Below are 54,912 nucleotides of genomic sequence, written 5' to 3'. Positions count from 1 at the left end.
GCCGCCGCCGATTGTTCGGGGCCTCGGCCGTCGCGGGCATCGCCGGACTCGCCGTCGGCGCGGGCGGTGCGGTGGCGCTGCGCGGCAGCAACGGCTCCACCGCACCGGCCTGGCCGCGCTCGGCCGAACTGGTCACCAGCCCCGATCGCGCTGCCGCGCCGCGGGTTTCGGGACTGCACCTGCAGTTCGGGACCGACGCGGCCCGCGAGGTCGTGGTCAGCTGGCACACCACCGGCTCGGTCAGCGCGCCCACCGTGCGCTACGGCACCGCCGACTCCGGTTTCGGCACCAGCGTGCAGGCGCAGACCCGCACCTACCGGGATGCCAAGTCGGGCATCGAGATCCAGGCCCACCACGCGCGGATCACCGGCCTGTCCCCCGACACCGACTACGTGTACGCCGCCGGGCACGACGGCGCGCCGCCGGAACTGGGCACCATCCGCACCGCGCCCGCGGGCCGCGCCAAGTTCCGGTTCACCAGCTTCGGCGATCAGGGCACGCCCACCGTCGGCAAGATCGTCGACGGCAAGGCCCTCAACGACAACCTCGGCTCCCAGTACGCCGGCGACGTCACCTCCGCGGTGGAATCGCTGGCCCCGCTGTTCAACCTGGTCAACGGCGACCTCTGCTACGCCAATATCGCCACCGACCGCATCCGCACCTGGAACGACTGGTGGGCCAACAACTCCCGCTCGGCGCGCTACCGGCCGTGGATGCCCGCACCCGGCAACCACGAGAACGAGGGCGGCAACGGTCCCATCGGATACCAGGCGTTCCAGACGTATTTCACGGTGCCCGACGCCGGAGCCGAGGAACACGCCAAGGGCCTGTGGTACTCGTTCACCGTCGGCGGCGTGCGCGTCATCGCGGTCGCCAATGACGACATCTGCCTGCAGGACGGCGGCAACAGCTACGTCAAGGGCTACTCCGGCGGGGCCCAGAAGCGATGGCTGGAAACCGAATTGGCCAAGGCCCGGGCGGACAAGGGGATCGACTGGGTGGTGGTGTTCATGCACCAGGTCGCCATCTCCTCCGCCGACAAGTTCAACGGCGCGGACCTGGGCGTCCGGCAGGACTGGCTGCCGCTGTTCGACAAGTACCAGGTCGACCTGGTGCTGTGCGGGCACGAACACCATTACGAGCGTTCGCATCCGGTGCGCGGGGTCACCGGCTCGGAGACCCTCACGCCCAAGCCGGTCGACACCCGCAAGGATGTCGTCGACACCAGCAAGGGCACCGTGCACCTGGTCATCGGCGGCGGCGGGACCTCCGCGCCCTCGAATCAGCTGTTCTTCCCCGGCGACAAGTGCCGGGTCATCACCGCCGTCGGCGCCGTCGACCCGGCCACCGGGAAGAAGACGCCGAAGTACGTGCTCGAGGACGCGCCCTGGTCGGCCTTCAAGGACGCCGAATACGCCTACGGCTTCTGCTCTTTCGACGTCGACCCGGGGCAGCCGGGCGGGAACACCACCATCACCGGCACCTACTACGCCCTCAGCGGGCCGACCAGCGAGCTGAAGGCCGTCGACACCTTCACCCTGACCCGCCCCCGCTCGGATCGCTGAGGCGGCTCCCTAGGGTGGGAGCGTGACGAGCGAACGGGACAAGCGGGCGTGGCGCGAGGAGATCCTCGCGGCGCGCAAGACCCTGCCGGCCGACGTCCGGGAGCGCGAGGCCGCGGCGCTGGCCGCGGCCGCCCACGCGCTCGGCGGCGACGGCTGGGTCTGCGCGTACGTGCCGGTCGGCGGCGAACCCGGGTCACTCGCCATGCTGGACGCGCTGCGCGACTCGGGCGCGCGGGTGCTGCTCCCCGTCACCGGGGAGCCCGGGCCGCTGGAGTGGGCCGAGTACACCGGTCCGGAGGGATTGCGGCGCGGCCGCTTCGGGCTCCGGGAACCCGCGGGCGCACCGATCGCGAATGGGATCGCAATGGCGGCGACCATTCTGGTTCCGGCATTGGCGGTCGATCACCGGGGAGTCCGATTGGGACGCGGCGCGGGTTATTACGATCGCAGTTTGAGCGCATGCCGTGCCGATGCGCGATTGGTCGCGGTGGTGCGTGACACGGAACTCGTGGAGCGTTTGCCGGAGGAGTCCCACGACCACCGAATGGGGTGGGCGCTGACACCGTTCGGCGGGCTGAGACGGCTGGAAGATCACATCGGGAATTGACACCCGATTGGCAGCGTTGGCACTGCCAGCTGTAGAGTGCTAATTCGACGAAGAGCGTGGAGGTTACCCGATGCCTACTTACTCGTATGCATGCACCGAGTGCGACAACAAGTTCGACATCGTGCAGTCCTTCTCCGATGACGCACTGACCGTCTGCGACCAGTGCAACGGCAAGCTGCGCAAGCTGTTCAACTCGGTCGGCATCGTCTTCAAGGGCAGCGGGTTCTACCGCACCGACTCGCGCAACGGGTCGACCTCCTCCGAGCCGGCCAAGTCCTCGACCTCCTCGTCGGACAGCGGCAGCTCCAGCTCGAGCAGCTCCACCCCGGCGGCGTCCTCGACCTCGACCGCGTCGAGCACCTCCAACAGCACCTCGGCTGCCTGACGCGCCTTCGGCGCGAAAAGAACGATTCCGGGGGCCAGGCCCCCGGACCCCATTTGTTCCACAGCCACTTTGTTATCCACAGCCCGGGTTCCGCCCGGGCGTGTTGCTTTCCGGGCGCCCTTACGCTGCCCGCATGACGCGACCGTACCGAGCATTCCTGCAGGAGTTCCGTAACCGCCTCACCTGGGCGGACACGGTGCTACTCCGGCGGGCCGGGGCGGTCGCTCTGCTGGTTCTCGCCGCCCTTCTCGCTGTCCGCACCGACCCCGCCGCCGGGCATACCGAGGTGCTGGTGGCCGCGCGCGACCTGTCGCCCGGGCAGATACTCGGTGACGGCGATCTACGGTCCGCGCCACGGGAAACGGCGACCTTGCCCTCCGGGACCGTGCGCGACGCCCAGCGGCTGCGTGGGGCCACGCTGGCGGGCGCGCTGGCCGCCGGTGAGATCGTCACCGAGCTGCGTGTGGTGGGCCCGCGGCTCGCCGCGGTGGCCGCGCACGCACCCGATGCGCGCATCGTGCCGATTCGGCTGGCGGACAACGCCGTTGCCGAGATCCTGCGGGCCGGAGACCGGGTGGACGTGGTGGCGGGCGAGGACGGCGGCGGAAACGGCCGTCCGGCACGGCTATTGGCCGCCGACGCGGCCGTGGTGCTGGTGTCGGGGACCGAGAATTCGCGGGGCCGCACCGATCGGGTGGTGCTGCTGGCGCTGGATTCCCGCCGTGCGACGGCGGTGGCCGCCGCCTCCCTGCGCAGCGCGCTGACCGTCGTATTCCACTGACTCGGCTCCGCCTTGCACTGAACCGGCCGGCCGGTGAACTAGCATCGCCGGTATCTAGACAACTCTGCGTTCGATCCCTCAGGTAGAGGAGTTTCGGCAATGCTCAAGGGTTTCAAGGATTTTCTGCTACGCGGCAATGTCGTCGACCTGGCCGTGGCCGTGGTCATGGGCACCGCGTTCGTCGCGGTGGTCACCGCCTTCACCGACGGCATCATCACGCCGCTGCTGGCGGTGTTCGGCGGCACCAGCCAACTGGGCCTGGGCTTTCAGCTGATCGCCGACAAACCGGCCACCTTCATCGCCATCGGACCGATCATCACCGCCGCCATCGACTTCGTGATCATCGCGGCGCTGCTCTACTTCATCCTGGTGATCCCGGCCAACCGGGCCAAGAAGCTGTGGGGCGCGCCGAAGGAAACACTCACCGATAACGAACTGCTGCACCAGATCCGGGACCTGCTCGCCGAAGGCAGCGCGGGCGGCAAACACGAAAGCTGAAGCCGGGCAAGGCAAACGGGCCCGGCGCGAAAAGCGCCGGGCCCGTTACTGTTACACCTTGCTCAGGATCAGCCCAGGCTGAAGGGCTGGCCCCACAGCGTGACCCAGGAGATCACGTTGTCGGTCTCGACCTCGACGCTCACGAAGGAGCGCGCCTGCGCGTAGCCGGCGCAGCCGTTCAGGCCGATGGTCTCGTCGGACCAGGTGACCGAACCGCTGTTGCCGGTGAACTTGTTGCGGGTCTTGTGGGATTCCTTGCCGTAGTCGTCCGGCATTTCCTCGTCGAGGACGTAGAACGACTTGGCCTGGCCCGGGCCCAGGGTCAGGTTGGCGCCGGTGTTGGCGCCCGCCTGCGGGGTGACGTTGCCACTGCTGTCCCAGCTGGCACCACCGGTCGCGCCACCGCTGACGTTGCCGCCGTCGATGGTGACCTGGCAGCCGACCACGTAACCGGGGAAGATCTTGCCGCCGGTCGCGGTGGTGTCACCGGAGATCTGGACCTGCGCCGACGCCGAGACCCAGGCGTTGCGGTGCACGGGGGTGGCACCCATCGACGGGCTGATGTTGGCGGACTCGCCGACCAGCTTGACCGTGACAACGGTGCCGTCGGAGAGGGTCTGGGTGATTTCGCCGCCGGGCAGCGGCACGAAGGTGTCGGCGTTGGCCGCACCGGTGGAGAACAGGCCAAGAGCGGCGGTGGCGACGGCACCCGCACCGGCCATCCGCGCTGCGGTCTTACGGATGTTCATTTCTTATGTCCCTCAAGGGTTGTTCGCTTGCGCGAGAAAGGATTTGGCGAGGCGGAGACCACTAGCCGATGCTGAACGGCTGGCCGTAGAGAGTGGTCTTGGAGTAGTTGTCGCCGACGATCTCGACGACCGTGTACGCACGCGCCTGGGCATAACCCGCGCAACCCTGAATCTGGATCTCGGCGTCCCGGTACTCGACGGAGTAGGTGCCCGCCTTCGGGACGTCCTTCGAGTCGATCTGCACGAACGCCACCTGGCCGGGGCCGAGGTTGACGCCGATGGAACCGCCGACGCCCGCACTGTTCAGGCTGACGTTGCCGGAGATGCCGGCCGAGATCGCGTCCTCGCCGATCGAGATCTGGCAACCGACGATGTAGCCGGTGTTGATCTGCGAAACGCCGTGCGTGGACGAGTTATTCGAGCCGGCGCCACCGGCGGGTCCGTTGTTCGGACCCGAGGTTCCTTCCGGAGTATCGGTGATCACCGCGGAGGCTGCGCCGCTGACCCACACCACACGGCCGGCACCGTTGGCAGCGAGCGACGGCGACACGACTGCATGTTCGCCCGTACGGGTGATGGTGACGGTGCCCGCGGGGTTCACCTTCTGGCCGTCCGGCAACGGCACGAAGACATCCGCGTTAGCGGCACCAGTTGACATAAGGCCCATGGCCACGGCAGCCGCCGCGCCGACGCCCGCAAAGCGGGCCGCGGTGCGCAGACCGTGGTTCCGGTTCTCGCTCATACTTCCCCTCATCAGGTTCTTGCTGTCAACCTCGACCACCGAGGTTGAAATGGGACTCTTGCGAATCCCAGGAGAGTTTGTCGCCACATTGTTGCCGTCGTGTTACTGCTTACGAATTCAATTCACGTAGCGACGCAGGGCACTTTACATCACAGCTGTGAGCCATGAGACGTGAGCGAACAAGACCGGTCACTCGATGACACAAACCCGCAGGTATGTCGAGAAAGTCGTACATAGCAAAAGGGGCCCGGTGCGATTAGCACCGGGCCCCTTGGGATTCCGCTGAGCGGAAACTGGATCAGCCGAGACTGAAGGGCTGACCCCACAGCGTGTAGGAGGTGATGACGTTGTCGGTCTCGACCTGGACCGCCACGAACGAGCGAGCCTGGGCGTAGCCGCCGCAGCCGTTCAGGCCGATGGTCTCGTCGGACCAGCTCACCGAACCCGAGTTGCCGGCGAACTTGTTGCGCACGTAGTGCGCCTCGCTGCCGTAGTCGTCCGGCGCTTCCTGATCGAGCAGGTAGAACGCCTTGGACTGGCCGGGGCCGAGGGTCAGGTTGCCGCCGACATTGGCGCTGGCGGTCGGGCTCGAGCCGTCGTAGTTGGCGCCCACGCTGGGACCACCGTTGGCGCCGCCACCGGCGATGTTGACCTGGCAGCCGACCACGTAGCCGGGCACGATCTTGCCGCCGGCGTTGCCGTTGGTGCCCGACAGGTGCACCTGCGCCGAGCCGGAGACCCAGGCGTTGCGGTGCAGCGGGGTGGCGCCCATGGACGGGTTGATGTTGGCCGACTCGCCGGTCATGGTGATGGTCACGACGGTGCCGTCGTCCATGGTCTCGGTGATCGAGCCACCGGGCAGCGGCACGAAGGTGTCGGCGTTGGCCGCGCCGGTCGAGAACAGGCCCAGGGCGGCGGTGGCGACGACACCCACGCCGGCGGCCCGCGCCATCGTCTTGCGAACGTTCATGATTGATTCCCTCTAGGGTCGAATTCGCTTACGCGAGAAATGAATTGGTGACCGAACGTCAGCCGAGGCTGAACGGCTGCCCGTAGAGGGTGGTCTTGGAGTAGTTGTCGCCGATGATCTCGACCACGGTGTAGGCGCGCGCCTGGGCGTAGCCCGCGCAGCCCTGCACGTCGACCGGAACGTCCTTGTAGTCGATCGAGTAGGTGCCCGACGAGGGGATGTCCTTGGAGTTGACCTGGACGAAGGTCACCTGGCCGGGGCCGAGGTTCAGACCGATGGAGCCACCGGCGTTGGCGCCGGTGAGGCTCACGCCGCCGGAGACGCCCGCGGAGACGGCGGAGTCGGAGATGTTGACCTGGCAGCCGATGATGTAGCCGGTGTTGACCTGCGAGGTGCCGTGGGTCGAGGAGTTGTTGGAACCGGGGCCGTTCTTCGGGCCGTTGTTCGGACCGACCTTGCCGTCCGGGGTATCGACGTTCGCGACGACCTTGCCCGAGAGCCAGGCGGTGCGGCCCGCGCCGTTCGCCGACAGCGACGGCGAGATGACGGCGTGCTCGCCGACCCGATCGATGGTGACGCCCGGGCCGGCCTTGTGACCGTCCGGCAACGGCACGAAGGTGTCGGCGTTGGCGGCGCCGGTGGACATCAGGCCCAAGGCCACGGAGGCAGCCGCGCCGATACCCGCGAAACGGGCGGCACGCCGCAAACCGGCGGTCCGGTTCTCGCTCATAGTTCCCTCATCAGTTTTTTTGCGGACAACCCCGACCACCGGGGTCGAAACAGGTCACTACGGCGTCGAATTCCACACAAGCAACGTTCCGGCACGCAACTCAAACTCGAGAGAGCCGTAGCTTTGTCGACCTGAAAGAGACCTTAGCCACAACAGCTACCAAATGGCAACAAACTGATAAAGGACATGACAAACGCCCCGTCAGAGCAACGGTTAATTCCCAGCGTTCGTTATATGAGGGGCCGTCAGCCGTGATGCGGCGGGACCTGGGAGCGCAGCCAATCGTCGGAGGATCGGCCGGATTCGGGTTCGGGAGTGCGCTCGTCCTTGGTCGTGGACGGCAGCTCGTCACCGAAGACGCGTGCCAGCCGGGCACGCTCGGCGGGGGTCAAACGACGAGACCCCGCCCGGCGCTCGGCCGGACGGGGCGACTCGTTCGAGCCGGTGGGCTCGGAAGGACTTTCAGGGTCGGTCATTCCGACAAACCGGACAGCTCATCGATGACTCGGCTGGCCAGCGGGCCCAGGGTGGCCATGCCGTCGCGCACGGCCGCGCGCGAACCCGGCAGATTCACCACCAGCGTGCTGCCCGAGACGCCGGCCAGGCCGCGCGACAGCCCCGCGTCCAGCGAACCCGAGGCCAGCCCGGAGGAGCGCAGCGCCTCGCTGATGCCGGGCAGCACCCGGTCCAGCACCTCCTCGGTGGCCTCCGGGGTCACGTCACGCGGGGACATGCCGGTGCCGCCGACCGAGATGACCAGGTCGACGCCGCCGATCACCGCGGTATTGAGCGCATTGCGGATCTCCACCTCATCGGCCTGCACCGAGATCGAGGCGTCCACCAGGAACCCGGCCTCGGTGAGTAGCTCGGTCACCAGCGGGCCCAGCGAGTCCACGCCGCCGTGCGCGGTTCGGTCGTCGACGACCACGACAAGAGCACGGCCCGCCACAGCGGAATCGATTTCCATGGTGCTCACCGTAGCGCCCTTGTCCGACAACAGCTCCCAACCCCCATCAGGTGTGACACGGATCGTCGGTACGGATTCCCTGCCTGCCTCGTGAATCATCATCGGCCGCCCTCCGCAGCTGCTTCGCCGAGGGTCACCTCGACGGTCTTGGGGTTCTTGCCCTGGTCGTCGGTGTAGGTCACCTTGACCTTGTCGCCGGGACGGTGCGAGCGCACCGCGGCGATCAGCGAATTGCCCGAATCCACGATCTGGTCATCGATTTTCGTGATGATCGCGTTCTTCGGGATGCCCGCCTTGGCGGCCGGGCCGTCGGGCGACACGTCCATGACCTTCGCGCCGTTGGTGTCGTCCTGCGCCCGCACGGTGATGCCGATCTGGGCGTACGTGGCCTTGCCGTTCTTGATCAGTTCGTCGGCCACCCGGCGCGCGGTGTCCACCGGAATCGCGAAGCCCAGCCCGATGGAGCCGCTCTGCGCGCCCGCCGACTCGGCGGTGCCCATGGTGGCGATGGCGGTGTTGATGCCGATCAGCTTGCCGCTCATGTCGACCAGCGCGCCGCCGGAGTTGCCCGGGTTGATGGCCGCGTCGGTCTGGATGGCGTCGATGACGGTGCCCGTCGAGCCCGACTCACCGCTGGTCGAGACCGGCCGGTTGAGCGAGGACACGATGCCGCTGGTGACGGTGCCCGCCAGGCCCAGCGGCGAACCGATCGCCACCACGCCCTGGCCGACGGCCAGATTGCCGGACTGGCCCAGCTCGATCGGCTTCAGATCGGCCTTGCCGGTGACCCGGATGACCGCGATGTCCGAGATCGGGTCCGCGCCGACGACGGTCGCCGGGGCGGTGGTGCCGTCACTGAACGCCACATCCATCTTGGCGTTCGGGCCCGCGCCGCTGACCACGTGATTGTTGGTGAGGATCAGGCCGTCCGAGGACAGGATCACGCCGGAACCCTCGCCCTCGGCCCGGGCTCCGGCGACCCGGATCATGACCACGCTGGGCAGCACCTTCTGCGCCACGGCCTGCACCGAACCGTCCGGCGCGGCCACGGTCTTGCCGTTGCCCACGGGCTGATCCAGCGCGTTGGTCACCGTGGAGTGGCCGTCGTTGTGGGTCGCCAGCGCGACCACGCCGCCGCCGATGCCGCCGCTGAGCAGCGCCAGGATCACCGCGCCCGCCACCAGACCGGCCTTGCCGGACCGCTTGGGCGCGGGCGGGTAGGGCACCCCCGGCTGACCGGGCATTCCGGGCGCACCCGGAATCGCCTGTGTCGGATGCTGACCCGTCGCGTACGCCGGATGCTGACCCGTGGCATAGGCCGGATGCTGACCCGTGGCGTATCCGGCCCCCGACGCCACATACGCCTGCCCGTACATCCCGGCGGGCAGCTGCTCGGTGCCGACCGGGATCTCCTCGGTGGGATGCTTCGCGCCCCCGTACTGCTCCGAATAGGGCTGCGCCCCACCGAAAGTCGAACCGTAGGCGGGCGCGCCGGGAATGGCCTGGGTGGCCGGATCGTGAGCGCCGGGGCCCGGCTGCCCCGCGACGCCGTGCCCCGGACCGCCGAAGCCCGGGACCGGCTGCTGAGGCGCGGCAGGCTGCTGAGACGCAGCGGCAGGCTGCTGAGACGCAGCGGCGGGCTGCTGAGGCGCGGCGGCAGGTTGCTGAGGCGCGGCGGCAGGCGGCTGGGGCTCGCTGCCCTGAGCCTGCGACGCGCCGGTCGAGAAGGTTTGTGCCGCACCGAAACCCGCGGGCTGGCCCGCCGGATTCGGCTGCGGGGTGGCGGGGGCGGAGAAGCCGTCGAAGGGCTTGTCACCGGATTCCGCGGCGGCGGGGCCGGCCGGCTCCCGCTTGGGCAGGCCGGACGCGGTGGTGTCGGGCACGTCGGCGGCTCGAGGCGGTTCCGGGGTGCGGGGGGTGGCGCCTTCTTCGGGCTCGGTGCCCGGCTGCTTCGAATCCTCGGTCATTTCTCGTTTTCTCCTCGAGTCTCGTCGCCTAGCCTGGCGGGAACGACTGAGAGTGGACTGAGACCGTGCTTGCTTTTCGCCGAGCTTTCAGTTGTCCGCCACCACGGATTGCGGTGGTACGCCTTCTCCAGGCAGCACGATACGGATCAAAGCGCCCCCACGGTCGGAACTGTCGATGTTGATAGTGCCACCGTGTTTGGTCACCACCTGCTTCACGATCGCCAGGCCCAGTCCGGAGCCGGGCATGGACCGCGAGGCGGTGGTCCGGTAGAAGCGCTCGAACACCAGCTCGCGTTCGGCGGGCGGAATGCCGGGCCCGGCGTCGTCGACGGCGAATTCCAGCAGACCACGCCCGCTCTCGCGCATGGTGACGAACACCTTCGCGCCCTCGGGGCTCCATTTGGCCGCGTTGTCGAGCACATTGAGCAGGGCGCGTTCCAGTCCCGGTTCGTCGCCGTAGACGAACCAGGGGCGCAGTGAGGCGTCGAACTCGATTCCGGTGCGGCGCCGCCGGACTCGCTCGAGCGCCCGCCCGGCCACGTCGCCGAGGTCGATCTGCTCGTAGACGGTTTCCGGCGCGTCCTCGCGGGCCAGGTCGACCAGATCGCCGACCAGCGTGGACAACTCCTCGATCTGGGCCATGACGTCGGAGCGCAGCTCGGCCATGTCCTCGTCCGGGATGCGGGGCGCGCCCGGCCGGGAGGAGGCGATGAGCAGTTCCATATTGGTGCGCAAAGAGGTCAGTGGCGTCTTCAGCTCATGGCCCGCGTCGGCCACCAATCGGCGCTGCCGTTCCCGGGATTCGCCCAGGGCGCGCAGCATGGTGTTGAAACTCTCGGTGAGCCGGGCGAGTTCGTCATCACCGGTGACGGGGATGGGAGTCAGGTCGTCGGTGCGGGCGATGCGCTCGGTGGCGGCGGTGAGCCGGGCGATGGGCCGCAAACCGGTGCGGCCCACGGTGGTTCCGGCCGCGGCCGCCACGATGACGCCGCAGCCGCCGACCACGAACAGCAGCCAGGCCAGCCGGTCGAGCACCTCCTTGGTGGGCTGCAGCCGCTGCGAGACCACCAGGGTGGATCCGGAGTGGGTGCGCCGCGCCAGCACCCGCTGGTCGTCGACGGTGCGCAGCGAGAAACCGATCTTGCCGCTGGCCACCTCGTATTCCTGCTTGCCGATGGGCGGCAGCGTGGTCTGCGGCGGCACGTACTGCGACTGGTCCGGGAACACCAGGGCCACACCGACATCGCTGGAGTACAGCCCGGCGAACACCAGCGACTGGAAGCCGAGGCTGTCGAGGTTGTTGTCGATCATCACCGAGGCCCGCGCCCGCAATTGCGAATCCACGTCCGCGTACAGCGAGCGCGCCACCATGGCGTAGGCGGCGATGGAGGTGAAGGCGACGGCGACGGCCACCACGGACGCGGCCAGCAGGGTGACCCGCCAGCGCAGCGAGACCGATCGGGTCAACGGCATGGGCGGCCGCAGTTCGGCCGTCTCCGTGCGGGACCCGAGTCCGGCGACCAACGGCCGCCGGGGAACGGTTCTACCCACGAGCTCGGCTCCTACGGAGGGGTCTCGCGCAGCACGTAGCCGACGCCGCGCACGGTGTGGATGAGACGCGCTTCACCGTCGGCCTCGGTCTTGCGGCGCAGGTAGCCGATGTACACCTCGAGCGCGTTGCCGGAGGTGGGAAAGTCGTAGCCCCACACCTCCTCCAGGATGCGGCTGCGGGTGAGCACCCGGCGCGGGTTGGCCATCAGCATTTCCAGCAGCGAGAACTCGGTGCGGGTGAGGCTGATCGGGCGGTCACCGCGGGTGACCTCGCGGGTGACCGGGTCCAGCGACAGGTCCGCGAAGGTCATGGCCTCCGAGGAGGAATCAGCGGAGTCGCCCGTCGCGGTGCGGCGCAGCAGCGCGCGCAGCCGGGCCAGCAGTTCCTCGAGCGCGAAGGGCTTGGGTAGGTAGTCGTCGGCGCCGGCGTCGAGTCCGGCGACGCGTTCGGAGACCGAATCCCGTGCGGTGAGTACCAGAATCGGCAGATCGTCGCCGGTGCTGCGCAGTCGGCGGCAGACCTCGAGGCCGTCGAGCCGGGGCATCATGACGTCCAGGACGAGGGCGTCGGGTCGCTGGCTGGCGGTCTTCTCCAACGCGTCGAGACCGTCGACGGCGAGGTCGACGGTGTAGCCGTTGAAGGTCAGCGAGCGACGCAGCGATTCACGAACCGCGCGGTCGTCGTCGACTACCAGAATGCGCATGGCAACCAGTCTGCCCACAGCGACTGAGAGGTGACTGAGAAGGTCCCCTTCGACACGCCGGGCAAGTGAGGCAGATGACCTGCGCGTTTCTCGGGGGCCCGATGCGGAGTGGTTGCAGTGTCACCCAAATCCGCGCGAAAAACGTTGCGGCAACGCCGCATTCAGGAACTAAACCATCAAGTCGCCCGAATTGCCGTTACTCAGCTCACGCGGTATGTTGCAGGCCGTAAAAGAAGACCCTTAGTTGGTTCTGCGCGGGTTCGACCCCAAAGCCGTACAACCGCATACGTACCCGGGGTCAATCGTGAAAGCGGAGGCGACGGAAGCGGGATGGAAGCAGCACCCCGGTCCTGGCAATTCAGCCTGTCCAACTGGCCCGTTACCCGCAAGGTCGGGATCGTGCTGGTGCTCCCGGTGCTCCTCGCCGCGACGTTCGCGGTACTGCGCATCAACAGCGAATTGCAGACCATTTCGAAACTGAGCGCGGCGTCGGACCAGATGAGCATCATCCGCTCGACGGCCGCATTCGTCGCCTCCACCAATGATCTCGCGGTCACCGCCATCGCCGGCGACAACCAGGACGTCGACCCCGCGCTCGACGCCGCCGCGACGAAGTTCGATCAGGCCGCGGCGGCGTACGACACCGCGATCAAGGAGTCCAATGCCGACCCCGCCATCGCCAAGGAGCTGACCACCGCCATCGCGGAGGCCAAGAGCATGCGCAACAGCCTGCGCAGCAGCTCCCCGCAGACCATCGGTGACCAAGCCGATGCCGTGCACACGCGAGTCCAGAACTCGCTCATCAACACCATCACCGTCGGCGACCTCCGTGTACAGCAGTCCTTCCTGCAATTCGGTGCGGCGCTCACCTCCTCGCGCCTGCTCACCCAGGAACGCGTCATGCTCGCGGTGCCCGGCGCGGCGAGCAACCCGGCGCTGCGCACCAAGCTGCTCACCGCTCTCGGCGCCGAGATCACCATGATCGAGGTGTACCGCGGCATGGCGCCGGAGTCGGCGCAGAACGCCGACCTGCTCAAGGACAATGCCGGTGCGCGCGTCGGCATCCTCATGCAGAACGTGCCCGACCCGGGCAGCCTGCCCGCCATGCAGGACTCGCTGCGCACCAGCGCCGATGCCTACCAGAACGAGATCACCGCGGTCGCGAACGCCATGGACAGCAAGCTGTCCCGGCTCATCACCGAGGCCCGCAACAACGTGTTGCGCGATACCTCCGTCGTGATCGGGATGCTGCTGGCCGGTCTGGCCCTGGCCCTGGTCGTGGCCCGCTCGCTGGTCGTGCCCGTGCGCCGCCTGCGGCGAGATGCCTTGCAGGTGGCCCACATCGACCTGCCCCAGGAACTCGAGGTGGTGCGCGCCGGCGGCGCGACGCCCGAGATCAGCCCGGTCGACGTGCACACCACCGAGGAGATCGGGCAGCTGGCCCGCGCCGTCGACGACATCCACTCCCAGGCGTTGCACCTGGCCGCCGAGCAGGCGCGACTGCGCCTGCAGATCGGCAACATGTTCGAGACCCTTTCCCGCCGTAGCCAATCCCTCGTGGAGCAGCAGCTGGGCCTGATCGAGGAGCTCGAGCGCGACGAGGACGACTCAGAGCGCCTGCAGTCGCTGTTCCGCCTCGACCACCTCGCCACCCGCATGCGCCGCAACGGCGACAACCTGCTGGTGCTGGCCGGAACCGCGCTGCGCCGTGGTCATCTCGCGCCGGTGCCGCTGTCGGACATGCTGTGGTCCTCGGTCTCGCAGGTGGAGGACTACCAGCGCGTCGAGATCGGCACCGTGCCCGACGGCATCGTCGCCGGTGAGCCGGCCGTCGACATCGAGCACCTGCTGGCCGAGCTGATCGACAACGCGCTGCGCTACTCCCCGCCCACCACCCCGGTGGCGGTGTCGGTGGCGCGCGCCGTCGACGGCGGCTACCTGATCGAGATCACCGACCGCGGTCTGGGCATGAACGCCGAGGACCTGCAGGGCATCAACGACCGCCTGGCCTCCGGTGGCGAGGTCAATGTCGAGACCGCCCGTCGCATGGGTCTTTTCGTCGTCGGCCGCCTGGCCAAGCGGCACAACATCACCGTGAGCCTGCGCCGCACCTCGGCCATGGTGCAGCAGCCGGGCATCACCGCCAGCGTGCATCTGCCGGGCAGCCTGGTCTCGCCCGCGCCGGAGCGCACCGGTGACCCGACCGGCCAGTACGCGGTCCCCTCGGCGCTGCCGGTGCCCCCGGCCGCGCTGGCCTCGGGCCCGATCGCGCTGCCCACCGGGCCGAATCCGCTGCCCACCGGGCCGAATCCGCTGGCCACCGGGCCACATTCGCTGACGAACACGGGTCCGAACTCGCTCGCGACCGGACCGGTCGGCCTGCCGTCGGGCCCGTCCACCGGTCCGCAACCGATCACGCCGCCGCGACTCATGCCGGTGCCCAATCCGCCCGAGCCCGCGCCGTCCACCACCACCGGGCGCTTCGCGACCACCAGTTCCGGCCTGCCGCAGCGCAAGCCGGGCCTGGACACCGGCGAACAGCCGGCCGTACCGGCCTTCCGCGGTGAGCAACCGCACCGGGATCGCTTCTCCGACGGCTTCACCGACGCGTTCAGCGAACCGGACGAGGCCCGCGCCTACGGCGTGACCGCGCTGCGACCCCAGTCCGAGCCGCCGCAGCCGGAACCGGAGACGCCCGAGCCCGCACCCGCCCAGATGGACTTCTGGGGCGAGGCAGGCGCGCAGCAGACGTCCGAGCCGGTGGCCCCGATCACCGGGGGCAACAACTACGCGTACGGCTTCAGCGCCGAGGCGGAGAGCGCGGGCACCTCGTTCGGCAACGGCTACAGCGCTTTCGGCACCGGCGAGCACCCCGTGGCCCGCCCCAGCGAGGACGGCTACGTCGTCGCCGGCGCACCCAACGGCAACACCGGCTACGGAGCCACCGACATTCGCGGCAACGAGGCCACCGACATTCGCGGCAACGACGCCGCACCCGCCGCGCCGCGGCCGGTCGCTCCGCAGGCCGGGCCGCGCCCGGCGGGCGATGCCCCGGCCCCGATCTTCCAGCGCATGGTTTCCGAGTGGCTGGTGGAACCGGCCGCCACGGAAGCGGACAGCGCGGCGTGGTCGTTGAGCTCGGACCCCGGCTGGGCCGCGGCCGAGGAGGCGGCCAACCCGAACACCAGTAGCCGCACCCAGGGCGGGTTGCCGATTCGGCGGCCCGGAGCCCAGTTGGTGCCCGGAGCCGTCGCCCAGGAGGACGACGGCGAAGGCCGCAATCCGGAAGAGATCCGCAACAGCCTCAGCAGGCATCTCAGCGGCGTCCGTTCCGGGCGGGCTGACTCCCAGTACAACGACGGAGGGCATGCATGACCGACACCCAGAGCACCACCACGGATGAGAACCTGAACTGGCTGGTCACTCGCTTCACCCGGGAAGTGCCCGGCGTCTCGCACGCCGTCCTGGTCTCCGCGGACGGCCTGCTGCAGGCCACCAGCCCGCACCTGCCGTCCGATCGCGGCGAGCAGCTGGCCGCGGTGACCGCCGGTCTGGCCAGCCTGTCCGCCGGTGCCGCACAGCTTTTCGAGGGCGGCAAGGTGATGCAGTCCATCGTCGAGATGCAGCGCGGCTACCTGCTGGTCATGAGCGTGGGCAATGGCTCGCACCTGGCGGTGCTGGCCAACAAGCAGCACGACATCGGCCGGATCGGTTACGAGATGGCCCTCCTCGTCGACCGCGTCGGGTCCGTGGTCTCGGCCACCGCCCGCACTGCCTCCTAGATGAGCCGCCCATGACCAATCCCCTTGGTGGCGGCGGCAACCGGCCGCCGACCACACGTGTTCGCCCCTACGCGCTGACCTCCGGTCGCACCGAGCCGGCGGTGGAGCTGCCGCTCGAGGCGGTCGTGGAGACCCTGTCCTACACCGCCCATTTCGACTGGCCCGCCGGTGACGTGCGCACCGAGATCCTGCGCCTGGGCACCGCGCGGCTCTCGGTCGCCGAGATCGCCGCGCACCTGGGACGGCCGCTGGGCATGGTCCGGGTGGTGATCGGCGATCTCGTGGTCGCCGGAACCCTGCGCGTGCATTCGACCTTGAGCGATCAGGCCACCTTCGACGAGCGGCGCTCCCTGATGGAGAGGACCCTGCATGGGCTCCGGGCCCTCTGACAGCGGCTATCCGGGCCCGCACGGCGCGCCCGCGTACACGACCGGGAACATGCCCGCCTATACGACCGGGAACATCCCGGCGTATACGACCGGGCAGTTCGCCAACCCGGCCCTGCAATTCCCGCCGCGCCCCGGAGAGGAGGCCCGCACGGCCTCCACCAAGATCGTCGTGGCGGGCGGTTTCGGCGCGGGCAAGACCACCTTCGTGGGTGCGGTCTCGGAGATCGTGCCGCTGCGCACCGAGGCCATGGTGACCGGCTACTCGGACGGGGTCGACGACCTCGCCGCCACGCCGGGCAAGGAAACCACCACGGTGGCCATGGATTTCGGGCGCATCATCCTGCCCGGCAACCTGGTGCTGTACCTGTTCGGCACGCCCGGGCAGCGACGGTTCTGGTTCATGTGGGACGACCTGATCCGCGGCGCCATCGGCGCGGTGGTGCTGGTCGACACCCGCCGCATCGAGGACAGCTTCGCGGCCGTCGACTTCTTCGAGGCCAAATCGCTGCCGTTCCTGATCGCGGTCAACCGCTTTCCGGATGCGCCGCGCTTCCCGGTCACCGAACTGCGCGAGGCGCTCAGCGTCCGCGACGGAGTGCCGATCGTGGACATCGACGCCCGCGATCCGATCGAGGTGCGCCGGGCGCTGGCCGCCGTCACCGAGTACGCGATCGAAAGGCTGATGGCGGCGCAGCGCGAAAACGCACGCGGATAACGGTTCCAGGGGAGTGACCGAATGATCTATTTCTCGATGGGCTACTGGGTCATCGCCTTGGCGCTGATCGTGTCCTTCGCGGGCGCGGCCTGCGGCCTGGCGTGCATCCGCCAGTCCACCAAGTCGGTGACCCAGCGCTTCCGGCTGGTGTGGCAGTTCGTGGCCGCGGTCTCGATCGGCGGCGTCGGCGTGGCCATGCCGATCTTCGTGTCGATGCTGGGCTTCGACGTGAAGGGCAGCCCGCTGCGCTACGACAGCGTGGGGATCACGCTGTTCTCGGTGCTGTCCGCGGTGGCGGTGATCCTCGCGATGCTCATCAACGGCAGGCAGCTGGTGTGGTGGCGGTTGCTGGTGGGCGCCGGCGTGATGGCCTTCGGCATCGGCGACGTGCATCAGTTGCTGCTGAACGCGATTCGGGTCCAGGGCAGCGTCGAGCAGAGCCTGGTGTCCATCGTGGCGGTGTACGTGATCGCGTTCGTGCTCTCGGCGCTCACCCTGTGGTTCAGCCTGTGGGTGGGATCGGTGCCGATGGTGCTGCTCGGCGCCGCGGTGTACGCGGTCCTGGTGACCGGCATGCACTACGCCGGACTGACCGGGCTGCAGGTGCACATCGATCCGTCCCAGCCCACCCCGCACGGGAACGTGCTGTTCACGTTCTTCGTGCCGTTCTTCATCATCGGCACGCTGTCGCTGGCGATTCCGATCACGGCCATCCTGGTCGCCCCGGACCGCCGCGAGGCGCGGTCCGCTGCTCCGGCCGTCCGGCGGCCGGAGACGGTGCACTGACCTGCTTTTCGAGGACGTGCCGGCTCAGTCGGCCGTGGTGGTCGGATCGAGCAGGCCGAACAGTTCGCCCTGCGGCGCGGCCATGATGGCCATCCGGCCGAACGGCCCGTCGGTGGCCGACATGAGCACGGTCGCGCCCAGTTCGACGGCGCTCGCGATACCGGAGTCGATGCCCTCGAACTGGAACCAGGTCAGCCAGTAGGGCACCTCGGCCGCCACGCCGTTGACGCTGTCGTCGTTGATGCCGCCCACCGACTCGCCCCCGCCGGGCGGGGTGAAGGTGGCGTATCGCATGTTCTCGTCGTCGAATTCGGTGAAGGTGTACCCGAAAATCTCGCCGTAGAAGGATTTCGCCGCCTCGAAATCGCCGGTGTGCAGGTCGTTCCAGACCAGCGCGCCGTGCTCGTTGTACACGGCCGCGCCGTCGTGCGCCCGTGCCTCCCAGACCGCGAAGGGCGCGCCCGAGGCGTCGGCGGCCACGAACATGCGGCCGAACTCCATGACGTCGAAGGCCGGTACGAGCAGGGTGCCGCCCGCGGCGGTGACCTGCTCGGCGCACTTGTCGGCATCGGCCACCGCGAGGTAGGTCGTCCACACCGACGGCACGCCGTCCTCGGGTTTGGGCCCGATCCCCGCGACCGCCTGCCCGTCGCGCAGGGCCATCAGGTAACCCCCCGAGTCCTCCCCGCCGCCTTGCACATCCCAGCCGAACAGCGCGGCATAGAACTCACCGGCCTCGAGCGGATCGTCGACCTGGCAGTCGACCCAACACGGTGTGCCCGGGGGCCAGGCCTCATTGCGTACAGGCATCGGTCATCCTTTCCCGCCTCCCCGCGACTTCAGCGCCCAACTGAGAGCCGTTGACAGGCATGCATGCGAAGTGGAGTTGGGAGCCAACCCGATCCTGGACGTCCCCGGCGAGTTACCCCGATCTCACGAGATCAGTTGTCGCGTTGGCTATAGCCGACCAGTCAACCACCGCAATTACGACCCTCCCGGCGTGTCGGGCCAATTACAGTGAGAGCCATGCGATTCGGGCTGGACTACGCCGCAGGTCGTCCCGCGCCGAGTGCCATCAAGGCCGAGGGGTACGACTTCATCGTGGGCTATCTTTCCCCGGGAGGCCCGACCCTGCCGGGCAAGCTGCTCACCCCCGCGGAAGCGGACGACCTGCGCGCACACGGCATCTCCATCGTCTCCAACTGGGAGACCACCGCCGTCCGCATGCTGGACGGCTACGGCGCGGGCGTCACCGATGCCCGCTCGGCACTGGATCAAGTACTGCGATGCGGCGGGCGACCGGATCGCCCTATCTACTTCTCCGCCGACTTCGATGCCACCCCGCAACAGCAGACCCCCATCGACGCCTATCTGGACGGGGCCGCCAGCGTGCTGGGACGCGCGAATGTCGGCATATACGGCGGCTATTGGCCGTTGAGCCGGGCACTGGACAACGGATCGGCGACCTGGGCCTGGCAGACCGTGGCCTGGTCGGGAGGGAATGTCGATCCGCGCATCTCCATCTTTCAGACCGGTGAGCAGGTGACGGTCGACAACGTGCCCTGCGACGTAAACCAAACCGACCGAGCCGATTTCGGCCAATGGGATGCGGGAACGGAGGAACCGGACATGACACCGGAACAGGACCAGATATTGCGCGACGTCCAGACCCAACTGCGCGGCCCCGGGCTCGAGGGCTGGCCGCAACTGGGCACCAACGCCGCCGGTCAGAATCTGACCGTGGTGGACGGGCTGGCGGCCGCGCTCACCCACATCTATGAGTTGCGCACCGAGATCAGCGATCTGGAGGCCACGGTCGCCGAGCTGAAGGCCGAGCTGGCACACGCCCCGGCGAGCCAGCACTGGCCGTTCCCCTTCTCGCTCGTGGAGGGTCCGGCCACCGCGGTCGCCGATCAGCTGGCAAAACTGGAGCAGTTGCTGCCCGGCGTGCCGTTACCCGGCTGGGGCACCGGACCCAACGGCCATTCGGTCAAGCCCGCCGACAGTGGACAAGCTCCGGCGGGAACCAAGTCGAATGCGCCATCCGGCAACTGAATTGGGCGAATTGTCGGATTTTATCCGGCGCCCCGAAAATCGCCACGCGGTGGTCGAACGAGCGGGAAACCCTTGCTGAACTGGCCTTGAAGTGGCGATGAGCGGGTTCTTCTGTATTCAGAAGAACCCGCCCTCAAGGCACGAGGATACCGTCGCCAGGCCACGAGTTCACAACTTTGGGAAGACTTTTTCGCACATCCGAAACAATCGGACGCCCGAACGAGGGGTCCGCAACACTCGAGCAGTTCTCTGGTGGGACAGCAACTTCGGGGCTATTGTCGGCCTCGTCCGATCTCTTGCTCAGTTCCAGATGAAGGAGGCTCTCGTGGCCGTCAGCGTGGTACTCGACAAAGCTCTCGACAAGGCCTATGAGACCAAGGCACTCGACGACATCCTGGCCGCACCGCCCTCGGCGCTGGCCGGACTGACCGAAAAGCACGACGCCCAACTGCTCGAGGCCCTCGGCATCAAGACCATCGCCGACCTCGGCAAGAACAAGTACTTCCGCCTCGCGGCCACCCTGGTGGACCTGGCCACGAAGGAAGGCTAGCGGGACCCGCGGCCTGATCGGTCAGAGCTTCCCCGGATCGATCAGGCCGCGCTCCACCGCCCGCGCCAGTTTGCGCGGCACCTTGTAGACCGCTCCCCCGACCTTGACCGGGATCAGATCCGGCGGAGTCGCCTTCCACTGCGAACGACGGCTGTGCGTATTGGCCCGCGACATTCGGCGCTTGGGAACGGCCATTGTCAGTTCTCCTTGTCGATCGTCGAATGGCGGTTGCCGCGAACTCGTTTGCCATAACGGCGCTCGAACTTCTCCACCCGGCCCGCGGTATCGAGCACGCGCTGATTTCCGGTCCAGAAGGGATGGGAATCGGAAGTCACATCGACCACCAGCAGCGGGTAGGTATTGCCGTCCTCCCAGTCGATGGTGCGGGTGGACACCGCGGTGGAACGGGTCAGAAAGCACTTTCCGGTGCTCACGTCCTGGAAGACCACCGGGTGGTAGTCGGGATGGATGCCCTGCCTCATCGGTTCACCTTTCGTTGTTACGGGTCGCGCCGTCCCCGGCGACGGGCGTGGATCGGTTTGTGTCACAAGGCTCTTCGTGCTGGTCGCCGAACGGATCGGCCCACAGCGCGACCCGCTCGGGCGCGAAACGCACCTGGCGCAGTTCGTCCTCGTCGACCAGCGCCCAGTGCAGCGCGTGCCGGATCTCCTCCGGATCGGAGTCGGCGACCAGGATCACCAGCGAGGTGTGGCGGTCACCGAAGTGCTCGTGCCAGCGCAGCGAGGCCAGCGTGGCACGCTCCGGGTCGACCTGCTCGAGTTCCCGGGATGTCATGGCGGCCAGCCACTTTCCCGCGCCGCCCACCCGCAGCCCACCGCCCGCGGATTCCAGCCACACCACCTCGTCGGGCTGGGTGGCCAGCCACACCCGGCCGCGGGCGCTCACCACGCCGTCCAGCAGCACGTCGATGGCCGAGTGCAGTCGATCGGGGTGAAAGGGGCGGTCGGTGGCGAATTCGACCAGTGCCACACCGCAATCCGGTTCCAGCGGAGGCGCGCCCGCCAGCAGCGGGGCATGCGGATCGAAGGGCGCGCCGCGGCGCGCGTCCGCGGGTACGCGGCGCAGCAGCCAGGTCAGGTCGTCCGTGTCCAGCGCGGCGGGCTCGGCCACGTAGGTGACGGGAGCGCGCGGGGCCAGGCGCGCCAGCACGGCGGTGGTGCGCTCGCGGTCCAGCAGATCGGCTCCGGAGTCGAAAACCAGCAGGGCGTCGGCGAATTCGACCTGGCCGACGGCCAGCTGGGCCATGGTGCGCTCATCCTCGGCGGTGGCGTGACCACGCTCGGCGAAGGTCTCGTCGCCGGTGGCGTCGGCCAGCCAATCGCGGGCGTCGACACAGGTGAGCACCGAATCGATCCGGACGGTGCGCCCGGCCGGGCCGTCGATCCGGCCGTTGACTCCGGTCACCACCACGTCATCGATGGCCTGGCACACCGCTTCCGCCTCGAAGGCCGGATCCAGCGCGAGCACGATGCGCCGCACCGAATCCCGCTCGGCGAGCAGGCACAGGTAGGGCAACAGATCGGCGCGCAGCGTGCAGGAGACGCACCCGTGCGCGAGTTCCAACACGGTCACGCTCTCGCGCCCGACCGCTCCATCGGCGGCACAGCTGCGAACGATGCGCCGCACCACGCCCTGGCGGAGTTCGCTCAGGTCGTGGCGGACCACGACGGTTCCCGGCCCGGCGCCGAGCAGCCGGGCGGCCCGTTCGACGCCCTCGGCGGCGCGTCCGGGGAGTCCGGCGAGGACGAGCACGGGCTTGCGTTGGGACGCCACCGGTCCCCCTTTCGACAATGATTTTCAATTACCGAGGAGTCAATGTACCTTGGAATAAGTTCGTTGTCGAAAACGATTGTCAGTAACGTCCAACCAGGAAGGGAGTGCCCATGTCGGCGATCTGCCAGGTCACCGGTCGCAAGCCGGGCTTCGGCAAGTCCGTGTCGCACTCGCACAAGCGGACCAACCGGCGCTGGGACCCCAATATCCAGCGCAAGACCTACTACCTGCCCAGCGAGGACCGGCGCATCACGCTGCGAGTCTCGGCCAAGGGCATCAAGGTCATCGACCGCGACGGCATCGAAGCGGTCGTCGCTCGCCTGCGTGCCGCAGGCGAGAAGATCTGAGAGGAAACAGCAATGGCATCGAAGTCGACCGACATCCGTCCCGTCATCAAGCTGAAGTCCACGGCCGGAACCGGCTACACCTACGTCACCCGCAAGAACCGGCGCAACGATCCCGACCGGATGGTCCTCAAGAAGTACGACCCGGTCGCCCGCCAGCACGTGGACTTCCGCGAGGACCGGTGACGTGGCGAAGAAGTCGAAGATCGCGAAAAACGAAGAGCGCAAACTGATCGTGGCCCGCTACGCCGAACGGCGAGCGGAACTGAAGGAGATCATCCGCAAGCCGAGCAGCAGCGACGAGGAACGGTCGGCCGCGCAGTCCGCCCTGCAGAAAATGCCTCGGGACGCAAGTCCGGTACGATTGCGCAATCGGGACGCCGCGGACGGACGCCCGCGTGGTCATCTCCGGAAATTCGGTCTCTCGCGTGTGCGGGTTCGCGCGATGGCCCATCGGGGAGAACTGCCCGGTGTGCACAAATCGAGCTGGTAAGCATCCACGATCCGTGAGTGAGGAACCGCTGACATGGCAGTGAAGCGAGCACCGTCGAAGAAGGTCCGTGCCGAGCAGGCCCGCCGCCCGAAGAAGAATCCCCTGATCGCCGCCGGCGTCGAGACCGTCGACTACAAGGATGTGAACCTGCTCCGCACGTTCATCTCCGACCGCGGCAAGATCCGCAGCCGGCGCGTCACCGGCCTGACCCCGCAGCAGCAGCGCCAGGTCGCCGTCGCGGTGAAGAACGCGCGCGAAATGGCCCTGCTCCCGTTCACGAGCCGATAGGCGGTTCGCTGGAACATCGAAAGAGAAAGAGGCTCCGATGCTTTCGCATCGGAGCCTCTTCTTGTTTCAAAGTCCTTGGTGCATCCCGATTTACGGGATGGTCAGGACCTGGCCCACGTTGATGGCGTCCGGGTTGTCGATGCCGCTGGCGGCCGCGATCTCGCCGAAGCGGTTGCCGTCGCCGTAGAAGCGCTCGGCGATGGCCCACAGGGTGTCGCCCGGCTCGACCGTGTAGGTCTGCGCCGCGGGCGGCGGCGGGGGCACCTCCTCGGCGACCGGGGCGGCCTCGGCCACGGGCTCCGGGGCCGCGAGCGGGTTGTCGGTCTTGGTGTCCGACGCCCACAGCGGGCTGCCGTCCTTGCCGTACAGCACGACATTGCGGTCGGCCTGCACGACCAGGCGATCCGCGTCCTTGCCGTTGGTCTCGGTGGACCAGGCGGCGCCGTCGCCCTTGTAGAGCACGAGGTTGCCGTCGTCTTGCAGGGCCAGGCGCTCGACGCCCTGGTTGTGGGTCATGCTCGCCCACACGACATTGCCGTCCGGCTCGGTGAGCACGAGATTGCCATCGGATTGCAGCGCCAGGGTGTAGGCACCACCTGTCAACGACTCTCCCGCCTTGAGTTCTTCTCCAACCCTCAGTGTGTCGCCCACGGTGTGTCCTTTCGGGAGATGGTGATCATAGGTAAGACGATGGCACGGAAGTGCATTGGCGCATCTGAATCGAGATTACCCACGACGCACCGGTCAGCGCAGGGATACGCGCCGGGTCTGCGAAGATTTCGGCGTGTCGTCGCCAGAAATTCGCCAAAGTAAGGAACCGGCGATGCCGAACCAGCCGACCGGTCCCTGCCACTAGGGTGTCAGCCATGGACGGGACAAGGGGACGCCGCGTGATCGCTGCCGCCGCGATCGCGCTGATCGGGCTGGCCGCGACCGCGTGCAGCGGCTCGAAAGACACTGGCGGCCAAGCGAAATCCAGCAGCACCGCCACCAGCACGCCCACCGAGGCGCCGGGCGGCCAGATCGGGCGCCCCTTCACCGCCGACCCGGGCATCGTCGGCCCGCACAGCATCTCGTTCGACAGTTGGACCCGGCTCGCCCCCGACAAGATCGCGGTGAACTTCCAGACCGGCTCACCCGAGTGCTACGGCGTCGACGCCGCCGTCACCGAGACCTCCTCCACCGTCACCGTCGACCTGAAGTCCGGCACACTGCCCACCGCGGTCGGCAAGATGTGCACCATGATCGCGGTCTTCGGCACCCTCGAGATCCAGCTGAAGTCCCCGCTGGGAGATCGAAAGGTACTGAGCGCCAATTAGTTCCCGGAACGAGAAAGGGTGCGGATCGCGATTCGCGATTCGCACCCTTTCCCGATTCTGTTGTACCGCTATGCCATTCGCTCAGTGCGCGAAGTGACGCGACCCCGTCAGGTACAGCGTGACCCCGGCCTCGCGGCACAGGTCGATGGTGTCCTTGTCGCGGATGGAACCGCCCGGGTGCACGATGGCGCGCACGCCCGCGGCCACCAGGATCTGCGGGCCGTCCGAGAACGGGAAGAAGGCGTCCGAGGCCGCCACCGAACCCTTGGCCCGGTCACCGGCGCGCTCCACGGCCAGCTTGCAGGAGTCGACCCGGTTGACCTGGCCCATGCCCACGCCGACCGCCGCACCGGCGTCGGCCAGCAGGATGGCGTTGGACTTCACGGCCCGGCAAGCGCGCCAGGCGAATTCGAGATCGCGCAGGGTGGCCTCGTCGGCGGCCTCGCCGGCGGCGAGGGTCCAGTTGGCGGCGCTGTCGCCCTCGGCGTCGAGGATGTCGCGGTCCTGCAGCAGCACGCCGCCGCTGACCGGGCGCAGTTCCGCGCCCTTGCGCTGGGCCGGATCGGCCACCAGCACGCGCACGTTCTTCTTGCGCTGCAGCACCTCCACCGCGCCGTTGGCGTAGGCCGGGGCCACGATGACCTCGGTGAAGATCTCGGCGACCTGCTCGGCCATCTCGACGGAGACCTCACGGTTGGCCGCGATCACGCCGCCGTACGCGGAGACCGGGTCGGTGGCGTGCGCCTTGCGGTGCGCCTCGGCGATGTCCGCGCCGACCGCGATGCCGCAGGGGTTCGCGTGCTTGATGACCGCGACCGCGGGCTCGTCGAAGTCGTAGGCGGCGCGCCAGGCGGCATCGGCGTCGGTGTAGTTGTTGTACGACATCTCCTTGCCGTGCAACTGCTTCGCCTGCGCCAGCCCGGCCGGACCGGCCTCGTTGACGTAGAGCGCCGCGCCCTGGTGCGGGTTCTCGCCGTAGCGCAGCACGTTCTCGCGGTTCCAGGTCGCGCCGATCCAGGCCGGGAACTTGTCCGCCGCTTCGGATTCCGGCGCGGCGGCCGGAACGGCCACATTGGTCATCCAGCTCGCGACGGCCACGTCGTAGGTGGCGGTGTGCTGGAAAGCCTTGGCGGCCAGGGCGGTCCGCTCGGGCAGGGTGAAACCGCCCTGCTGCACGGCCGCGATCACCTCGGCGTAGTCACCGGTGTTCACGACCACCGCGACCGACGGGTGGTTCTTGGCGGCGGCGCGCACCATGGACGGGCCGCCGATGTCGATCTGCTCGACGCACTCGTCGACGCTCGCGCCCGAGGCCACGGTCTGGGTGAACGGGTACAGGTTCACCACGACGAGCTGGAACGCCTCGACCCCGAGCTCGACGAGCTGGTCGACGTGCTCCTCCTTGCGGGTGTCGGCCAGGATGCCGGCGTGCACGCGCGGGTGCAGGGTCTTGACGCGACCGTCGAGGGTCTCCGGAAAACCGGTCAGGTCTTCGACTTTGGTGACCGGGATGCCGGCGTCGGCGATCTTGTTGGCGGTCGAGCCGGTCGAGACCAGCTCCACGCCCGCCTGATGCAGGCCCGTGGCCAGTTCGATCAGACCGGTCTTGTCGTAGACGCTTACGAGGGCCCGCTTGATCGGCTTGCGTTCGGCTGCGCCGGACTGTCGTTCGCTGCGCTCACTCACCGGAGAACTCGCTCATCTGGAATAACTGCCTTTCGTCCATCGGAGACAATGCCTCGGGTAGCGACAGCGGCGACGACCTCCGCCAACAACCGACGCTCCACGACCTTGATGCGCTCGTGCAGGGTGTCCTCGTCGTCATCGGGCAGCACCGCGACCGCCTCCTGCGCGAGGATCGGCCCGGTGTCCACACCCGAATCGACCAGGTGCACGGTCGAACCCGTGACCCGGACGCCGTAGGCGAGCGCGTCCCGCACCCCGTGCGCGCCGGGGAACGCGGGCAGCAGCGCGGGATGGGTATTGATGATGCGACCGCCGAAACGGTCCATGAACGTGGGCCCGAGGATCTTCATGAAGCCCGCGGACACGATCAGGTCGGGCTGGAACACCGCGACCGTCTCGGTGAGCGCGACATCCCATTCGGCGCGGTTCGCGAAATCGCCCAGCGCGACCTGGAACGAGGAGACGTCGAACGCCTCGGCGTGGTCGGTGGCGGCACAGTCGCGGTCCACTCCGACGGCGACGACTCGGGCGGGATACCCCGGCCGCCGGGTCGCCTCGAGCAGCGAACGCAGCAGAGATCCGGTGCCGGAGGCCAGCACGACGATGCTCGCGGGCGCGGTCGGCGGCAGCAGCTGGGCGGGCGTGGAACTCAGCGCACTACTCCCTGGGTATCGGAGCGGGATGGGGACGGCGGGGGCAACTCCGCCGCCTAAAGAGTAACTATCGCCCGATTGCTACTTGTCCGGCAGGTCTCCCTCTACCACCTCCGCGTCCACGATGTCGGGGTTCTCGGCGGATTTCACAGCGGCGGCGGGGTCGGGATCGTCCTGGTCCTCGACCAGTTCGGCGTCGAGCGCGCCGTCGAGATCGGACTCGTCGTACCAGCCGCCGTTGCCGTCGGGCCCGTCCTCGGAGTCGCCCTCCGCGGCCTGTTCGTCCTCGAATTCGTCGTCGTACTCGTCGTCCTCGTATTCGTCGTCCGCGTAGTAGTACTCGTCGTCCGCGTAGTCCTCGTCGTTGTAGTACTCGTCCTCGTACTCGTCATAGGCGACCGCGCCGACGGCCGCCGGGCCACCGAACCACCGGGCCCCCAGCATGCCCACGTATCCGGCGACGGCCAGCCACACGAACACCAGCACCACGGTCACCACGTCGGGCGCGATCCGGCCGAAGGTGCCCAGCTCGCCCCCGGCCAGCGCGCCGAGCAGCGCCATGACCACGGCCGCCACCCCGGCGGCGGTCAGCGTCGCCCACGGCGCGGCCGCCCGATCCCGCGACGTGCGACCGCAATCCAGCCCCGACAGCACGCCCACGGCCGCGGGCGCGACCAGCAGCGCCAGCCACCACACCGCCACCGGACCCGCGGGCACCGCCGCGGCCACCGGCACCGCGGGCACCGGCGCACCGTGAATCACGAACAGGCTCAACGATCCCGGACCGATCTGCACCTGCCCGCCGACCAGCACGCTCACCGCGTCGACCGCCACATTCGGCAGGTAGGCCAGCGACAACACCGTCAAACCCAGTGCGCCGAAGGCATTTCCGGCGGCATGATAGGTGTCGCCGAGCCGGGACCAGTGTGCCAGGAAGGACACCACGGTCACCGCGGTCGCCACCGCCAGCAACCGGCCCACCGACCGGACGCCCGCGCGCAGACCGGGAATCAGCCAGTCCGGCAAGGGAAACGGGAGCAGGTCGGCGACATCACGCCAGCGCCGCACACCGATGCCGACGGCCGTCGCCAGCAGATTCAGGCCGAGTACCCAGGCGAAGGCCGCCAGGGTGTCCGGCGGCTGCAGCGCCACCACCGCGGCCGCGTCGCGGGCCACCGCCAGGCATACCGCGGTGATCACCAGCGGTCCGCCCACCGCGGCCGCCACCACCCAGCCCAGCTCGTTCGTCTCGTAGTCGAACTCCGTGGCCTCCGCGCTCTCGCGGGCCACCAGCCACAACGCCAGCGCGGTCGGCAGCAGCGGCCACAGCCCGATCCCGGTCTTGCCGATCACCAGCGGAACCTGGTGCACCGCAAGCCAGCTCGCCGCGATCGCCCCGGACGACCCGTTCGTCCCGCTGCCCGCCGCGAACAAGGTGCCGTAGACAAGGATGAAGATCACCAGCATGGTGATCGCCGACGGCCGGGCGGCCACCAGCATGAGCACCCGCGCGCGTTCGGGAGTGAGCGACCCGAACCCCCCGCCCCGCGACCGCACCGGCGGTCGCGGCGACTCACCCGGCGACTCCCGCAGATCGGGATCGCTCAGGCGAGCCAGGGCAGTTCTCGGGGCATTCATGGACAACCAGCGTGGCAGCATCTCGGAAACCGGGGGGTCAGGCGCGCCGGTCGACCGGCGCACAGCACTTGCTTGGAATCGGGCACGGCAAAGAAAACGGCCCCCGGTGACACACCGGAGGCCGCCCTCATGAACCGGAAACTACTTGTCGTCCTGGCCCGGTCGGAACGCACGGGTGGCGTCGGCGGCCGGATCCGACGACTGCTCGCCGCCGAACGGCTGCGCCGGGCGCTGCGCCTGACCACCGAAGTGCTGGGTCGCGTCCGCGCTGCCCGCGGGCTGCTGCGGCTGCTGGCCGTACGGCGACTGCTGGCCGTAGGACGGCTGCTGCGGCTGCTGACCGTAGGACGGCTGCTGCTGACCGTAGGTCGGCTGCGAACCGGTGCCGTATCCGGCCGGCTGCTGACCGTAACCCTGCTGACCGTAGGAGGACTGCCCGGCCTGCTGGCCATAGGACGGCTGCCCGGCCTGCTGGCCGTACGAAGACTGCTGCGGCTGCTGACCGTACGAGGGCTGCTGCGGCTGCTGGCCGAAGGCCGAGAACTGCGACTGCGGCCCGGTCGTGCTGAACGGCTGCTGCGGCTGGCCGTAACCACCCTGCGGCGCGGCCGGTTTCGGCTCCGGAGCCTTGATGATCTCCATCTCGAACAGCAGCGCCACGACGGCCACCACGGCCTGCACGAAGGCCAGGAACAGGATCGCCCAGCCGCCCCACTTCAGCGAGTAGCCCTCACCGAGGTCGAAGGAGCTGAACAGGATGGCGAGGAACCCGGCCAGCGACGCGGCCGCCACGAGTGCGGTGTTGCTGCTCGGCTTCGGCAGCAGCGACAGACCCGCCAGCAGTCCCGCCAGCAGCAACAGCGCCACCAGAGCGCCACCGCCGGTGAACTGGAACAGGCTGTGGTCGGCCTTGCCCGCGCCACCCAGGTCGAAGCCCTCGAAGGGCGCGAAGCCCATCAGGAAGTTGATGACGCCGAGCGCGGCCACGCCCACGGCGAGGAAGAACGGCAGCCCCTTGCCCGCGATGGGCGACGATCCCGAACCGGCAGCGGGAGCGCCTGCGGGCTGCGAGCCGTATCCGGGTGCGGAAGAGGGCGTCGGCTGGGGCGCGTTGTATCCCGAGCCCCCGGTCGGGTATGACATGTCGTCGTCTCCTATCGAGTCGTGAGTGGTTCACGAACCTTTACCGACGCTACTGCACTTGACGGCCGGGGGCACCATCTACCACCCGCCGTGGCCTTACCGCAATACCTGAATCGGCGCAGAACACGACCGCTTTACCCGATGCGATCCGCCCGCAAACCCACCGATTCCTCACACCCCGCGAATCACGAAGGCCGCCTGTCGAATTCGACAGGCGGCCTTCGTATTCAGCTGTTCGAGCGGGCGTACCCACTCACCGCTCACGAGAACATCAAGCGCTGATGGAAGCCTTCTCGAGGATCTCGCGCGCCAGGGCGGCGGTCTCCGAAGGCGTCTTGCCGACCTTCACACCGGCCGCCTCGAGGGCGTCCTTCTTGGCCTGGGCGGTACCGGCCGAGCCGGACACGATCGCGCCCGCGTGGCCCATGGTCTTGCCCTCCGGCGCGGTGAAGCCCGCGACGTAGCCGACGACCGGCTTGGTGACGTTGGCCTGGATGTAGGCCGCGGCCCGCTCCTCGGCGTCGCCGCCGATCTCGCCGATCATGACGATGAGCTTGGTCTCCGGGTCCTTCTCGAACGCCTCGATGGCGTCGATGTGGGTGGTGCCGATGACCGGGTCGCCGCCGATGCCGATGGCGGTGGAGAAACCGAAGTCCCGCAGCTCGTACATCATCTGGTAGGTCAGGGTGCCCGACTTGGAGACCAGGCCGATCGGGCCCTTGCCCGCGATGTTGGCCGGGGTGATGCCGACCAGCGACTCACCCGGGGTGATGATGCCGGGGCAGTTCGGGCCGATGATGCGCGTCTTGTTGCCCTTGTCCACGTTGTAGGCCCACGCGTAGGCGGTGTCCTGCACCGGGATGCCCTCGGTGATGACCACGAGCAGCGGGATCTCCGCGTCGATGGCCTCGATGATGGCGTCCTTCGAGAAGGCCGGGGGCACGAAGGCGATGGAGGTGTCGGCGCCGGTCTTCTCCATGGCCTCGGCCACGGACGCGAACACGGGCAGCTCGACCTCGTTGCCGTCCTTGTCGGTGTGCTTGACGGTGGTGCCGGCCTTGCGGGCGTTGACACCGCCGACCACGTTGGTGCCCGCCTTCAGCATCAGGGCGGTGTGCTTGGTGCCCTCGCCGCCGGTGATGCCCTGGACGATGACCTTGTTGTCCTTGTTCAGGAAGATAGACATGTTCGTGGTTCCTTTACTTGGCCGCAGCCAGCTCGGCAGCCTTGTCGGCGCCTTCGTCCATGGTCTGAGCGAGAGTCACCAGCGGGTGGTTGAAGTCGGAGAGGATCTTGCGACCCTCCTCGACCTTGTTGCCGTCCAGACGGACGACCAGCGGCTTGTTGGCCTCGTCGCCCAGGGTGTTCAGCGCGCCCACGATGCCGTTGGCGACCGCGTCACAGGCGGTGATGCCACCGAAGACGTTCACGAACACGGACTTGACCTGCGCGTCGTTCAGGATGACGTCCAGGCCCGCGGCCATGACGGCGGCCGAGGCGCCGCCGCCGATGTCGAGGAAGTTGGCGGGCTTGACGCCGCCATGGTTCTCACCGGCGTAGGCGACCACGTCGAGGGTCGACATGACCAGACCCGCGCCGTTGCCGATGATGCCGACCTCGCCGTCGAGCTTGACGTAGTTGAGGTCGTTCTCCTTGGCCTTGAGCTCGAGCGGGTCGGTGGCGTCGATATCCGCGAACTCGGCGTGGTCGGGGTGGCGGAACTCGGCGTTCTCGTCCAGGGTCACCTTGCCGTCGAGGGCCAGGATCTCGTCGTTGGGGGTGCGAACCAGCGGGTTGACCTCGACCAGGGTGGCGTCTTCCTTGATGAAGACCTCCCACAGCGCCTGAATGGTCACCGCGGCCGCGTCCAGGATGTCGGCGGGCAGGTGGCCCTGCTCGGCGATGGAACGGGCGAAGGCCAGGTCGACACCCTTGACGGCGTCGACGGGCACCTTGGCCAGGCGGTCCGGCTTGGTGGCCGCGACCTCTTCGATCTCCATGCCGCCCTCGACCGAGCACATGGCCAGGTAGGTGCGGTTGGAGCGGTCCAGCAGGAAGGAGATGTAGTACTCCGCGGCGATGTCCTTCGCCTCGGCGACCAGGATCTTCTTGGTGATGTGGCCCTTGATGTCCAGGCCCAGGATGTTGTTCGCGTGGGTGAAGGCGTCGTCCGGGGTGGCGGCGTACTTCACGCCACCGGCCTTGCCGCGGCCACCGACTTTGACCTGCGACTTGATCATTACCGGCTTGCCGATTTCTTCGGCAATCGCACGCGCGTCCTCAGCCGTATCAGTGACGCGGCCCTCGGACGAAGGCACTCCGTGCTTCACGAAGAGTTCCTTCGCCTGATATTCGAAGAGATCCATGTACTCACCGTCTCGTCTGCGTTGTTGTGACAACGTCTTGGTTGGCGGCCCGTCGTCGGAGGCGGGTCGGCTCGGACTCTAATCAGTCACATGGAGCGGAAATCAGCCGCATACAGCCTAAGTGGCGCAGGTCACGGTACTGTCTCCGGTGCCCTAAAAGCCCTTGTCAATGCTACTCATCGGTAGCTTGTTGGCCCGGCGCCAGGTGGAGCACACGAATCCCGGAGAGTGACGCTTACTACTACGTAGCGTCGTGGACAAAACTCACTTGGTTACCCCCAGCACAGTGAGCACATTCCCGTCCATAACGTGATGAATGTCACAGCATCGTGTCGAACCATGTCCATCGCTTGCTGAGCCGCAATCGTTTCGTTACCGTCGTTGCGGTCGATGTCACAACCCGGTCACGGACAGGAGGACGGCAGGCTTGACGCAGCACAGCCCCCGACGTGCCCACCGCTACCGCGAGGACGCCGAGAACTACAGCGGTGCAACGAGCTTCGACGCACCCGCCTCGCAGACCGCGGTCGCCCACGGCGAGTGGGACGCCACCCAAGCCTGGAACTCCGACGCGGACTGGAACGGTGACGCGCAGTGGAATTCCGGCGCGGAGTGGGCCGCCGGCCAGCAGTGGGATCAGTCTCAGCAGCAGTGGGATCAGTCCCAGCAGTGGAACGAGACTCAGCAGTGGGAAGAGTCCGGACCCGAAGTGGACTGGAACGCCCAGACCACGGTGAACGGCTGGGCCGCACCGAATCCGAATGATTGGGCCCCGCAGTCGCGGACCAATTGGGATCCGACCGCGGACCCGACCCCCTCCGACGAGTATCGCCCGGTTTACACGTTCAAGACCGCGTCCGGCGAGAAACTCCAGTTCTCCGGCGACGGAGCGCGCGTGAATCGCGCCGCGCGCGAAGCCGATTCCGACGACGAGGACCGTCCGACCCGCATCGGCGGCAAGCGTCGCGCGGGCGGCACCCACCGGGTGCCCGCCCCGCCCACCGCCCTCAAGGGTCGCGCCGCGGTCATCGCGGTCGCCGCCGGCGCGGTCGTGGCCGCGGGTCAGGCCACCATCGAGTCCTCGAGTCACGACAGCAGCAATGTCGACTACCAGGCCGCCAACCAGGTCAAGGAAGTCGCCGCGACCTCGGTGGTCGGCGGCGACGGGTCGACCGGTTCACCGCAGGTGGTAAGCCCGAACGCGCCCGCGAGCCTGGACCAGTTCAACGACATCCTGGAGAAGGGCAAGCAGTTCGCGGCCGATATGGCCAACCAGGAGGCGTCGAAGTACCGCCCGCTGTGGACCAAGTTCGCCAACGGCACCTTCACCTCCGGCTTCGGCATCCGCTGGGGCGTCGCGCATCAGGGCGTGGATGTCGCAGCGCCGATCGGCACCCCCATTTACGCGGTGGCCGACGGCACCGTCCTCGAGGCCGGTCCCGCTTCGGGTTTCGGCATGTGGGTGCGCCTGCTCCACGATGACGGCACGGTGACCATCTACGGCCACATCGACACCGCCACGGTGTCCCAGGGCCAGCGCGTCCTGGCCGGCGATCAGATCGCCACGGTCGGCAACCGCGGTTTCTCCACCGGCCCGCACTGCCACTTCGAGGTCTGGCTGAACGGCGTCGACAAGATCGACCCGCTCCCCTGGCTGGCCTCCCGCGGCATCTCCCTCGGCCCCGAACGCGACTGACCCGCCGACTCCCGAAGGCCGCCCGTCACAACTGACAGGCGGCCTTCGTCGTCGACGCACTCGGCGAGTTCATCTGCCGGTCGATCACCCAGTAGTGTGCGATGCCGTTCGCCGCGTGCTCACCCGCCTTGATGGAGTGGTCCCGCAACGCCGATTCACTCGATGAGCTGATTTCGACAGCCAGCGCCATCCGGTCGCTCCGAACCCGCGTCTGATCGAACACCTCTTCGCGCGCCACAACCAGATCGGATACGCGACGTTGCGACTTCCCTACCGGCAGTTCAGCGTCGATCTCTGGATAGGACTTCCCACCCTTCAGGAAGCTGGTCCTCGAGCTGAATCGTCAGGTTCTCGAGGACACGGCTGTGAGGCGGCGCGGGGGCGAGCATTCACGAGCAGGAATCCGTTCTCGATCTCGTAAACGAAGCTGTTATCGACTGGTAGAGCGTCGAATTCCTCCACGGTGATAGGCCGCATGTGCGGATTCGGTAGGGGCGCGGCCGCGATGTTCGCCATGCGGCACGGCTTGATCGACACCGAGCCGCCGGGATGAGCGGCGCAAGATCGGGTGAACGACCGATGTGGGCGCACCGGCCCCGATCGTAGAACTGGAAACATGACTACCAACCTTGTTTCCGAATCCACCGAGAGCGCCTGGCCCGCGGCCGGTCTGCTGCTCGATTCCCTTGTGCGCCGGGACTTCCCGGACATGGCGGCCTGCCTGGGGCCGCAGGTGCGCTTCCGCGCCATGGTGCCGCCGGGCCGGTTCGAGACCTGGTTCGGCGGCCCCGACGAGTTCGAGGTGGTGGATGCCGCCATCGGCCAGGTGGGCGACGGGGTGTACCTGCGCTGGCGTGTCCACATGACGTCGGCGCGCCCGGCCGCACCGCCGAACAGCACCTGTTCGCGACGGTCACGGATCGGATCGAGGGCCTCGACCTGCTCTGGTCCGGCCGGCAGCCGGACCGCCCCGCTCAGTGACGGTTCGAGCGGTACCAGCCGATCAGGGAGTCGGTGGAGGAATCGCCTTGGGGCGCGGGCGCTTCCGCCGAGGTGAGCAGGGGCTCGAGGGCGAGGGCCTGGGCCTTGCCGAGTTCCACACCCCACTGGTCGAAGCTGTCGATGCCCCAGATCGCGCCCTCGGTGAACACAATGTGCTCGTAGAGGGCGATGAGCTGCCCGAGGACCGACGGGGTGAGCTGGGGGGCGAGGATGGCCGTGGTGGGACGGTTACCCGGCATCACCTTGTGGGGCACGATCTTCGGGTCGGTGCCCTCGGCGGCGATCTCCTCGGCGGTCTTGCCGAAGGCCAGCACCTTGGTCTGGGCGAAGAGGTTCGACATGAGGATGTCGTGCATGCTGCCGGTGCCGTCGATGGTCGGGAGATCGTCGGTGGGGCGGGCGAATCCGATGAAATCGGCGGGGACCAGCTGGGTGCCCTGGTGCAGCAGCTGGTAGAAGGCGTGCTGGCCGTTGGTGCCCGGCTCGCCCCAGAAGATCTCGCCGGTGCCGGTGGTGACCGGAGTCCCGTCGGCGCGAACGGATTTCCCGTTCGACTCCATGGTGAGCTGCTGCAGGTAGGCCGGGAAGCAGGCCAGGTCGTTGGAGTACGGCAGCACCGCGCGCGACTGCGCGCCGAAGAAGTTCGAGTACCAGACCCCGAGCAGGCCCAGCAGCGCCGGACCGTTCTCGCTCAGCGGCGCGGACGCGAAATGCTCGTCCACGCGGTGCATTCCGTCCAGGAACTCGGCGAAGCGCTCCTTGCCGATGACCGCCATGACCGACAGGCCGATGGCCGAATCCACCGAGTAGCGGCCGCCGACCCAGTCCCAGAAGCCGAACATGTTGGCGGTGTCGATGCCGAAGTCGGCGACCCGCTGCGCGTGCGTGGACACCGCCACGAAGTGCTTGGCCACCGCTTCCTCGCCCAGCGCCGCCACCAGCCAGCGGCGCGCCGCCGTGGCATTGGTGAGCGTCTCGAGCGTGGAGAAGGTCTTGGACGCCACGATGAACAGCGTGGTGGCCGGGTCGAGCCCGTGCAGCTTCGAAACCAGGTCCGCCGGATCGACATTCGACACGAAGCGCGCGGAGATGCCCGCGTCCGCGTAGTGCCGCAGCGCCAGCGTCACCATGGCCGGGCCCAGATCGGAGCCGCCGATGCCGATGTTCACGACGGTGGCGATGCGCTCCCCCGTCGCGCCGCGCCACTGCCCGGAGCGCACCTGATCGGTGAATTCGCCCATGCGCCGCAGCACTTCGTGCACGTCGGTCTCGACGTCCTGGCCGTCGACCGTCAGCGATTGCCCGGCGGGCCTGCGCAGCCACACGTGCCCGACCGCGCGATCCTCGGAGGTGTTGATGTGCTCGCCCGCGAACATGGCGTCGCGCCGCTGCTCGACCCCCGCGGTGTGCGCCAATTCGACCAGCAGATCCAGGGTCTCGCGCGTGACGCGATGCTTGGAGTAGTCGATACGCAGATCCGCGACCTGCACCGTCAGCTCATCGCCGCGCGCCGGATCCTCGGCGAAGAACTCCCGCAGGTGTCGCGCGCCGATCGACGCATGATGGTCGTGCAGTTTCCGCCAGACCGCCGACGCGGTGATGTCGCTGCTCACCCGGGCGAGGTTACAACGTTGTGTATCTGACGCGCAGGTAACAACCCGTGATTCGCGGGATTCTCCCAGCGCTGAGCCGATTTCGTCGTACTGCCGACCGTCCGGCATAGGCTGAGCTCATGGTGACCGAAAGCTCCCTACTCTCGTCCATTCCCACGCAACTCTGGATCGGCGGACCGGTGGACGCCACAGGGGGTGCGACGTTCCCGGTGCTCAACCCGGCGACGGGTGAGGTCATTGCCCGGGTCGCCGACGCCACCCCCGACGACGGGGTACGTGCGCTCGACGCGGCGGCGGCCGTGCAGGCCGAGTGGGCCGCGACTCCGGCCCGGCAGCGCGGGGAGATCCTGCGCGCGGTGTTCGAGGCGATCACGGCGCGGGCCGAGGAGTTCGCGCTGCTCATGACGCTCGAGATGGGTAAGGCCCTGCCGGAGAGCCGCAATGAGGTGCGTTACGGCGCGGAGTTCTTCCGCTGGTTCAGCGAGGAGGCCGTCCGGATCCACGGCCGCTATCAGCCCGCCCCGGCCGGGACCGGGCGCATTCTCGTGCACAAGCAGCCGGTGGGCCCGTGCCTGGCCATCACCCCGTGGAACTTCCCGTTGGCCATGGGCACCCGCAAGATCGGCCCGGCGCTCGCCGCGGGCTGCACCATGATCGTGAAGCCCGCGGGCGAAACGCCGTTGACCATGCTGCTGCTGGCCCAGCTGTGCAGCGAGGCCGGGCTGCCCGACGGCGTGCTGTCGGTCATCACCACCTCGCACTCGGGTGCGGTGACCGCGCCGCTGCTCAACGATCCGCGCCTGCGCAAGCTGACCTTCACCGGTTCCACCCCGGTCGGCAAGAAGCTGGTCGAGCAGTCCGCGCACGGCCTGCTGCGCACCTCCATGGAGCTCGGCGGCAATGCCCCGTTCGTGGTCTTCGACGACGCGGACATCGACGCCGCGGTGCAGGGCGCGGTGCTGGCCAAGCTGCGCAACGGCGGTGAGGCGTGCACCGCCGCGAACCGTTTCCACGTCCAGAATTCGGTTCGCCAGGAATTCACCGACAAGCTGGTCGCGGCGCTGGCCGACTTCAAACTCGGCAATGGCGTCGACCCGGAGACCACGCTCGGCCCGCTCATCAACGAGAACCAGCTCGACACCGTGAGCGAACTGGTCGAGGACGCGGTCTCGGCGGGCGCGCAGGTCAAGCTGGGCGGCAAGGCCCCCGGCGGCCCGGGCTGGTTCTACCCCGCGACCGTTCTCACCGATATCCCGCCCGTGGCCCGCATCCTGCGCGAGGAGGTGTTCGGCCCGGTCGCCCCGATCGTCGGCTTCGACACCGAGGAGCAGGGCCTGGCCGCCGCCAACAACACCGAATTCGGTCTGGTCGCATACGTTTACACGCGCAGCCTGGACCGCGCCCTGCGAGTCGCGGAGGGTCTGGAGACCGGCATGGTCGGCGTCAACCGCGGCGTCATCTCCGACCCGGCCGCCCCGTTCGGCGGTGTGAAGGAATCCGGTTTCGGCCGCGAGGGCGGCTTCGAGGGCATCGAGGAATACCTCGACACCAAGTACATCGCCCTGCCCTAGGCATGAAAGAACCGCCCCGGGGTCGAGACACCCGGGGCGGCCTGGGAAAGCTGCATCCGTGGCTCCACATGCAGCGTGGTTCGTGTGTGGGCACGCGCGACGACGCACCGCTCGATGTATCGGATCGGGCGGTGCCTGTCGTTAACGAGAGATCTTGATCAGTGCCCCAAGCGGCCGCGGCCCAGGCGGAGCAGGAGCATGGCGAGGGTGTGGCCCTCCTGGCCCAGCTCGCTGAAGCGCTCCAGCACCTTCATCTCGCGGGAGTGGACGAGCTTGGGCCCACCGTTCGCCATTCGCGTCCGCCCGATGATGCGCGAGACCTCGGTGCGGCGCTTGATGGCGGCCAGGATTTCGGCGTCCAGCTTGTCGATTTCCAAGCGCAGCTTTTCGATTTCAGCCTCGGAGGGCAGGGCGGAGTCCGACCCGGTGGCAGACTCGGAATGTCCCGTCGTCGAGATGCTCATACTTTCAACTCCTCGTGGTCCCGAACGTCGATCGGCGGGTGGACCCATCCTGTTACCGATCGGGTTCTCACCAAGAATCAGACCTGTTGGCCATACATTGTCCCCCCGGGAACGGGCTCACACGCAATGCGTCACCCTCGAGCCGGTCATTCGACGAGTGTGCCACGCAGAGTGACCCAAGCAAAACGGATACGTTTGTGAATCTTCTGAGTTTTCCGGCCCGGCCGAGTTCACCGGAGGTTCGCCGGACCGGCACTTATCGGACACCTGTGCGATCCCGCCCGTCGCCTGTCGGTGCGCGCCGGTAGCGTGGATGGGCGATGAACACGACGGTGGCGATGAACGAGCAGAAGACCGAGCGGTTGCTCGAGGGGTTGAATCCACAACAGCGCGCCGCGGTGACACACACCGGCCGCCCGCTGCTGATCGTGGCGGGAGCCGGATCAGGAAAGACCGCGGTTCTCACCCGCCGCATCGCCTATCTGCTCGACGCCCGCGGGGTGCGCCCCGGCGAGATTCTGGCCATCACCTTCACCAACAAGGCCGCCGCCGAGATGCGCGAACGCGTCGCCGGGCTGGTCGGCCCGCGCGCGGCCGGCATGTGGGTGTCCACCTTCCACTCCAGCTGCGTGCGCATCCTGCGGACCCAGGCGTCGCTGCTGGCGGGGATGAACTCCAACTTCTCCATCTACGACGCGGACGATTCGCGCCGGTTGCTGGGCATGATCATTCGCGACTTCGACATCGACGCGAAGAAGTACTCCCCGCGGTTGCTGTCGACGGCCATCTCGAATCTCAAGAACGAGCTCATCGATCCGCTGCAGGCCGCCGCCGACGCCGAGACCGAGGACGCCGAGCTGCCGCGCATCGTGGCCAAGGTCTACGACGAGTACCAGCGGCGGCTGCGCGCGGCCAATGCCTTCGACTTCGACGATCTGATCGGCGAGACGGTGTCGCTGCTGCAGCGGCATCCGCAGGTGGCCGAGTACTACCGGCGGCGCTTCCGCCACGTCCTGGTCGACGAGTACCAGGACACCAACCACGCGCAGTACACGCTGGTGCGCGAGCTGGTGGGCCATCACCGCGGCGGGGTGTGGGGCGACGAGCCCGACAACGGCCCCGACGATCGGGTGCCGCCCTCGGAACTGTGCGTGGTGGGTGACGCCGATCAGTCGATCTATGCCTTCCGCGGCGCGACCATCCGCAATATCGAGGAGTTCGAGCGCGACTTCCCGGACGCGGAAACCATTCTGCTGGAACAGAACTACCGCTCCACCCAGCACATTCTGACGGCCGCCAACGCGGTCATCGCCCGCAATGAGGGCCGCCGCGAGAAGAAGCTGTGGACCGATGCGGGCGAGGGCGATCTGATCGTCGGCTACGTGGCCGACAACGAGCACGACGAAGCGTCGTTCGTGGCCAAGGAGATCGACCGGCTGGTCGATCAGGGTGAGGCCAACTACGCGGACGTGGCGGTCTTCTACCGCACCAACAACAACTCCCGGGCGCTGGAAGAGATCTTCATCCGGATGGGGTTGCCCTACAAGGTCGTCGGCGGCGTGCGCTTCTACGAGCGCAAGGAAGTCCGCGACATCGTGGCCTATCTGCGGGTGCTGGAGAACCCGGACGACGCGGTGAGCCTGCGCCGGATCCTGAACACTCCCCGCCGGGGCATCGGCGATCGAGCCGAAGCGTGTGTGGCGGTGCACGCCGAGCAGCGCAATATCGGCTTCGCGCAGGCGCTTCGGGACGCGTCGGAGGGCAAGGTCGCCCTGCTCAACATCCGTTCGCAGCGGGCCATCACCGGATTCCTCGAGCTGCTGGACGAGGTTCGGGCCGCGGGCGCGCAGGCCGACATGGACTTCCCGGACGTGGGTTCGGTGGTCGAAGCCGTGCTGGACCGCACCGGATACCGCGCCGAGCTCGAAGCCTCCGACGATCCCCAGGACGGCGCGCGCCTGGACAACCTCAACGAGCTGGTCAGCGTCGCACGCGAATTCAGCTCCGAGGCCCGCAACAATGTGGAGGCCGCCCGCGAGGAGGGCTTGGTGCCCGAGCAGGCCGAGGGCGAGCCCGAGCCGGGTTCGCTGGCGGCCTTCCTGGAGCGGGTGTCGCTGGTGGCCGACGCCGACCAGATTCCCGAGGAGGGTTCGGGCGTGGTCACCATGATGACCCTGCACACCGCCAAGGGCCTCGAGTTCCCGGTCGTATTCGTCACCGGCTGGGAGGACGGCCAGTTCCCGCACATGCGCGCCCTGGGCGATCCGACCGAACTGCAGGAGGAACGCCGCCTGGCGTACGTGGGCATCACCCGCGCCCGCAAGCGCCTCTACCTGTCCCGCGCGGTGGTGCGCTCCGGCTGGGGGCAGCCGGTCTCGAATCCGGAATCCCGCTTCCTGCAGGAGATTCCGGGCCATCTGATGGACTGGCGCCGGCTCGAGCCCACACCGTCGCAGTCCCGTGGTCTGCGTCGCCGTGGCGAGGACGATGGCCTGGAACGTGATTGGACGCGCGGTGACGGCTGGTCCGAGCAGCGCCCCGGTCTGCGCGACCGCGGCGAGCGGCGACCCGCCCCGGCCGCGGCCAAGCGCAACAACACCACCCTGGTGCTGGCCGTGGGCGACCGGGTCACCGACGACAAGTACGGCCTGGGCCGGGTCATCGCCGCCGAGGGCTTCGGCGATCTGGCCACGGTCACCATCGATTTCGGTACGGCGGGCAAGATCCGGTTGATTCCGAAGTTCAGCCGGACCCTGACCAAACTCTGATCAGCTGGTGTGCCGGGAGAGGACGTCGTAGGCGCGCACGGCGTCCTCGGGGAAGACGAGGATCTGGAAGCGGTCCTTGATATTGCGCCAGCGGTGGATCCGCGTGCGGCCCATGGTGGCCCGCACGCCGGCCGCGCGCAGCAGCTGTCGCACGGTGCGGGCGGACTGCATGTCGTAGACGGTGGCGGCGGGTACCAGCAGCCCGAATTCGCCGTCGTCGGTGCGTGTCCGGAGTTTCATCCTCGACTCCCGGTGTCCTGCTTGGCCTTCAGCATGTCGAGCTGGGCCTGTTCCTCATGATGATGGACGGCGTCGAGCGCCGCGCGCTCTTCGGGTGGGTCGACGGTGAGGAACGCGCCGGTTCCGGGTTTACCCGCGGAGCCGAGCTTGCTCATCTTCTTCGGCACGGCAGCGCCCTGGTATTCCAAGGGAATCGGATGCCCGTGCGCGTCCACACCGCCGAGCGACTGGTGCACCTCGATGTACCCGCCGTGCGGCAGCCGCTTGATGATGCCGGTCTCGATGCCGTGTTCGAGCACCGCGCGGTCACTGCGCTGCAGGCCCAGGCAGAACCGGTAGGCCACGGTGTAGGCCAGCGGCGGCGCGAGCAGTAGCGCGATCCGGAAGAACCAGGTGGTGGCGTTGAGCGAGATGTCGAACTTCAACGCGATGATGTCGTTGACGCAGGCGAGGGTGAGCACCAGGTAGAAGGCGATGGCCATGGCCCCGATCGCGGTGCGCACCGGCACATCTCGCGGCCGCTGCAGCAGATTGTGGCGCGCGGTGTCGCGGGTGAGCCGCTTCTCGATCCACGGGTAGATCGGGATGACCACCAGCACCAGGCCCATCACCACGGCCACCCAGAAGGGTGCGGGAATGGTGTAGCGGCCGAGGTAGATCTCCCAGGGCGGCATGAGCCGGGCCAGGCCGTCGGTCCACATCATGTAGAAGTCGGGCTGGGATCCCGCCGACACCTGGGCCGGGTTGTACGGGCCGAGATTCCAGATCGGGTTGATCTGGAACAGCCCGCCCATGAGCGCGACGGTGGCCAGCGTGAAGGCGAAGAACGCGCCCTGGTCCAGCGAGAACACCGGAATGATGCGCGCGCCCACCACATTTCGCTCGGTGCGCGCGGGCCCGGGGAACTGGGTGTGCTTCTGGTACCAGACCAGCGCGATGTGCGCGCCGATGAGTCCGAGCATGATGCCGGGGAACAGCAGTACATGGGTGATGTAGAGCCGCGGGATCAGCACGGTGCCCGGGAATTCCCCGCCGAAGAGCATGAAGTGCAGCCAGGTGCCGACGACCGGGACGCTCATGGTGATGCCGCCCAGCGGTGAGCGCAGGCCGGTGCCGGAGAGCAGGTCGTCGGGCAGCGAGTAGCCGAAGTAGCCCTCGAACATGGACAGGATCAGCAGCAGCGCGCCGATCACCCAGGTCGCCTCGCGGGGTTTGCGGAAGGCTCCGGTGAAGAACACCCGGAGCATGTGGATGATCATCGAGGCCAGGAACAGCAGTGCGGCCCAGTGGTGGACCTGCCGCACGAACAGTCCGCCGCGCACGTCGAAGGAGATGTCCAGGACGCTGCGGTAGGCGGCCGACATCTGCACGCCGCGCAGCGGCTGGTAGCTGCCGTTGTAGGTCACCTCCGTCATGGAGGGTTCGAAGTAGAGGGTCAGATAGACGCCGGACAGCAGCAGGATGATGAAGCTGTAGAGCGCGATTTCCCCGAGCAGGAACGACCAGTGCGTCGGGAACACCTTGTTGATGGAGCGTTTCAGGCCCGCGGCGAGGTGATACCGCTGATCGGCGGCATCGGCGCGGTTCGCGGTGGCATTCATGAACACCAGACGTCCGCCGGACCCGAAATGTGACACCTGAATACGACAAGTTGTCGTAGATCACACTTCGGGCCGCGATCACCGCGGCAGCAGGTTCGACAGCGCCTCGTCGAGAGTCGGGTAGCGGAAGCGGAACCCGTTGTGGCGCAGCACCTCGGAGGTGGCGTGCCGCCCGGTCAGCCCGAGGGCCGGATCGGTGCGCAGCAGGACCGCGCCGACGGTCAGCGCGGGCGCGGGCGTCGGCGGCGACCACGGGCGGCGCAGCTGCCTGCGCAGGGTGGTCATGAGTTCCTTGTTGCGCACCGGGAAGTCGGTGGCCGCGACCACCACGCCGTTGGGCAGCGCCACCTGCGGATCCAGCCCGAGCCCGGCGCGCACGATGGCCAGCCAGTCCTCGAGGTGGATCCAGCTGAACCACTGCCGTCCGTTGCCGACGCTGCCGCCCAGTCCCGCCTTGGTCAGCGCCACCAGGCGTTTCATGGCGGGCGCGTCCGGGTCGAGGACGATCGAGGTGCGCAGGATGGTCCAGTGCGCGGCATTGGCCCCGTCGAAGGCCGCCTCCCACGGCTGCGCCACGCCGGTCATCTGGGGCAGGCCGGGTGCGGGCAGCGGCGTCGACTCGGTGCAGCGGAGCTCACCGGCGTCGGCCCAGATCGCGGTGGTGCTGGCCTGGATCCAGTAGTCGATGGGCCGGTCCAGGCTCTTGGAGGCGTCCACCAGCGCGCGGGTGGAATCGACTCGGCTGCGCCGCAATTCGGCGATATTGCGAGCGGTGGGCCGACAGTCGACGAGCTTGCCCGCGAGGTTGATGATCGCGGTGCGTCCCGGATTGCGCAGCGCGTCGGCCCACGTGCCGACGGTGCGGCCGTCCCATTCGTATTGCGGGTAGGGCAGTTCCGGCACCGCGCGGCGGGTGAGGATGACGACGCGCCGGCCTCGGCAGGTCAGGTCGGCGGCGAGGGTGCGTCCCAATGCGCCGGTGCCCCCGGCGATCACGACGGTGAGCGCGTCGGCGGCGGGCCGCAGCCCGGCGAGCTGGGCCAGGCGGGTGAGGCAGGTGTGGGTGTCGGTCTCCAGCAGGTTTCCGACGACCTTGCGCATGACCGAGCGCGACGCGCCCGCGAAGGTCAGCGACTGGGTGAGTTCGGTGCCGCCGTCGCGCGGGGTGAGCACCCAGCGCATCCGCATGGTGCCCGCGGGTTCGGGCTGCTCGATGGTGATTTCGCGCTCGGGCACGAAGGTCGAGAGCGTGAAGGGTTTCGCGAGCCGCCCGTGCACCGCCCCGTTGACGCGCCCGCTCGGCAGGTAGTCGCCGGTGACGCCCGCGCCGGGCACGGCGTGCAGCGTCACCGCGCTGACGGCGGGATTCCATTCGGGCCAGCGCACCGGATCGCCGAGTACGGTCCACAGCCGCTGCGGCGGGAGTGCGATCCATTGGGTGTACGTCGTTGTACGAGCCATGACCCGACGCTATTACCGCTGTGCCACACCCGGAAGCGTGGCCTTGATCGCACTCCCCCGCGTGTCGTCAGCTGATCTGGATGCTGCTCTGCAGGGTGAACTTGTGCCCCTTGGAGGTGCAGTTGAGCGCCCCGCCGTGCGGCAGCCCGCCGATGCAGGTGACGCCCGCGTAGTCGATGCGGGTGCCCTGGTACACCGAACCGTCGCGCGGCACATCGGTGATCCAGCGGCTGCCCGCTCGCCCGTGCGTGCCGCCGAGACCGAAGGTCGGGTGGGCGGGCAGGATCGGCGTGCTGTCGATCACGACATCGCTGACGGGGATGAAGCCGAACAGGGTGTAGCCCGGCTGCAGGTCGCAGCCGACATCGCCGTTGGCGTGGATGGCGCAGGTGGTGGTGCCCAGCCAGTCGGCGAAGTAGAGGGTGTCACCGTCGAGGAAGTCCGCGTTGTTGGCTTCGGTCAGGCCGACGTCGGCCGAGGCGACGCCGTTTCCGGTCATGGTGAGCGCGACTACCGCCAGAGCCGCGCCGAAGAATGTACGTGCGTTCATGGTTGCCGACCATAATTCACCGGAAGTCATTGGCACCACATCGAACTCGCGTGTTTCACATTTGCAGACATCGATTACCGATGCTTCTGGATACGGCCGATTTCACTACTTGATAAAGCCTTCCGCACCGCCAGAAAGTTCGGGAGGATATCCGTGCGCCCCAGGCGCATTCCCGAATAGAGGCATGTGATGACCGAAAAGATTCGCGTCGAAGGCACCATCGCGGTGCACAAGTACGAGCCCGTCGCCTACGAGGAGCCCGAGCAGGGTCCGGTGCTCACCCGGATCCATGTGGAGGAGAGCTTCTCCGGCGGCATCGAGGGTGAAGGCGTGGTGGAGTTCCTGCAGTCCTCCAACGCCGACGGCACCGCCAGTTTCGTTGGCATCGAACGCATTACGGGTTCGGTGGACGGCAAGTCCGGCACCTTCCTGCTGCAGGACGCGGGCACCGTCGCGGACAATATCGTCAGCGGCGACTGGTTCGTGGTCCCCGGCTCCGGCACCGGCGACCTGACCGGACTGCGCGGTGAGGGCGGCTTCAAGGCCAATCTCGGTGAGGGCGCGCAGGTCTGGCTCGAGTACTGGTACGAGTAATGAAGTCCGCCCTCATCACCGGGGCCGCCACCGGAATCGGTCGCTCCATCGCGGAAACACTTGCCGCGCAGGGTGTCCGGGTGGCCATCAATCATCCGCACACGCCCGAACCGGCCGACGAAGTGGTCGCCGAGATCGAGGCGGACGGAGGCCAGGCGCTGGCGCTGGCCGCCGATGTGCGTGACCGCGACGAGTACGCCGCCATGGTCGACCAGCTGATCTCCGCCTGGGGCAGCTGGGACATCCTGGTCAACAACGCGGCCGTCGCGATCACCAAACCGTTCCCGGAGATCACCTCCGAGGAATTCGATCTGAGCTTCGCCGTGAACGTCAAGGGCGTCTTTCACGGCATGCAGCTGGCGTGGGATCGCATGGCCGACAATGGCCGGATCATCACCATTTCCAGCTCCACCACGGCCCTCATGCTGCCCGGCTACGCGGTGTACGACTCGACCAAGGGTGCGGTGGAACAGCTCACCCACATCCTGTCCAAGGAGTTCGGGCCGCGCGGCATCACGGTGAACGCGGTCAGCCCCGGCGCGACCGAGACCGAGACCTACCGCGACGGCAAGAGCGACGAGTTCCTGGGCCGACTGGAGGGCATGAGCGCCTTCGGACGCCTGGGCAAGCCGAGCGAGATCGCGGCGGTCGTCGCGTTTCTGGCCGGCGACTCGGCGAATTGGGTGACGGCGCAGAACATTCGCGTCAACGGCGGCACGGCCTAGGCCCTGTGATCGGACCGGCTGCCCCGTCGTCCCCTGACGGGGCGGCCGATCCTCCGGTTCCCTCTTACACCCAGATCTCACCGATGGGCGTGAGCTCCGCCGGCGCCGGGGCGGGCGTCGGCGGCGGGGTGCGCGAGAACCGGGGCGCGGGGGCCGGCTGCAGCATGCCGCCGACCTCGATGAGCGAGCCGCGGGCCCGCAGGTGTTCGTCCTGGGCCGCCTCGGTCCAGGTACGGATGGGCGTGACGCAGGCGTCGACGCCGTCGAAGAGTGCGGCCCATTCGTCCTGGGACCTGCTCGCGAACTTCTCGGTGAAGACCTTGCGCAGCACGTCCTGTCCGGCCGGATCCATCTGGTGCGGCAGCGATTCCGGGTCGAGCTCGAGCACGCGCAGCAGTTCCGCGTAGAACTGCGGCTCGAACGCGCCGACCGCCAGGTGTTTGCCGTCGGCCGTCCGATACGTGTCGTACCAGGCCATTCCGGTGTCGAGCAGGTTGGTGCCGCGCTCGTCGGACCACACGCCGCCCTGGTGCAGGGTCCAGATCGAATGCGCCAGTGTCAGTACGCCGTCCACCATGGCCGCGTCCACCACCTGGCCCTGCCCGGAGCGTTCGCGCTCGTAGAGCGCGGTGATGATGCCCAGGACGAGGAACACCGAACCGCCGCCGTAATCACCGAGCAGATTGATGGGCGGCAGCGGCCGTTCGCCCTTGCGCCCGATGCCGTTGAGCGCGCCGGTGAGGCCGATGTAGTTGATGTCGTGCCCGGCGCGGTCGGCGCGCGGGCCGTCCTGCCCCCAGCCGGTCATGCGGCCGTAGATCAGCCGCGGATTGCGCTCGCGGCATTCGTCGGGCCCGAGTCCGAGCCGTTCCACCACGCCCGGCCGGTAACCCTCGATCACCACGTCGGCCTTGTCGATGAGCTCACGCACCGCGGCGATCTCGTCCGGGTCCTTGAAGTTCGCCTGCACGATGGTCCGTCCGCGCAGCTGCGCGCGCATCGGACCGACCGCGGACCCGTCGCCGGGCCGCTGCACCCGCACCACGTCCGCGCCCAGATCGGCGAGCATCATGCCCGCGTGCGGCCCGGGCCCGATGCTCGCCAGCTCGACGATCCGCACACCCGCCAAAGGCCCCTTGGTCACATTCACCCGCAACCCCCTGAGATTCCCTGTCGAATACCCAGGAAAGTAGAACACGTTCTACAAGGGGCCGCCACTTCCCCGCCCACGGAATGGGATCGATCTACGCTCGGTTCATGAGCGATTCGACCTGGCCGCGCGGCGTCTCCGCACCGGCGGCCCGAGCCCTCGCCGCCGCCGGATACCACAGCGTCGAACAGCTGGCGGGGGTGAGCGCGAGCGAGCTGCTCGCGCTGCACGGCATGGGCCCCAAGGCCATCGGCGTCCTGCGGGAGGCCCTCAGGGATCGAGGACTCGACTTCAGCTGAGGTAGGCGCGCTCGATGATCGGCTCGACGTCCACGCCCGCCGGGAGGGTGCCGAAGGCGATGCCCCAGTCGCCGCCGAATCGGGTGGCGCAGAAGGCATCCGCCACGGCCGGGTGGCCGTGGCGCACCAGCTGCGCGCCCTGCAGGACCAGTGCCATCAGCTCGACCACGCGGCGGGCGCGGTATTCGATGTCGGCGAAGTCGGTGAGCTCCTTGCCGATTCGATCGATGGCCTCGTCCAGGTGGCGGTTCGCGCCGCGGGAGAGGTTCACCTCGTTGAAGAACGCCTCGACCGTCTCGGGCTGACGGCCCATGGCGCGCAACGCGTCCAGCGCCGCCACATTGCCCGAGCCCTCCCAGATGGACATGAGCGGGGCCTCCCGGTACAGCCGCGGCATGCCGGACTCCTCGGCGTAGCCGTTGCCGCCGAAGCACTCCAGGGCCTCGGCCGCGTGCGCGGGGGCGCGCTTGCACACCCAGTACTTGGTGACCGCCAGCGCGATGCGCCGCAGCGCCGCCTCGGCGGGATCGTGCTCGGCGCGGTCGGTGGCGCCGGCCAGCCGCATCATGACCGTGGTCGCGGCGTCGGACTCGATCACCAGGTCCGCCAGCACATTCCGCATGGCGGGCTGATCGACCAGATATTTGCCGAACACCTGACGATGCCGGGCGTGATGGGTAGCGAACACGGCTCCCGTGCGCATGACGGTGGCCGAGCCGATCACGCAGTCCAGCCGGGTCATGTTGACCATCTCGATGATGGTCTTCACGCCCGCGCCTTCCGCGCCGACCAGCCAGCCGATGGCGTTCTCGTACTCCAGTTCCGAGGAGGCGTTGGACTTGTTGCCCAGCTTGTCCTTGAGCCGCTGGATGCGCAGCGCGTTGCGGGTGCCGTCGGGCAGCACGCGCGGCAGCATGAAACAGGACAGCCCGCCGGGCGCCTGGGCCAGGGTGAGGAACATATCGCCCATGGGATGCGAGGTGAACCACTTGTGGCCGACGATGCGGTACGTGCCGTCGGAAAGCGGTGTGGCCGTGGTGGTATTGGCCCGGACGTCGGAGCCGCCCTGCTTCTCGGTCATGGACATGCCCGCGATGAGACCGGCCTTGGCGGACGGCTCGCGCAGCCCGAAGTCGTACACCCGCGACGCCAGCAGCGGCTCGTACTTCTCGGCCAGTTCCGGATTGTGGCGCAGCGCGGGCACCACCGCGTAGGTCATGGAGATCGGGCACATGTGCCCGGCGTCGGACACGCCCCAGGCCGCGAGCTTGGCGGCGCGCGCCACGTGCGCGCCCGGCCGGTCGTCGCGCCACGGCGCGCCGTGCAGGCCATGGGAGACAGCGACTTCCATGAGCTGATGCCAGGACGGGTGGAACTCCACCTCGTCGATGCGGTTGCCGTAGCGATCATGGGTGTGCAGGATCGGCGGGTTCTCGTTGGCCAGCCGCCCCCAGTCCTGTACTTCCGCGGTGCCCGCGAGCACGCCCAGCTCCCGCACCTCGGACTCGGCCCAGCCCGCGCCCTCCCGGTGCAGGCCCTCGATCAGCGCGGGGTGGCGGGAGTTGTCGAACGGGGCGATCGGCGGAACCTGGTTGAAGACGTCGTGGGTGTGCATCGCGGGGTGACTCCTGTTCATTCGGGAGGCAGAGCGTGGGGGACGCCGAGCGCGCGCAAGGCGAAGGCGACGAGCTCGGGCAGCACCGATTCGCTCTGAAGCTGTTCCGACAGCGGGCCGACGAGCACCTCGCCGATGGCTCCGACCAGTGCGGTGGCGGAGGTGCGCGGATCCTGCGGCGGCAGTTGGCCACTCGCGACACCGTCGGCGACCGCGTTGACGTAGGTCTCGGCGAAGGCCCGGCGGAAACGCAGGCGTTCGGCGTCAACGGCGGTATCCACGGGCTCGGCGAGCAGCACGTAGGCCAGTTTCGGGTTCTTGAGGGCCCGGCCGGCGAAGGTCTCGACGGCGGCGGTGACGCGATCGCGGGCGGTGCGCCCCTCCCCCGCGGCTCCGGCGTCGCGGACCGCCTCGACCTCGCGGGTGACGACCTCACGGAAGACGGCCGTCACCAATTCGGTCTTGCCGCTGAAGTTCTTGTAGACCGTGCCGGTGGCGACCCCGGCCTCGGCGGCGACGGCGGCCATGGACAGTCCGGCGAAGCCGTCGCGGGAGAGAACGGTCATGGCGGCACGCACGATCGAACCCGCTTGGGCATCCAGACGCGCCTGGACAGCGGGGGTTCTGCGGTAGGCCATGCAAGAAGTGAACCACTCATTCATTTCTTGACGCAAGCCCACCCGTCGCCCACCACCACCCTTCATTCGAGGCGCTTCGCGCCACAGCGCCTTTTACGGCGTAACGTCGGCCGCGTGACAGTACGAGTGGAGCGCAACGGCCCCGTCTACACCGTGATCCTGCATCGCCCCGAAGCCCGCAACGCCGTCGACGGACCGACCGCGCGAGCCCTCGCCGACGCCTTCCGCGACTTCGACTCCGACCCCACCGCCGCGGTCGCCGTGCTCTGGGGCGACGGCGGCACCTTCTGCGCCGGCGCCGACCTGAAAGCCCTTGGCACCGAACGCTCCAACGCGGTCACCGAGGACGGCGACGGCCCCATGGGACCGACCCGGATGAAGCTGTCCAAGCCTGTCATCGCCGCCGTCTCCGGCTACGCGGTCGCGGGCGGCATCGAGCTGGCGCTCTGGTGCGATCTGCGAATCGCGGAGCAGGACAGCACCTTCGGCGTGTTCTGCCGGCGCTGGGGTGTGCCGCTCATCGACGGCGGCACCGTGCGGCTGCCCCGCATCATCGGCGAGGGCCGGGCCATGGATCTGATTCTGACCGGCCGCGCGGTGGGCGCCACCGAGGCGCTGCAGATCGGCCTGGTGAACCGGGTGGTCCCGAACGGCGAATCGCGGCGCGCCGCCGAGGAACTCGCGCTGGAGCTGTCGGCGCTGCCCCAGACTTGCCTGCGCTCGGACCGCATGTCGGTGCTCGAGCAGAACGGCCTCGAGGAACCCGAGGCGATCGCCAACGAGTTGCGGCACGGCATGAAGGCTCTGATGGACGGGGCCCTGGACGGCGCGCAGCGGTTCGCGTCCGGCGCGGGCCGTCATGGTAGTTCCGCATCGTGAGAATCGACGGGTCGAGCGGTGCGATGGCTAGACCCGAATACGCGCGGCAGCGCCTCATGCAACCGATCGGTACGCTAGCCGTTCGATGAATCGGCTGAGCGTACTGGACGAGATCTTCCTGCGGTCGCATCGGGGCATGGGCACCCCGATCGTCCTGCAGGGACTCTGGCGTACCGCCGAACCCGTGCATCCCGCGCTGCTGTGGCGGGTGCACCGCGATCTGCGTACCGGACCGCTCGGGCGACGGGTGGTCCGATCCCGGGTGCCCGGGGCCCGTCCACGCTGGCAGCCCAATCAATCCGCGTACCCGTTCACCATGGTCCAGGAGCCGATTCCTGCTGCCGCGGTGCTGGATTGGGCCGACCGGCAGGGCGACGACCTGAATCCCGAGACCGGACCGGGCTGGCGGCTTTCGGCGGCGCGGCTCTCCGACGGCGGCTGTGTGGTGGCGCTGACCTGTTCACACGCCCTCGCCGACGGGCGGGCGCTCACCCTGGCCATCGACAACGCGCTGTCCGGCATTCCGCTCGCCGCGCCGGTCGCGGGTCACTCGGATTGGTCCGACGCCCGGCGCATGTGGGCCACCGTCCTGGGCGGGACCGCCCGCGCGCTGCGCCGCGGCATTCCGGAACGACCGACCGCCGCGCCGCATCGAAAAGCGCTGGCCGGCAGCCCGAATGCCGCCACTCACGGGGCCGTTCTCGAGATTCCGGCTCGCGACTGGAATCGCGTCGCGGTCTCCCACGGCGGCACCGCCAACAGCCTGTTCGTCCATCTGATCGCGAACATGTTGTGGTCCAGCGGATTTCCCGCCGACACCATCGCGGCCAGTCTCCCCGTCGACACGCGCGACGAGCCGCGCGTGGACAACGACATGTCCATGACCGAGGTCGCCATCACCCGCGACGACACCCCGGCGAGCCTGCGCCGCAAGGCCCGTACCGCCTACGAGCACCGCATGACCAGTCCCGGCGGCATTCCCGAGGAGATCCTCCAGGTCGTGCCCGACCGCTGGGCGTACCGGCTGGCCAAGGGCGCGGGCGAGCGGGACATCCTGTGCTCCAATATCGGAAACCTGCCCGAGTCGCTGCTGACGCTGGGCCCGCACCCGTGCACCGGGTTGGCCGCGCGGGCCATCCATCCCGGCCTGCGCCCGAACGCGCTGCCCCGCACCCGGCTCTCCGGCTATCTGACCCGTATCGCGGACACCTATACGTTGTCGCTGGTCAGCCTCGATCCCGAAGCCATCCGCTCGGCCTCCGCGCTGACCGACCTCGCCCAGGCCGCGCTGGCCGAACTGGGCCTGCGCGGCCGGAGCTGGTAACCGGACGGCCGCTACCCCGCGAGGACGGCGTCCGAGACCCGGGACAGAACATGCTGCGGCACTTCGATTTCCGGGTCCAGATCGGGGGCGGAGATCGGCGCGTCGAAGACCTGGCGCAGGGGCAGTACGCCCGCCCACACGCCGCCGGTGGCGATATCGGCCTCCTCGTCGCGCGGCCCGCCGGTGCGGACCTTCACCGAGGCTTCGGTGAGGTCGAGGGCCAGCACCACGGTGGCCGCCATCTCCTTCTTGTTCGGGGAGCGCACCGCGTCCCACGCGCCGGGCGCGGCCTGCTCGACGATGACGCGCAGGGCGTGCATGCGCTCGTCGGGATCGGTGACTTCGATCGGGCGGGCGTGGATCACCGCCGAGCGGTAGTTCATCGAGAAGTGCATGGCCGAGCGGGCGTACACGATGCCGTCCACGTGTGTCACGGTGAGCGAGACCTCGCCGGCCATGGCGGCGCGCAGGTTGCCCGCGCCGGTGGAGCCGTGCAGGTACAGGGTGTCGCCGTCGCGGCCGTAGATGGTGGGTATGACGACCGGTGACCCGTTCAGGACCACACCCAGATGGCAGATCAGACCGGCGTCGAGCACCGCGTCCAGCTCGGCGCGGTCGGTGCGGCCCCGCTCCTTGGCGCGGGTGAGGCTGCTGCGCGGGGTGGGCGACAATGGAGTCCGAGTCGAAGCTGTCTCACTCATGGGACCAGTTTCGAGGGGGAAATGGCATTCCTGAATAGCCAATTCTTCGCGGGATCAACGGACCACTTCGGGGGATGCACTGTGCCGTTCACGCTCGCACATCCGGCGGCCGTGCTGCCGCTACGCCGGGCACTGTGGTTTCCGGGGCTGGTCGCGGGGAGCATCGCGCCCGATGTGCCGTACTACCTGTCGATCGGAATCGATGGGGAGCTGACACATTCGCTGCCGGGATTGCCGATGGACGTGGTGCTGGGCGGGATTCTCGTGGGGATCGCCTGGGCGCTGCGGCGGACCGTCGAGGGCATGATCGGCAAGACCGTCACCATGAGTCGCCCCGGACCGGTGAACGCCGTGGCGGCCATGCTGGTCGGAGCGCTCACCCATCTCGCCTGGGATGCCTTCACCCACACCGACGGCGCCGCGGTGCGGCATTGGGAAGTGTTGCGGGAGTCGGTGATCGGACCGCACCGGGTCTACAACGTGATCGGCTACATCTCTTCGCTGGGCGGAATGCTGCTGCTCGCGGGCTATCTGGCCGTCTGGTTTCGACGGGCCCTGCCCGCCGCCGCGGATCCGCTGCGCACCCGGGTACTGGTGTCGCTCATCGCCGTTGCCGCGCTCGCCGGTCTCCTCGCGCGGACCGATCCGGTGGCGAGGATCAGCCTCTACGACTGCGTGCGGCACGTGACGATCTACGCGATCACCAGCGCCGGTGCGGGTTTCGTCCTGTACGCGCTCGTGTCCGCGACCGCGTCGGCCGCCAGGGGAAATCGCTGATCGCTCGCCTCATCCTCGCGGCCGCCGCCGACCCCGATCTGACACTGCCGCACCGAGTGGCATGCTGGTACCGATCAGTTTCCGATTGACCGGGAGGCCACTTGCGGGTGAATCGCCTGGTCGACGATGATCTGCCGTTCACCGTCGACCGTGAGAGCCGGGTGCCGCTCGCCGCGCAAGTGGCGTCCGGGCTGCGGCGCGCGGCGACCACGGGCGCACTGCGCGGCGGGGACCGGCTGCCGTCCTCGCGGGATCTGGCCCACCGGCTCGGCGTGAGCCGGACCGTGGTCACCGCGGCCTACGACCAACTGCACGCCGAGGGCTGGCTCGACGGCCGGCACGGCTCGGGCACCTATCTGACGGCCGCGCCCACACCCGCGGGCGCGCAGAACGACGGGCCGGAGCGGATCGACCCGCTGGCCGGATTGCTGGATCTCGCCGCGGGCGCACCCTCCATCGAGGCCATCGACGCCGCCGCGTGGCGGCGGGCGTGGCGGGCGGCCTCGGATCGGATGCCGTTGGTGCGCAAGGACCGCCGCGGCGAACCCGAATACCGCGAGGCCGTCGTGGAGCACCTGCTGCGGCATCGCGGACTCGGCGCGGGCAGCGGCACCACCGTGCTGGCCACCGCCGGAACCGGCTCGGCCGCAGGCGAACTCGCCTCGGCGCTGCTGCGGCCCGGCGACGTGGTGGCCATCGAGGATCCGGGCTACCAGCGCGCCGGCGGAGCCTTCCGCGCGGCGGGCGCGCGGCTGGTTCCGGTCCCGGTCGACGCCGAGGGGCTGCGGGTGGATCTGCTGCCCGAGAACACCCGCATGGTGTACTGCACTCCCGCACATCAGTTTCCGCTCGGCGCGCGCATGCCCGCCGCCCGCCGGGTCGCCCTCATCGAATTCGCCCGCCGCACCGGCGCGCTCGTGATCGAGGACGACTACGACGGCGAATTGCGCTACGACACCGCCCCGCTGCCACTGCTGGCCACCCTCGCCCCCGACGCCGTCGTGCACCTGGGCACCACCAGCAAGAT

The 54,912-nt window shown here is 68.5% G+C and carries 58 protein-coding genes (2 of these 58 running past the window's edge); 27 read left to right on the top strand and 31 right to left on the bottom strand.

Annotated elements, in window-relative coordinates; genetic code table 11:
• The 5 genes from GPX89_RS37755 to mscL all read left to right on the top strand — a co-directional run.
• A protein-coding gene (locus tag GPX89_RS37755) for a purple acid phosphatase family protein (RefSeq protein ID WP_157392547.1) crosses the window boundary here: on the top strand, positions 1-1,565 show its 3' portion. Its footprint begins 115 nt before the window's first position; the window shows 1,565 of its 1,680 coding nt (coding positions 116-1,680); its start codon lies beyond the left edge, outside the window; the stop codon is at positions 1,563-1,565.
• A gap of 22 nt (positions 1,566-1,587) precedes the next feature.
• Positions 1,588-2,172 carry a 5-formyltetrahydrofolate cyclo-ligase gene (locus GPX89_RS37750; RefSeq protein ID WP_328602762.1) on the top strand — a complete coding sequence of 195 codons (585 nt, stop codon included), beginning with the start codon at positions 1,588-1,590 and terminating at the stop codon, positions 2,170-2,172.
• Positions 2,173-2,242: 70 nt separating this feature from the next.
• Positions 2,243-2,557 (top strand): FmdB family zinc ribbon protein, encoded by a 315-nt coding sequence (locus GPX89_RS37745; protein WP_157392546.1) that lies wholly within the window; start codon positions 2,243-2,245, stop codon positions 2,555-2,557.
• A 133-nt stretch (positions 2,558-2,690) separates the two neighbouring features.
• The gene (locus tag GPX89_RS37740) at positions 2,691-3,338 is read left to right on the top strand and encodes an SAF domain-containing protein (protein WP_157392545.1); all 648 of its coding nucleotides are present in this window, start codon (positions 2,691-2,693) and stop codon (positions 3,336-3,338) included.
• A 99-nt stretch (positions 3,339-3,437) separates the two neighbouring features.
• Positions 3,438-3,836 carry a large conductance mechanosensitive channel protein MscL gene (mscL, locus tag GPX89_RS37735; protein WP_157392544.1) on the top strand — a complete coding sequence of 133 codons (399 nt, stop codon included), beginning with the start codon at positions 3,438-3,440 and terminating at the stop codon, positions 3,834-3,836.
• 68 nt (positions 3,837-3,904) lie between these two features.
• Here mscL and GPX89_RS37730 read toward each other — a convergent pair whose 3' ends face one another.
• The 9 genes from GPX89_RS37730 to GPX89_RS37690 form a co-directional block, all read right to left on the bottom strand.
• Positions 3,905-4,585, bottom strand: coding sequence for an MspA family porin (locus GPX89_RS37730; protein WP_157392543.1), 681 nt, complete (start codon positions 4,583-4,585; stop codon positions 3,905-3,907).
• Positions 4,586-4,646: 61 nt separating this feature from the next.
• Positions 4,647-5,327, bottom strand: a complete 681-nt coding sequence (locus tag GPX89_RS37725; protein WP_157392542.1) for an MspA family porin — start codon at positions 5,325-5,327, stop codon at positions 4,647-4,649.
• Positions 5,328-5,625: 298 nt separating this feature from the next.
• The gene (locus GPX89_RS37720; RefSeq protein ID WP_157392541.1) at positions 5,626-6,297 is read right to left on the bottom strand and encodes an MspA family porin; all 672 of its coding nucleotides are present in this window, start codon (positions 6,295-6,297) and stop codon (positions 5,626-5,628) included.
• Between the two features lie 58 nt (positions 6,298-6,355).
• Positions 6,356-7,027 carry an MspA family porin gene (locus GPX89_RS37715; protein ID WP_157392540.1) on the bottom strand — a complete coding sequence of 224 codons (672 nt, stop codon included), beginning with the start codon at positions 7,025-7,027 and terminating at the stop codon, positions 6,356-6,358.
• A gap of 245 nt (positions 7,028-7,272) precedes the next feature.
• Positions 7,273-7,503 (bottom strand): hypothetical protein, encoded by a 231-nt coding sequence (locus GPX89_RS37710; RefSeq protein WP_157392539.1) that lies wholly within the window; start codon positions 7,501-7,503, stop codon positions 7,273-7,275.
• Positions 7,500-7,994: a MogA/MoaB family molybdenum cofactor biosynthesis protein gene (locus tag GPX89_RS37705; RefSeq protein WP_198347780.1), complete on the bottom strand. Its 495-nt coding sequence runs from the start codon at positions 7,992-7,994 to the stop codon at positions 7,500-7,502. Before GPX89_RS37705 ends, GPX89_RS37710 begins: the two co-directional genes overlap by 4 nt.
• Before the next feature lie 98 nt (positions 7,995-8,092).
• Positions 8,093-9,493, bottom strand: coding sequence for a S1C family serine protease (locus GPX89_RS37700; RefSeq protein WP_407939546.1), 1,401 nt, complete (start codon positions 9,491-9,493; stop codon positions 8,093-8,095).
• A gap of 555 nt (positions 9,494-10,048) precedes the next feature.
• A complete protein-coding gene (locus tag GPX89_RS37695; RefSeq protein WP_157392648.1) occupies positions 10,049-11,434 on the bottom strand; it encodes a sensor histidine kinase in 1,386 nt (461 codons plus the stop codon).
• Positions 11,435-11,523: 89 nt separating this feature from the next.
• Positions 11,524-12,216, bottom strand: coding sequence for a response regulator transcription factor (locus GPX89_RS37690; RefSeq protein WP_157392537.1), 693 nt, complete (start codon positions 12,214-12,216; stop codon positions 11,524-11,526).
• Positions 12,217-12,546: 330 nt separating this feature from the next.
• Between GPX89_RS37690 and GPX89_RS37685 the strand changes: the two genes are divergently transcribed.
• From GPX89_RS37685 to GPX89_RS37665, 5 genes are all read left to right on the top strand, one after another.
• Positions 12,547-15,591 carry a sensor histidine kinase gene (locus GPX89_RS37685; RefSeq protein ID WP_157392536.1) on the top strand — a complete coding sequence of 1,015 codons (3,045 nt, stop codon included), beginning with the start codon at positions 12,547-12,549 and terminating at the stop codon, positions 15,589-15,591.
• Entirely contained in the window at positions 15,588-15,998 is a 411-nt protein-coding gene (locus GPX89_RS37680; RefSeq protein WP_040812791.1) for a roadblock/LC7 domain-containing protein, read from the top strand. Before GPX89_RS37685 ends, GPX89_RS37680 begins: the two co-directional genes overlap by 4 nt.
• Positions 15,999-16,009: 11 nt before the next feature.
• Positions 16,010-16,387 (top strand): DUF742 domain-containing protein, encoded by a 378-nt coding sequence (locus GPX89_RS37675; protein WP_040812792.1) that lies wholly within the window; start codon positions 16,010-16,012, stop codon positions 16,385-16,387.
• A 112-nt stretch (positions 16,388-16,499) separates the two neighbouring features.
• On the top strand, positions 16,500-17,102 hold the full coding sequence (locus GPX89_RS37670; protein ID WP_157392647.1) for a GTP-binding protein: 603 nt from the start codon (positions 16,500-16,502) through the stop codon (positions 17,100-17,102).
• A 21-nt stretch (positions 17,103-17,123) separates the two neighbouring features.
• Positions 17,124-17,888, top strand: coding sequence for an MHYT domain-containing protein (locus GPX89_RS37665; RefSeq protein WP_157392535.1), 765 nt, complete (start codon positions 17,124-17,126; stop codon positions 17,886-17,888).
• Positions 17,889-17,912: 24 nt separating this feature from the next.
• Here the strand turns inward: GPX89_RS37665 and GPX89_RS37660 are convergent, their stop codons facing one another.
• A complete protein-coding gene (locus GPX89_RS37660; protein WP_157392534.1) occupies positions 17,913-18,698 on the bottom strand; it encodes a VOC family protein in 786 nt (261 codons plus the stop codon).
• Positions 18,699-18,914: 216 nt separating this feature from the next.
• On the opposite strand from GPX89_RS37660, the gene GPX89_RS37655 reads away from it, so the two are divergent.
• Entirely contained in the window at positions 18,915-19,943 is a 1,029-nt protein-coding gene (locus GPX89_RS37655) for a DUF1906 domain-containing protein (protein ID WP_157392533.1), read from the top strand.
• A gap of 325 nt (positions 19,944-20,268) precedes the next feature.
• Positions 20,269-20,493 carry a hypothetical protein gene (locus GPX89_RS37650; RefSeq protein ID WP_328602761.1) on the top strand — a complete coding sequence of 75 codons (225 nt, stop codon included), beginning with the start codon at positions 20,269-20,271 and terminating at the stop codon, positions 20,491-20,493.
• Positions 20,494-20,514: 21 nt separating this feature from the next.
• Here the strand turns inward: GPX89_RS37650 and rpmF are convergent, their stop codons facing one another.
• From rpmF to mrf, 3 genes are read right to left on the bottom strand one after another with little or no spacing between them, the layout of a single operon-like run.
• Positions 20,515-20,688 carry a 50S ribosomal protein L32 gene (gene rpmF / locus GPX89_RS37645; protein ID WP_157392531.1) on the bottom strand — a complete coding sequence of 58 codons (174 nt, stop codon included), beginning with the start codon at positions 20,686-20,688 and terminating at the stop codon, positions 20,515-20,517.
• Positions 20,689-20,690: 2 nt separating this feature from the next.
• Positions 20,691-20,975, bottom strand: coding sequence for a type B 50S ribosomal protein L31 (locus GPX89_RS37640; protein WP_157392530.1), 285 nt, complete (start codon positions 20,973-20,975; stop codon positions 20,691-20,693).
• Positions 20,976-20,979: 4 nt separating this feature from the next.
• Entirely contained in the window at positions 20,980-22,287 is a 1,308-nt protein-coding gene (gene mrf / locus GPX89_RS37635) for a ribosome hibernation factor-recruiting GTPase MRF (protein WP_328602760.1), read from the bottom strand.
• A gap of 110 nt (positions 22,288-22,397) precedes the next feature.
• On the opposite strand from mrf, the gene rpmB reads away from it, so the two are divergent.
• Genes rpmB through rpsR form a run of 4 tightly spaced genes read left to right on the top strand, consistent with a single transcriptional unit; the run spans position 22,398 to position 23,412 of the window.
• Positions 22,398-22,634, top strand: coding sequence for a 50S ribosomal protein L28 (gene rpmB / locus GPX89_RS37630; RefSeq protein WP_157392528.1), 237 nt, complete (start codon positions 22,398-22,400; stop codon positions 22,632-22,634).
• 12 nt (positions 22,635-22,646) lie between these two features.
• A complete protein-coding gene (gene rpmG, locus GPX89_RS37625) occupies positions 22,647-22,817 on the top strand; it encodes a 50S ribosomal protein L33 (protein ID WP_157392527.1) in 171 nt (56 codons plus the stop codon).
• A 1-nt stretch (position 22,818) separates the two neighbouring features.
• On the top strand, positions 22,819-23,124 hold the full coding sequence (rpsN, locus tag GPX89_RS37620; RefSeq protein WP_328602759.1) for a 30S ribosomal protein S14: 306 nt from the start codon (positions 22,819-22,821) through the stop codon (positions 23,122-23,124).
• Positions 23,125-23,157: 33 nt separating this feature from the next.
• Positions 23,158-23,412, top strand: coding sequence for a 30S ribosomal protein S18 (gene rpsR / locus GPX89_RS37615; protein ID WP_040695439.1), 255 nt, complete (start codon positions 23,158-23,160; stop codon positions 23,410-23,412).
• Between the two features lie 90 nt (positions 23,413-23,502).
• Here the strand turns inward: rpsR and GPX89_RS37610 are convergent, their stop codons facing one another.
• Positions 23,503-24,063: a LysM peptidoglycan-binding domain-containing protein gene (locus GPX89_RS37610; protein ID WP_328602758.1), complete on the bottom strand. Its 561-nt coding sequence runs from the start codon at positions 24,061-24,063 to the stop codon at positions 23,503-23,505.
• Positions 24,064-24,278: 215 nt separating this feature from the next.
• Here GPX89_RS37610 and GPX89_RS37605 point away from each other — a divergent pair, with 215 nt between their 5' ends.
• Positions 24,279-24,731 carry a hypothetical protein gene (locus GPX89_RS37605; protein ID WP_157392526.1) on the top strand — a complete coding sequence of 151 codons (453 nt, stop codon included), beginning with the start codon at positions 24,279-24,281 and terminating at the stop codon, positions 24,729-24,731.
• Between the two features lie 81 nt (positions 24,732-24,812).
• Here the strand turns inward: GPX89_RS37605 and purH are convergent, their stop codons facing one another.
• The 6 genes from purH to sucC all read right to left on the bottom strand — a co-directional run bounded on the left by purH (position 24,813) and on the right by sucC (position 32,217).
• Positions 24,813-26,417, bottom strand: coding sequence for a bifunctional phosphoribosylaminoimidazolecarboxamide formyltransferase/IMP cyclohydrolase (gene purH, locus GPX89_RS37600; protein ID WP_328602757.1), 1,605 nt, complete (start codon positions 26,415-26,417; stop codon positions 24,813-24,815).
• A complete protein-coding gene (gene purN, locus GPX89_RS37595) occupies positions 26,414-27,070 on the bottom strand; it encodes a phosphoribosylglycinamide formyltransferase (RefSeq protein ID WP_198347788.1) in 657 nt (218 codons plus the stop codon). Before purN ends, purH begins: the two co-directional genes overlap by 4 nt.
• An 81-nt stretch (positions 27,071-27,151) precedes the next feature.
• Positions 27,152-28,708, bottom strand: coding sequence for a cell division protein PerM (locus GPX89_RS37590; RefSeq protein WP_157392525.1), 1,557 nt, complete (start codon positions 28,706-28,708; stop codon positions 27,152-27,154).
• Positions 28,709-28,849: 141 nt separating this feature from the next.
• The gene (locus tag GPX89_RS45670; RefSeq protein ID WP_157392524.1) at positions 28,850-29,851 is read right to left on the bottom strand and encodes a DUF5336 domain-containing protein; all 1,002 of its coding nucleotides are present in this window, start codon (positions 29,849-29,851) and stop codon (positions 28,850-28,852) included.
• 271 nt (positions 29,852-30,122) lie between these two features.
• Positions 30,123-31,037: a succinate--CoA ligase subunit alpha gene (sucD, locus tag GPX89_RS37580; protein WP_157392523.1), complete on the bottom strand. Its 915-nt coding sequence runs from the start codon at positions 31,035-31,037 to the stop codon at positions 30,123-30,125.
• 13 nt (positions 31,038-31,050) lie between these two features.
• Positions 31,051-32,217: an ADP-forming succinate--CoA ligase subunit beta gene (sucC, locus tag GPX89_RS37575; RefSeq protein ID WP_157392522.1), complete on the bottom strand. Its 1,167-nt coding sequence runs from the start codon at positions 32,215-32,217 to the stop codon at positions 31,051-31,053.
• Between the two features lie 709 nt (positions 32,218-32,926).
• Between sucC and GPX89_RS37570 the strand changes: the two genes are divergently transcribed.
• Complete coding sequence (locus GPX89_RS37570; protein ID WP_407939545.1) at positions 32,927-33,913, top strand: M23 family metallopeptidase; 987 nt, start codon at positions 32,927-32,929, stop codon at positions 33,911-33,913.
• 25 nt (positions 33,914-33,938) lie between these two features.
• Here the strand turns inward: GPX89_RS37570 and GPX89_RS37565 are convergent, their stop codons facing one another.
• Positions 33,939-34,193, bottom strand: coding sequence for a Uma2 family endonuclease (locus tag GPX89_RS37565; RefSeq protein ID WP_328602780.1), 255 nt, complete (start codon positions 34,191-34,193; stop codon positions 33,939-33,941).
• Positions 34,194-34,887: 694 nt separating this feature from the next.
• Positions 34,888-36,528 (bottom strand): glucose-6-phosphate isomerase, encoded by a 1,641-nt coding sequence (gene pgi, locus GPX89_RS37560; protein WP_328602756.1) that lies wholly within the window; start codon positions 36,526-36,528, stop codon positions 34,888-34,890.
• Positions 36,529-36,647: 119 nt separating this feature from the next.
• Between pgi and GPX89_RS37555 the strand changes: the two genes are divergently transcribed.
• A complete protein-coding gene (locus tag GPX89_RS37555; protein ID WP_157392519.1) occupies positions 36,648-38,099 on the top strand; it encodes an NAD-dependent succinate-semialdehyde dehydrogenase in 1,452 nt (483 codons plus the stop codon).
• Between the two features lie 158 nt (positions 38,100-38,257).
• On the opposite strand, the gene GPX89_RS37550 is transcribed toward GPX89_RS37555, so the two are convergent.
• Positions 38,258-38,563 carry a chorismate mutase gene (locus tag GPX89_RS37550; RefSeq protein ID WP_033085726.1) on the bottom strand — a complete coding sequence of 102 codons (306 nt, stop codon included), beginning with the start codon at positions 38,561-38,563 and terminating at the stop codon, positions 38,258-38,260.
• 320 nt (positions 38,564-38,883) lie between these two features.
• Here GPX89_RS37550 and pcrA point away from each other — a divergent pair, with 320 nt between their 5' ends.
• Complete coding sequence (pcrA, locus tag GPX89_RS37545) at positions 38,884-41,331, top strand: DNA helicase PcrA (RefSeq protein ID WP_157392518.1); 2,448 nt, start codon at positions 38,884-38,886, stop codon at positions 41,329-41,331.
• Here pcrA and GPX89_RS37540 read toward each other — a convergent pair whose 3' ends face one another.
• The 4 genes from GPX89_RS37540 to GPX89_RS37525 all read right to left on the bottom strand — a co-directional run bounded on the left by GPX89_RS37540 (position 41,332) and on the right by GPX89_RS37525 (position 45,183).
• A complete protein-coding gene (locus tag GPX89_RS37540) occupies positions 41,332-41,571 on the bottom strand; it encodes a hypothetical protein (protein ID WP_157392517.1) in 240 nt (79 codons plus the stop codon).
• Positions 41,568-43,172, bottom strand: a complete 1,605-nt coding sequence (gene qcrB, locus GPX89_RS37535; protein WP_157392516.1) for a cytochrome bc1 complex cytochrome b subunit — start codon at positions 43,170-43,172, stop codon at positions 41,568-41,570. The genes GPX89_RS37540 and qcrB overlap by 4 nt, the downstream gene beginning before the upstream one ends.
• Positions 43,173-43,250: 78 nt before the next feature.
• Positions 43,251-44,633, bottom strand: coding sequence for a DUF1731 domain-containing protein (locus GPX89_RS37530; RefSeq protein ID WP_157392515.1), 1,383 nt, complete (start codon positions 44,631-44,633; stop codon positions 43,251-43,253).
• Positions 44,634-44,700: 67 nt separating this feature from the next.
• A complete protein-coding gene (locus tag GPX89_RS37525) occupies positions 44,701-45,183 on the bottom strand; it encodes a hypothetical protein (protein ID WP_157392514.1) in 483 nt (160 codons plus the stop codon).
• Between the two features lie 189 nt (positions 45,184-45,372).
• Between GPX89_RS37525 and GPX89_RS37520 the strand changes: the two genes are divergently transcribed.
• The gene (locus tag GPX89_RS37520; protein ID WP_157392513.1) at positions 45,373-45,777 is read left to right on the top strand and encodes a DUF3224 domain-containing protein; all 405 of its coding nucleotides are present in this window, start codon (positions 45,373-45,375) and stop codon (positions 45,775-45,777) included.
• Positions 45,777-46,502: an SDR family oxidoreductase gene (locus GPX89_RS37515; protein WP_157392512.1), complete on the top strand. Its 726-nt coding sequence runs from the start codon at positions 45,777-45,779 to the stop codon at positions 46,500-46,502. Before GPX89_RS37520 ends, GPX89_RS37515 begins: the two co-directional genes overlap by 1 nt.
• A 64-nt stretch (positions 46,503-46,566) precedes the next feature.
• On the opposite strand, the gene GPX89_RS37510 is transcribed toward GPX89_RS37515, so the two are convergent.
• Complete coding sequence (locus GPX89_RS37510; protein WP_157392511.1) at positions 46,567-47,658, bottom strand: CaiB/BaiF CoA transferase family protein; 1,092 nt, start codon at positions 47,656-47,658, stop codon at positions 46,567-46,569.
• A gap of 101 nt (positions 47,659-47,759) precedes the next feature.
• Between GPX89_RS37510 and GPX89_RS37505 the strand changes: the two genes are divergently transcribed.
• Positions 47,760-47,951, top strand: a complete 192-nt coding sequence (locus GPX89_RS37505; RefSeq protein WP_157392510.1) for a helix-hairpin-helix domain-containing protein — start codon at positions 47,760-47,762, stop codon at positions 47,949-47,951.
• Here the strand turns inward: GPX89_RS37505 and GPX89_RS37500 are convergent.
• Together GPX89_RS37500 and GPX89_RS37495 are read right to left on the bottom strand one after the other, a co-directional pair.
• Positions 47,944-49,566: an acyl-CoA dehydrogenase family protein gene (locus GPX89_RS37500; protein WP_157392509.1), complete on the bottom strand. Its 1,623-nt coding sequence runs from the start codon at positions 49,564-49,566 to the stop codon at positions 47,944-47,946. The two genes, GPX89_RS37505 and GPX89_RS37500, sit on opposite strands and share 8 nt — an antisense overlap.
• A gap of 17 nt (positions 49,567-49,583) precedes the next feature.
• On the bottom strand, positions 49,584-50,204 hold the full coding sequence (locus GPX89_RS37495) for a TetR/AcrR family transcriptional regulator (RefSeq protein ID WP_157392508.1): 621 nt from the start codon (positions 50,202-50,204) through the stop codon (positions 49,584-49,586).
• A gap of 114 nt (positions 50,205-50,318) precedes the next feature.
• On the opposite strand from GPX89_RS37495, the gene GPX89_RS37490 reads away from it, so the two are divergent.
• Both GPX89_RS37490 and GPX89_RS37485 read left to right on the top strand, forming a co-directional pair.
• Positions 50,319-51,083 carry a crotonase/enoyl-CoA hydratase family protein gene (locus GPX89_RS37490; RefSeq protein ID WP_328602755.1) on the top strand — a complete coding sequence of 255 codons (765 nt, stop codon included), beginning with the start codon at positions 50,319-50,321 and terminating at the stop codon, positions 51,081-51,083.
• A gap of 85 nt (positions 51,084-51,168) precedes the next feature.
• Positions 51,169-52,407, top strand: coding sequence for a hypothetical protein (locus tag GPX89_RS37485; protein WP_157392506.1), 1,239 nt, complete (start codon positions 51,169-51,171; stop codon positions 52,405-52,407).
• An 11-nt stretch (positions 52,408-52,418) separates the two neighbouring features.
• Here GPX89_RS37485 and GPX89_RS37480 read toward each other — a convergent pair whose 3' ends face one another.
• Entirely contained in the window at positions 52,419-53,108 is a 690-nt protein-coding gene (locus tag GPX89_RS37480; RefSeq protein ID WP_157392505.1) for a pyridoxamine 5'-phosphate oxidase family protein, read from the bottom strand.
• A gap of 81 nt (positions 53,109-53,189) precedes the next feature.
• On the opposite strand from GPX89_RS37480, the gene GPX89_RS37475 reads away from it, so the two are divergent.
• Positions 53,190-53,885: a DUF4184 family protein gene (locus GPX89_RS37475; protein ID WP_157392504.1), complete on the top strand. Its 696-nt coding sequence runs from the start codon at positions 53,190-53,192 to the stop codon at positions 53,883-53,885.
• Positions 53,886-53,992: 107 nt separating this feature from the next.
• Positions 53,993-54,912: the 5' portion of a MocR-like pyridoxine biosynthesis transcription factor PdxR gene (gene pdxR, locus GPX89_RS37470; protein ID WP_328602779.1), read on the top strand. 475 nt of this gene lie beyond the right edge of the window; the window shows 920 of its 1,395 coding nt (coding positions 1-920); the start codon lies at positions 53,993-53,995; its stop codon lies beyond the right edge, outside the window.

Source organism: Nocardia terrae, assembly GCF_009760405.1.
Classification (GTDB): Bacteria; Actinomycetota; Actinomycetes; order Mycobacteriales; family Mycobacteriaceae; genus Nocardia; species Nocardia terrae.
Note: the sequence above shows the minus strand (reverse complement) of the source record. Positions and strands in the feature narration are given on the sequence as shown.

What these genes read in the sequence shown, in the direction of transcription:
- GPX89_RS37745 (WP_157392546.1), top strand. Translation starts at nt 2,243, where the DNA reads ATGCCTACTTACTCGTATGCATGCACCGAGTGCGACAACAAGTTCGAC.
- GPX89_RS37740 (WP_157392545.1), top strand. Translation starts at nt 2,691, where the DNA reads ATGACGCGACCGTACCGAGCATTCCTGCAGGAGTTCCGTAACCGCCTC.
- mscL (WP_157392544.1), top strand. Translation starts at nt 3,438, where the DNA reads ATGCTCAAGGGTTTCAAGGATTTTCTGCTACGCGGCAATGTCGTCGAC.
- GPX89_RS37730 (WP_157392543.1), bottom strand. Translation starts at nt 4,585, where the DNA reads ATGAACATCCGTAAGACCGCAGCGCGGATGGCCGGTGCGGGTGCCGTC.
- GPX89_RS37725 (WP_157392542.1), bottom strand. Translation starts at nt 5,327, where the DNA reads ATGAGCGAGAACCGGAACCACGGTCTGCGCACCGCGGCCCGCTTTGCG.
- GPX89_RS37720 (WP_157392541.1), bottom strand. Translation starts at nt 6,297, where the DNA reads ATGAACGTTCGCAAGACGATGGCGCGGGCCGCCGGCGTGGGTGTCGTC.
- GPX89_RS37715 (WP_157392540.1), bottom strand. Translation starts at nt 7,027, where the DNA reads ATGAGCGAGAACCGGACCGCCGGTTTGCGGCGTGCCGCCCGTTTCGCG.
- GPX89_RS37710 (WP_157392539.1), bottom strand. Translation starts at nt 7,503, where the DNA reads ATGACCGACCCTGAAAGTCCTTCCGAGCCCACCGGCTCGAACGAGTCG.
- GPX89_RS37705 (WP_198347780.1), bottom strand. Translation starts at nt 7,994, where the DNA reads ATGGAAATCGATTCCGCTGTGGCGGGCCGTGCTCTTGTCGTGGTCGTC.
- GPX89_RS37695 (WP_157392648.1), bottom strand. Translation starts at nt 11,434, where the DNA reads ATGCCGTTGACCCGATCGGTCTCGCTGCGCTGGCGGGTCACCCTGCTG.
- GPX89_RS37690 (WP_157392537.1), bottom strand. Translation starts at nt 12,216, where the DNA reads ATGCGCATTCTGGTAGTCGACGACGACCGCGCGGTTCGTGAATCGCTG.
- GPX89_RS37685 (WP_157392536.1), top strand. Translation starts at nt 12,547, where the DNA reads ATGGAAGCAGCACCCCGGTCCTGGCAATTCAGCCTGTCCAACTGGCCC.
- GPX89_RS37680 (WP_040812791.1), top strand. Translation starts at nt 15,588, where the DNA reads ATGACCGACACCCAGAGCACCACCACGGATGAGAACCTGAACTGGCTG.
- GPX89_RS37675 (WP_040812792.1), top strand. Translation starts at nt 16,010, where the DNA reads ATGACCAATCCCCTTGGTGGCGGCGGCAACCGGCCGCCGACCACACGT.
- GPX89_RS37665 (WP_157392535.1), top strand. Translation starts at nt 17,124, where the DNA reads ATGATCTATTTCTCGATGGGCTACTGGGTCATCGCCTTGGCGCTGATC.
- GPX89_RS37660 (WP_157392534.1), bottom strand. Translation starts at nt 18,698, where the DNA reads ATGCCTGTACGCAATGAGGCCTGGCCCCCGGGCACACCGTGTTGGGTC.
- GPX89_RS37655 (WP_157392533.1), top strand. Translation starts at nt 18,915, where the DNA reads ATGCGATTCGGGCTGGACTACGCCGCAGGTCGTCCCGCGCCGAGTGCC.
- rpmF (WP_157392531.1), bottom strand. Translation starts at nt 20,688, where the DNA reads ATGGCCGTTCCCAAGCGCCGAATGTCGCGGGCCAATACGCACAGCCGT.
- GPX89_RS37640 (WP_157392530.1), bottom strand. Translation starts at nt 20,975, where the DNA reads ATGAGGCAGGGCATCCATCCCGACTACCACCCGGTGGTCTTCCAGGAC.
- rpmB (WP_157392528.1), top strand. Translation starts at nt 22,398, where the DNA reads ATGTCGGCGATCTGCCAGGTCACCGGTCGCAAGCCGGGCTTCGGCAAG.
- rpmG (WP_157392527.1), top strand. Translation starts at nt 22,647, where the DNA reads ATGGCATCGAAGTCGACCGACATCCGTCCCGTCATCAAGCTGAAGTCC.
- rpsR (WP_040695439.1), top strand. Translation starts at nt 23,158, where the DNA reads ATGGCAGTGAAGCGAGCACCGTCGAAGAAGGTCCGTGCCGAGCAGGCC.
- GPX89_RS37605 (WP_157392526.1), top strand. Translation starts at nt 24,279, where the DNA reads ATGGACGGGACAAGGGGACGCCGCGTGATCGCTGCCGCCGCGATCGCG.
- GPX89_RS37590 (WP_157392525.1), bottom strand. Translation starts at nt 28,708, where the DNA reads ATGAATGCCCCGAGAACTGCCCTGGCTCGCCTGAGCGATCCCGATCTG.
- GPX89_RS45670 (WP_157392524.1), bottom strand. Translation starts at nt 29,851, where the DNA reads ATGTCATACCCGACCGGGGGCTCGGGATACAACGCGCCCCAGCCGACG.
- sucD (WP_157392523.1), bottom strand. Translation starts at nt 31,037, where the DNA reads ATGTCTATCTTCCTGAACAAGGACAACAAGGTCATCGTCCAGGGCATC.
- sucC (WP_157392522.1), bottom strand. Translation starts at nt 32,217, where the DNA reads ATGGATCTCTTCGAATATCAGGCGAAGGAACTCTTCGTGAAGCACGGA.
- GPX89_RS37555 (WP_157392519.1), top strand. Translation starts at nt 36,648, where the DNA reads ATGGTGACCGAAAGCTCCCTACTCTCGTCCATTCCCACGCAACTCTGG.
- GPX89_RS37550 (WP_033085726.1), bottom strand. Translation starts at nt 38,563, where the DNA reads ATGAGCATCTCGACGACGGGACATTCCGAGTCTGCCACCGGGTCGGAC.
- pcrA (WP_157392518.1), top strand. Translation starts at nt 38,884, where the DNA reads ATGAACACGACGGTGGCGATGAACGAGCAGAAGACCGAGCGGTTGCTC.
- GPX89_RS37540 (WP_157392517.1), bottom strand. Translation starts at nt 41,571, where the DNA reads ATGAAACTCCGGACACGCACCGACGACGGCGAATTCGGGCTGCTGGTA.
- qcrB (WP_157392516.1), bottom strand. Translation starts at nt 43,172, where the DNA reads ATGAATGCCACCGCGAACCGCGCCGATGCCGCCGATCAGCGGTATCAC.
- GPX89_RS37530 (WP_157392515.1), bottom strand. Translation starts at nt 44,633, where the DNA reads ATGGCTCGTACAACGACGTACACCCAATGGATCGCACTCCCGCCGCAG.
- GPX89_RS37525 (WP_157392514.1), bottom strand. Translation starts at nt 45,183, where the DNA reads ATGAACGCACGTACATTCTTCGGCGCGGCTCTGGCGGTAGTCGCGCTC.
- GPX89_RS37520 (WP_157392513.1), top strand. Translation starts at nt 45,373, where the DNA reads ATGACCGAAAAGATTCGCGTCGAAGGCACCATCGCGGTGCACAAGTAC.
- GPX89_RS37515 (WP_157392512.1), top strand. Translation starts at nt 45,777, where the DNA reads ATGAAGTCCGCCCTCATCACCGGGGCCGCCACCGGAATCGGTCGCTCC.
- GPX89_RS37505 (WP_157392510.1), top strand. Translation starts at nt 47,760, where the DNA reads ATGAGCGATTCGACCTGGCCGCGCGGCGTCTCCGCACCGGCGGCCCGA.
- GPX89_RS37500 (WP_157392509.1), bottom strand. Translation starts at nt 49,566, where the DNA reads ATGCACACCCACGACGTCTTCAACCAGGTTCCGCCGATCGCCCCGTTC.
- GPX89_RS37495 (WP_157392508.1), bottom strand. Translation starts at nt 50,204, where the DNA reads ATGGCCTACCGCAGAACCCCCGCTGTCCAGGCGCGTCTGGATGCCCAA.
- GPX89_RS37485 (WP_157392506.1), top strand. Translation starts at nt 51,169, where the DNA reads ATGAATCGGCTGAGCGTACTGGACGAGATCTTCCTGCGGTCGCATCGG.
- GPX89_RS37480 (WP_157392505.1), bottom strand. Translation starts at nt 53,108, where the DNA reads ATGAGTGAGACAGCTTCGACTCGGACTCCATTGTCGCCCACCCCGCGC.